General features: G+C 38.1%; 60 protein-coding genes and 1 tRNA gene. 55 read left to right on the forward strand and 6 right to left on the reverse strand.

The window, feature by feature from the left end; genetic code table 11:
- Positions 1-324 precede the first annotated feature (324 nt).
- From CQA58_RS06155 to CQA58_RS06205, 11 genes are all read left to right on the forward strand, one after another.
- The gene (locus CQA58_RS06155; RefSeq protein ID WP_115569851.1) at positions 325-807 is read left to right on the forward strand and encodes a hypothetical protein; all 483 of its coding nucleotides are present in this window, start codon (positions 325-327) and stop codon (positions 805-807) included.
- A 1-nt stretch (position 808) separates the two neighbouring features.
- Positions 809-1,384 carry a hypothetical protein gene (locus CQA58_RS06160; RefSeq protein WP_115569852.1) on the forward strand — a complete coding sequence of 192 codons (576 nt, stop codon included), beginning with the start codon at positions 809-811 and terminating at the stop codon, positions 1,382-1,384.
- A gap of 96 nt (positions 1,385-1,480) precedes the next feature.
- A complete protein-coding gene (locus CQA58_RS06165) occupies positions 1,481-1,954 on the forward strand; it encodes a DUF4279 domain-containing protein (protein WP_115569853.1) in 474 nt (157 codons plus the stop codon).
- A 111-nt stretch (positions 1,955-2,065) separates the two neighbouring features.
- Complete coding sequence (locus tag CQA58_RS06170; protein ID WP_115569854.1) at positions 2,066-2,503, forward strand: hypothetical protein; 438 nt, start codon at positions 2,066-2,068, stop codon at positions 2,501-2,503.
- A gap of 156 nt (positions 2,504-2,659) precedes the next feature.
- Positions 2,660-3,316: an ankyrin repeat domain-containing protein gene (locus tag CQA58_RS06175; RefSeq protein ID WP_115569855.1), complete on the forward strand. Its 657-nt coding sequence runs from the start codon at positions 2,660-2,662 to the stop codon at positions 3,314-3,316.
- A 71-nt stretch (positions 3,317-3,387) separates the two neighbouring features.
- Positions 3,388-4,071, forward strand: coding sequence for a hypothetical protein (locus tag CQA58_RS06180; RefSeq protein WP_115569856.1), 684 nt, complete (start codon positions 3,388-3,390; stop codon positions 4,069-4,071).
- Positions 4,072-4,334: 263 nt separating this feature from the next.
- Positions 4,335-4,925, forward strand: coding sequence for a hypothetical protein (locus CQA58_RS06190; protein ID WP_115569858.1), 591 nt, complete (start codon positions 4,335-4,337; stop codon positions 4,923-4,925).
- The gene (locus tag CQA58_RS06195) at positions 4,922-5,527 is read left to right on the forward strand and encodes a hypothetical protein (RefSeq protein ID WP_115569859.1); all 606 of its coding nucleotides are present in this window, start codon (positions 4,922-4,924) and stop codon (positions 5,525-5,527) included. Before CQA58_RS06190 ends, CQA58_RS06195 begins: the two co-directional genes overlap by 4 nt.
- A 142-nt stretch (positions 5,528-5,669) precedes the next feature.
- Positions 5,670-5,822 carry a hypothetical protein gene (locus CQA58_RS08255; RefSeq protein WP_170126756.1) on the forward strand — a complete coding sequence of 51 codons (153 nt, stop codon included), beginning with the start codon at positions 5,670-5,672 and terminating at the stop codon, positions 5,820-5,822.
- A gap of 17 nt (positions 5,823-5,839) precedes the next feature.
- Positions 5,840-6,265, forward strand: coding sequence for a hypothetical protein (locus CQA58_RS06200; RefSeq protein WP_115569860.1), 426 nt, complete (start codon positions 5,840-5,842; stop codon positions 6,263-6,265).
- 17 nt (positions 6,266-6,282) lie between these two features.
- Positions 6,283-8,148: a BspA family leucine-rich repeat surface protein gene (locus CQA58_RS06205; protein WP_170126757.1), complete on the forward strand. Its 1,866-nt coding sequence runs from the start codon at positions 6,283-6,285 to the stop codon at positions 8,146-8,148.
- A gap of 51 nt (positions 8,149-8,199) precedes the next feature.
- On the opposite strand, the gene CQA58_RS06210 is transcribed toward CQA58_RS06205, so the two are convergent.
- Complete coding sequence (locus tag CQA58_RS06210; RefSeq protein ID WP_115569862.1) at positions 8,200-8,772, reverse strand: ribonuclease HII; 573 nt, start codon at positions 8,770-8,772, stop codon at positions 8,200-8,202.
- Positions 8,769-9,806, reverse strand: coding sequence for an ATP-binding protein (locus CQA58_RS06215; protein WP_115569863.1), 1,038 nt, complete (start codon positions 9,804-9,806; stop codon positions 8,769-8,771). The genes CQA58_RS06210 and CQA58_RS06215 overlap by 4 nt, the downstream gene beginning before the upstream one ends.
- Before the next feature lie 189 nt (positions 9,807-9,995).
- Here CQA58_RS06215 and rpsJ point away from each other — a divergent pair, with 189 nt between their 5' ends.
- The 32 genes from rpsJ (at position 9,996) to hemW (ending at position 26,766) form a co-directional block, all read left to right on the forward strand.
- Positions 9,996-10,310: a 30S ribosomal protein S10 gene (gene rpsJ, locus CQA58_RS06220; RefSeq protein WP_115569864.1), complete on the forward strand. Its 315-nt coding sequence runs from the start codon at positions 9,996-9,998 to the stop codon at positions 10,308-10,310.
- A gap of 16 nt (positions 10,311-10,326) precedes the next feature.
- Positions 10,327-10,905 (forward strand): 50S ribosomal protein L3, encoded by a 579-nt coding sequence (gene rplC / locus CQA58_RS06225; protein ID WP_115569865.1) that lies wholly within the window; start codon positions 10,327-10,329, stop codon positions 10,903-10,905.
- Between the two features lie 4 nt (positions 10,906-10,909).
- Positions 10,910-11,521 (forward strand): 50S ribosomal protein L4, encoded by a 612-nt coding sequence (gene rplD / locus CQA58_RS06230; RefSeq protein WP_115569866.1) that lies wholly within the window; start codon positions 10,910-10,912, stop codon positions 11,519-11,521.
- 4 nt (positions 11,522-11,525) lie between these two features.
- A complete protein-coding gene (locus CQA58_RS06235; RefSeq protein WP_115569867.1) occupies positions 11,526-11,807 on the forward strand; it encodes a 50S ribosomal protein L23 in 282 nt (93 codons plus the stop codon).
- Between the two features lie 11 nt (positions 11,808-11,818).
- Positions 11,819-12,646 carry a 50S ribosomal protein L2 gene (gene rplB, locus CQA58_RS06240; RefSeq protein ID WP_115569868.1) on the forward strand — a complete coding sequence of 276 codons (828 nt, stop codon included), beginning with the start codon at positions 11,819-11,821 and terminating at the stop codon, positions 12,644-12,646.
- A 9-nt stretch (positions 12,647-12,655) separates the two neighbouring features.
- The gene (gene rpsS, locus CQA58_RS06245; RefSeq protein ID WP_115569869.1) at positions 12,656-12,937 is read left to right on the forward strand and encodes a 30S ribosomal protein S19; all 282 of its coding nucleotides are present in this window, start codon (positions 12,656-12,658) and stop codon (positions 12,935-12,937) included.
- A 10-nt stretch (positions 12,938-12,947) separates the two neighbouring features.
- Complete coding sequence (gene rplV / locus CQA58_RS06250) at positions 12,948-13,301, forward strand: 50S ribosomal protein L22 (protein ID WP_115569870.1); 354 nt, start codon at positions 12,948-12,950, stop codon at positions 13,299-13,301.
- Positions 13,302-14,003, forward strand: coding sequence for a 30S ribosomal protein S3 (gene rpsC / locus CQA58_RS06255; protein ID WP_115569871.1), 702 nt, complete (start codon positions 13,302-13,304; stop codon positions 14,001-14,003).
- Positions 14,004-14,006: 3 nt separating this feature from the next.
- Complete coding sequence (gene rplP / locus CQA58_RS06260) at positions 14,007-14,432, forward strand: 50S ribosomal protein L16 (protein ID WP_115569872.1); 426 nt, start codon at positions 14,007-14,009, stop codon at positions 14,430-14,432.
- Positions 14,419-14,607: a 50S ribosomal protein L29 gene (gene rpmC, locus CQA58_RS06265; protein ID WP_115569873.1), complete on the forward strand. Its 189-nt coding sequence runs from the start codon at positions 14,419-14,421 to the stop codon at positions 14,605-14,607. The genes rplP and rpmC overlap by 14 nt, the downstream gene beginning before the upstream one ends.
- 3 nt (positions 14,608-14,610) lie before the next feature.
- Complete coding sequence (gene rpsQ, locus CQA58_RS06270; protein WP_115569874.1) at positions 14,611-14,868, forward strand: 30S ribosomal protein S17; 258 nt, start codon at positions 14,611-14,613, stop codon at positions 14,866-14,868.
- A gap of 2 nt (positions 14,869-14,870) precedes the next feature.
- The gene (gene rplN, locus CQA58_RS06275; RefSeq protein WP_066340756.1) at positions 14,871-15,239 is read left to right on the forward strand and encodes a 50S ribosomal protein L14; all 369 of its coding nucleotides are present in this window, start codon (positions 14,871-14,873) and stop codon (positions 15,237-15,239) included.
- On the forward strand, positions 15,240-15,467 hold the full coding sequence (gene rplX / locus CQA58_RS06280) for a 50S ribosomal protein L24 (protein ID WP_115569875.1): 228 nt from the start codon (positions 15,240-15,242) through the stop codon (positions 15,465-15,467). It begins immediately after the preceding gene.
- Complete coding sequence (rplE, locus tag CQA58_RS06285) at positions 15,468-16,013, forward strand: 50S ribosomal protein L5 (RefSeq protein ID WP_115569876.1); 546 nt, start codon at positions 15,468-15,470, stop codon at positions 16,011-16,013.
- A 1-nt stretch (position 16,014) separates the two neighbouring features.
- The gene (locus CQA58_RS06290) at positions 16,015-16,200 is read left to right on the forward strand and encodes a type Z 30S ribosomal protein S14 (RefSeq protein WP_115569877.1); all 186 of its coding nucleotides are present in this window, start codon (positions 16,015-16,017) and stop codon (positions 16,198-16,200) included.
- A gap of 9 nt (positions 16,201-16,209) precedes the next feature.
- On the forward strand, positions 16,210-16,605 hold the full coding sequence (gene rpsH / locus CQA58_RS06295) for a 30S ribosomal protein S8 (RefSeq protein WP_115569878.1): 396 nt from the start codon (positions 16,210-16,212) through the stop codon (positions 16,603-16,605).
- 12 nt (positions 16,606-16,617) lie between these two features.
- Positions 16,618-17,154 carry a 50S ribosomal protein L6 gene (rplF, locus tag CQA58_RS06300; protein ID WP_115569879.1) on the forward strand — a complete coding sequence of 179 codons (537 nt, stop codon included), beginning with the start codon at positions 16,618-16,620 and terminating at the stop codon, positions 17,152-17,154.
- Between the two features lie 10 nt (positions 17,155-17,164).
- A complete protein-coding gene (gene rplR, locus CQA58_RS06305; protein ID WP_115569880.1) occupies positions 17,165-17,521 on the forward strand; it encodes a 50S ribosomal protein L18 in 357 nt (118 codons plus the stop codon).
- An 11-nt stretch (positions 17,522-17,532) separates the two neighbouring features.
- The gene (rpsE, locus tag CQA58_RS06310) at positions 17,533-17,973 is read left to right on the forward strand and encodes a 30S ribosomal protein S5 (RefSeq protein ID WP_115569881.1); all 441 of its coding nucleotides are present in this window, start codon (positions 17,533-17,535) and stop codon (positions 17,971-17,973) included.
- Positions 17,974-17,983: 10 nt separating this feature from the next.
- The gene (gene rplO, locus CQA58_RS06315) at positions 17,984-18,385 is read left to right on the forward strand and encodes a 50S ribosomal protein L15 (RefSeq protein ID WP_115569882.1); all 402 of its coding nucleotides are present in this window, start codon (positions 17,984-17,986) and stop codon (positions 18,383-18,385) included.
- On the forward strand, positions 18,385-19,638 hold the full coding sequence (gene secY / locus CQA58_RS06320; protein WP_115569883.1) for a preprotein translocase subunit SecY: 1,254 nt from the start codon (positions 18,385-18,387) through the stop codon (positions 19,636-19,638). Before rplO ends, secY begins: the two co-directional genes overlap by 1 nt.
- Complete coding sequence (gene map / locus CQA58_RS06325) at positions 19,638-20,399, forward strand: type I methionyl aminopeptidase (protein ID WP_115569884.1); 762 nt, start codon at positions 19,638-19,640, stop codon at positions 20,397-20,399. Before secY ends, map begins: the two co-directional genes overlap by 1 nt.
- Before the next feature lies 1 nt (position 20,400).
- A complete protein-coding gene (infA, locus tag CQA58_RS06330) occupies positions 20,401-20,619 on the forward strand; it encodes a translation initiation factor IF-1 (RefSeq protein ID WP_115569885.1) in 219 nt (72 codons plus the stop codon).
- A gap of 32 nt (positions 20,620-20,651) precedes the next feature.
- Entirely contained in the window at positions 20,652-21,482 is an 831-nt protein-coding gene (locus CQA58_RS06335) for an LTA synthase family protein (RefSeq protein ID WP_115569886.1), read from the forward strand.
- Positions 21,483-21,547: 65 nt separating this feature from the next.
- Complete coding sequence (locus CQA58_RS06340) at positions 21,548-22,669, forward strand: LTA synthase family protein (RefSeq protein ID WP_245942791.1); 1,122 nt, start codon at positions 21,548-21,550, stop codon at positions 22,667-22,669.
- 122 nt (positions 22,670-22,791) lie between these two features.
- Entirely contained in the window at positions 22,792-22,905 is a 114-nt protein-coding gene (rpmJ, locus tag CQA58_RS06345) for a 50S ribosomal protein L36 (RefSeq protein ID WP_112060632.1), read from the forward strand.
- Positions 22,906-22,908: 3 nt separating this feature from the next.
- Entirely contained in the window at positions 22,909-23,271 is a 363-nt protein-coding gene (rpsM, locus tag CQA58_RS06350; protein ID WP_104724882.1) for a 30S ribosomal protein S13, read from the forward strand.
- Between the two features lie 11 nt (positions 23,272-23,282).
- Positions 23,283-23,675 carry a 30S ribosomal protein S11 gene (gene rpsK / locus CQA58_RS06355; protein ID WP_115569888.1) on the forward strand — a complete coding sequence of 131 codons (393 nt, stop codon included), beginning with the start codon at positions 23,283-23,285 and terminating at the stop codon, positions 23,673-23,675.
- A 10-nt stretch (positions 23,676-23,685) separates the two neighbouring features.
- Positions 23,686-24,312 carry a 30S ribosomal protein S4 gene (gene rpsD, locus CQA58_RS06360; RefSeq protein WP_115569889.1) on the forward strand — a complete coding sequence of 209 codons (627 nt, stop codon included), beginning with the start codon at positions 23,686-23,688 and terminating at the stop codon, positions 24,310-24,312.
- Between the two features lie 15 nt (positions 24,313-24,327).
- Complete coding sequence (locus tag CQA58_RS06365; RefSeq protein WP_115569890.1) at positions 24,328-25,332, forward strand: DNA-directed RNA polymerase subunit alpha; 1,005 nt, start codon at positions 24,328-24,330, stop codon at positions 25,330-25,332.
- A gap of 9 nt (positions 25,333-25,341) precedes the next feature.
- Entirely contained in the window at positions 25,342-25,692 is a 351-nt protein-coding gene (gene rplQ / locus CQA58_RS06370) for a 50S ribosomal protein L17 (protein WP_115569891.1), read from the forward strand.
- Between the two features lie 33 nt (positions 25,693-25,725).
- Positions 25,726-26,766, forward strand: a complete 1,041-nt coding sequence (hemW, locus tag CQA58_RS06375) for a radical SAM family heme chaperone HemW (protein ID WP_115569892.1) — start codon at positions 25,726-25,728, stop codon at positions 26,764-26,766.
- Here hemW and CQA58_RS06380 read toward each other — a convergent pair.
- Positions 26,758-27,093 (reverse strand): histidine triad nucleotide-binding protein, encoded by a 336-nt coding sequence (locus tag CQA58_RS06380; protein ID WP_115569893.1) that lies wholly within the window; start codon positions 27,091-27,093, stop codon positions 26,758-26,760. The two genes, hemW and CQA58_RS06380, sit on opposite strands and share 9 nt — an antisense overlap.
- 90 nt (positions 27,094-27,183) lie before the next feature.
- Between CQA58_RS06380 and pheS the strand changes: the two genes are divergently transcribed.
- From pheS to gdhA, 8 genes are all read left to right on the forward strand, one after another.
- A complete protein-coding gene (pheS, locus tag CQA58_RS06385; protein ID WP_115569907.1) occupies positions 27,184-28,158 on the forward strand; it encodes a phenylalanine--tRNA ligase subunit alpha in 975 nt (324 codons plus the stop codon).
- 4 nt (positions 28,159-28,162) lie between these two features.
- Positions 28,163-30,511, forward strand: coding sequence for a phenylalanine--tRNA ligase subunit beta (pheT, locus tag CQA58_RS06390; RefSeq protein WP_115569894.1), 2,349 nt, complete (start codon positions 28,163-28,165; stop codon positions 30,509-30,511).
- Positions 30,511-31,776, forward strand: a complete 1,266-nt coding sequence (aroA, locus tag CQA58_RS06395; RefSeq protein ID WP_115569895.1) for a 3-phosphoshikimate 1-carboxyvinyltransferase — start codon at positions 30,511-30,513, stop codon at positions 31,774-31,776. Before pheT ends, aroA begins: the two co-directional genes overlap by 1 nt.
- Positions 31,773-32,597 carry a 4-hydroxy-3-methylbut-2-enyl diphosphate reductase gene (locus CQA58_RS06400; protein ID WP_115569896.1) on the forward strand — a complete coding sequence of 275 codons (825 nt, stop codon included), beginning with the start codon at positions 31,773-31,775 and terminating at the stop codon, positions 32,595-32,597. The genes aroA and CQA58_RS06400 overlap by 4 nt, the downstream gene beginning before the upstream one ends.
- A gap of 68 nt (positions 32,598-32,665) precedes the next feature.
- A complete protein-coding gene (locus tag CQA58_RS06405; protein ID WP_115569897.1) occupies positions 32,666-34,339 on the forward strand; it encodes a 30S ribosomal protein S1 in 1,674 nt (557 codons plus the stop codon).
- Positions 34,329-34,781, forward strand: coding sequence for a hypothetical protein (locus tag CQA58_RS06410; protein WP_115569898.1), 453 nt, complete (start codon positions 34,329-34,331; stop codon positions 34,779-34,781). Before CQA58_RS06405 ends, CQA58_RS06410 begins: the two co-directional genes overlap by 11 nt.
- Before the next feature lie 24 nt (positions 34,782-34,805).
- Positions 34,806-35,426 (forward strand): recombination protein RecO, encoded by a 621-nt coding sequence (recO, locus tag CQA58_RS06415; RefSeq protein WP_115569899.1) that lies wholly within the window; start codon positions 34,806-34,808, stop codon positions 35,424-35,426.
- Between the two features lie 51 nt (positions 35,427-35,477).
- Entirely contained in the window at positions 35,478-36,830 is a 1,353-nt protein-coding gene (gene gdhA / locus CQA58_RS06420; RefSeq protein WP_115569900.1) for an NADP-specific glutamate dehydrogenase, read from the forward strand.
- Between the two features lie 3 nt (positions 36,831-36,833).
- On the opposite strand, the gene CQA58_RS06425 is transcribed toward gdhA, so the two are convergent.
- Together CQA58_RS06425 and gpmI are read right to left on the reverse strand one after the other, a co-directional pair.
- A complete protein-coding gene (locus CQA58_RS06425; RefSeq protein ID WP_115569901.1) occupies positions 36,834-37,508 on the reverse strand; it encodes a hypothetical protein in 675 nt (224 codons plus the stop codon).
- Positions 37,509-37,579: 71 nt separating this feature from the next.
- Complete coding sequence (gpmI, locus tag CQA58_RS06430; protein ID WP_115569902.1) at positions 37,580-39,052, reverse strand: 2,3-bisphosphoglycerate-independent phosphoglycerate mutase; 1,473 nt, start codon at positions 39,050-39,052, stop codon at positions 37,580-37,582.
- Between the two features lie 132 nt (positions 39,053-39,184).
- On the opposite strand from gpmI, the gene CQA58_RS06435 reads away from it, so the two are divergent.
- From CQA58_RS06435 to CQA58_RS06450, 4 genes are all read left to right on the forward strand, one after another.
- On the forward strand, positions 39,185-40,027 hold the full coding sequence (locus CQA58_RS06435) for a hypothetical protein (RefSeq protein ID WP_147288616.1): 843 nt from the start codon (positions 39,185-39,187) through the stop codon (positions 40,025-40,027).
- Between the two features lie 156 nt (positions 40,028-40,183).
- Positions 40,184-41,248, forward strand: a complete 1,065-nt coding sequence (gene mraY, locus CQA58_RS06440) for a phospho-N-acetylmuramoyl-pentapeptide-transferase (protein ID WP_115569904.1) — start codon at positions 40,184-40,186, stop codon at positions 41,246-41,248.
- Entirely contained in the window at positions 41,245-42,465 is a 1,221-nt protein-coding gene (gene murD, locus CQA58_RS06445) for a UDP-N-acetylmuramoyl-L-alanine--D-glutamate ligase (protein WP_115569905.1), read from the forward strand. Before mraY ends, murD begins: the two co-directional genes overlap by 4 nt.
- 33 nt (positions 42,466-42,498) lie before the next feature.
- Positions 42,499-42,574: transfer RNA gene (locus tag CQA58_RS06450), tRNA-Phe, on the forward strand.
- Between the two features lie 347 nt (positions 42,575-42,921).
- Here the strand turns inward: CQA58_RS06450 and CQA58_RS06455 are convergent.
- The coding region (locus tag CQA58_RS06455; RefSeq protein WP_170126758.1) for an autotransporter outer membrane beta-barrel domain-containing protein at positions 42,922-43,531 on the reverse strand (610 nt) is incomplete at its 5' end.

Consider the following 43,531-nt stretch of genomic DNA (forward strand, 5'->3'; position numbering starts at 1 on the left):
GGAAGTTAAGCTCCTCATCGCTGATGATACTGCACCTTTCAGGTGTGGGAACGTAGGTCGATGCAGGGTTGGGATTTAATCTTCTTTTTTACTTCAGTAATTTATTTCAGTGTTTTTTAGTGTTGTTTGGTAATGTTGTTTAGATTTATATTCTTGCGTGTCTGTTTTTAGGTTTGGGCTTTTTATCAGTATTAGGGGGTGTTTATATTGGTATTAGAGATTTGATATAGAGAGGATTGTATTTGCTGATAGAATAAGAGTGTGGTAAAAATACAAAAGAGAGGATTGTATTTGGAATAAAGGGGTAGGGAGAGGAAGAGAGTTGTGCAAAAATCACACTTTAAGAGAATAAGGCTTAGTTTAGAGGAGCTTAGAGGTTTGGTTTTTACTTTTAAAACTAAGATTTATTGTCAAGAAGAGCTTTGGAATACTCTAACTTCATTTATCACTCCTTTGGATAATTCAAATGCCAAATTCAGAGAGGGAGAAGTTATCAGCAATAATTCTTTGATGATCTTAAGGACTTCATCTCAAAAGATTCTTGATATTTGGAAGAGTGAGAAAGTAGGTGTTTTATCTTTGCATAACCAATGCGATTTGCCTATTGAGGTTGAAATTCTCTCTTTGACAGATTTTTATTTGTGTCTTGATTTGGAAAATAAAATCTTGGGATTTTTAGTTTATTCTTTGGCAGAAGAAATGCTTGAGTGTTTTGATAGTCAAGAGAATCCAACGCAAAAAGGAAGAGTGATTGAAAAAATGATTGATAGATTGCTTGATGTAAATCTTTTGGTGAATGGAGAGTGAAATGATTTTAGACTATAAGAGTTGTATTTTTTGTAAGAGCAAAGAGAATGATATGGGAAATGGAATCTTTTTTGACATTCAAAAGAAAGATAATGCTCCCGAATTCTTGTGGATATTCTGTTATCACACACACATTCTCCAAGAGTTTGATATTCTTACTTATGGGAATTGGGAATTTTATCCTTCAAAACTAGATACTTCTTTGGATTTTGATGAGATTTATGATTCCTTACTTGCCCCACTTAAAAATCTCTATAAAAACAAAAGGGGTTTGGCAGAGATAAGAGATATGTATTCAGGAGTGGATTTTATAACAAGAGTCGGAGAGTTTGGGGGTGGAAATCACATTAGGTTTTATACAGATGAATCTCACATTAAAACTCTCAAAATGGATATTTGTATCGTTGATAATTTTGATGAAAGATTGCTTTCAGAAGAGGCAAATTACCCTTCTTATTTGCATTACATCAAAAATATTTCAATTGATTTTGAGGTTTTAAAACATATAATCAATAAAATTGAAGCATTTTTTGGTCTAGAAGAGGGGAAAAATCACAATGATTGCAATAGGAATTGATCTTGGTAAAAAAGATGTGAGCAAGTTTGATTGATACAAAGACAACCAAAGTGGGCAAATCATCCATAAAGTAAAGGGTGAAAATAAAGGAGAGCAATGAAGCCAAACTCAATACCATCATACTATTTTGATTTTACTCTTGAGTCCAATGGAGGCAAAGCTTGTTTTGTTGATTTGGAGTGGATAAGTAAAAAAATGGGGCTTCATCCATCTAGCACAAGATTAAAAGGAGAGAAAAATATCATTCTTGAGCAGACAATAGAGGCAAAATTTACTCGATGGAGTAAGCAGTCAAAAGTCTATAAAGATTGGAATATAGATAAAAACTTTGAGAAATTTGTAGATAAGTTCCATAAAAAACAAAAACAGATTCTCCAAATTTTGCAAACCTATCCAGAGATTTCAGCTTTTATCTGCTATATTCCAACCTTTTATGATGACAGCTTTTATATTTGCCAAATCACTCCAACGATTGCTAAGAAATTAGCAGATATGCAAACTTGTTTTATCTCTGATCCACAGATGATTTTAAGCAAGTCAAGGATTAAAGAAATGATTAGTGAGATTTAAAAGAATTTTTGATTTTTCTTTAAAAAACTACAATGATGAAAAAATCACCAAATGAGTATAATGCCAGAGCTTATCTTGGAGAGTTGAGTGGGGGTGGGGAGAGGGAGATTGATGAAAACAAGTTTTAAAATCATTGAAGAAAAAATAGAGAAGTATAGACATCTTGGTAAATTTGATGCTTTGATTGTAGGCTATATTGATTATCTCAATCAAGAGGGGCAAGACGAGGTTTTGTTGCTTGATGCCTTTTTGAGTGAATACTTTCAATCCTATAATGACGATCTGCTCTTTCAGGTTTTGGTCGCCTTATTTGAGAATGAAATAGGTGCAGGAAATGATATGGCAAATGAAAAAGATCCTCTAAAATTTCCCAATAATACTTTTTTTGATCAAGATACTACAGCCTTGCAAAAAGCACAGCTTGTCTATCAGGCATTTAAACAAACACAAATTTTATTTCCTGAAGAAGAAAGACTAGATAATAGAGCAATATTGCAGTTTGGTATTGTTTTGTGGAGCAAAGATGTATTTGAAAAACGCAATCATTAGTGGAGGATTTTTCAGATATACTCTATGATTTGACACACATCTTATAAAACTATTTATTGCAGGATTTGATCTATAAGAAAACCACAGAGGAGAGTGAGGCATCAAAACAAAAGAGTGGAGAGGGTAAGAAATCAATCTAAAAAAAGGAGATGGACAATGATTACAACCCAAAAAATCACTGAAGGAGATATTATCAAGGCTCTTCAAAAAGGAGATGTTGCATTTTTCCAAGCCCATCAGATTGATGGAGATTATCGTATAGTTAATCCTGAATTTGATGGTGATACTTTGTTTCTTTCAAGTCTTGCAGATTCAAACTCTGAGTTGTATTTGTATTTTTTGGAACAAGGAGCAAATCTATTCTCTCCTAACTCTTTGGGGGAGAATGCCTTGCACTCAATTGCCTTTTCCAAAGACTCTCAACGCTTAAAGCATATCCTTAAAGCCAATCTTTCGTGCATAGAAATGCTAAATAATACAGCGATTTCTGGGGAGACTCCCTTGCATTATAGTATTTTGTTTGAGAATATGGGCTACTTTGATGCATTGATTGAGCTTGGGGCAGAGGTGAATTGCACCGATAATGAAGGTTGTTCCCCATTACACCTTGCTTGTATGATAAAACTTGATGATGAAAAAGACAATTTGCACATTGTCAAAACTCTGCTTGAGCGTGGAGCTAACCCATTGCTAAAAACAAAACTAGGAAATTATCCTTTGGCATTGGCAATCAATAATGATTTATATCGCGTAGCAAAGCTTTTATGGGAATATCAAATCGCAAATAAAGATATTTCTCTCAAAGATTCTTAATGCCTAGATTTTGCTTCTTCTCTTTACTCCTTGTTTTATAATGCAGAGATGGAAAACCAAAGGAGAAAAATATGACTGCTGACAAAAATAACTTGCCCAAGCATTATTCTTCTTGGATGCAAGACATTGATAATGCCTACATAACGCAAGAAGCTTGGATGAAGGGTGAGTATTTTGATGAGAATGAAAGAATTAAAATTTACAAACACCCAAAATTGGGTTATATCAAAGTGTATCAGCTTAGTGATGGGAGTATTTTTGGTTATCCTTTTGGCGATATGGGGATAAAAGATTGGGAGTTTGAAAAACTTACACCACCTTCTCTTATTGCTGTGGCTCAAATTTTGAGGAGACAACCCTGTGTCTTTAATTTTGTCTTAGGTAATTTTAGATTATTAAAGTATTGTGAAAATTTTTGGATCTCCTACTTTCAAGATTTTGACATTCACTTTTTGGGAATTTCTGATTTTAATTATTCTACTTGCTGGAGCTTTCTTTCTCAAGATAAGATTAAACTTCAGATTTCTATCATTGCTCCATTTGCAAAAATAGAATTTTGCAATGATTTTCAAAGAATAAAAAGATTTGAAGTGCTATTGAAAAATATGGGATATTTGCTCCTTGATAGAAAACAGCTTGAACTAGAAGTTCCAAATATTCATCTTGAAAATGCTTTATCGCCTGTAAATATCGATATGTGTTTTTTTGAGGAGTATCATAAAGAGAGTAATAAAATCTTAGGCAAGAAAGTATGAGAAGAATGTTTTACAAATCTCACTCTTTTATCAATCCCTAGAGCAATGGGATATAAGCAGAGCAGAATAGAAGTGAGATATTTGAAATAGAGTCTGATTGCAAGGAGTGAAAAAAGTCTTTTGTATTGCATTTTGATATTCAAAAAAGGTGGTATTCCTAAGTTTTGTGTGTATCATATACATATTTCCCAAGAGCTGTATTGAAGAGTTTAAGGGGAGGGGTGTATAGAGAATCTTTAGTCTAGAAGGGAGAGAAAATCACAATGATTGCAACAGGAGTTAATCTTAGCAAAAAAGAAGTTTGCACATTTGAGAAAACTATCGGAAAGTTTTCTTTGTGTGGAGAGCAAATCCCTACTTCTATGGGATTGGTGCATTATGATTTGAATAGTGAATTTTTTGTCATTCCTATGCTCTCTTGCACTTCACCAAACCCCAATGCCTCAAATCTATACGAACGCTATGCTAATGAGGAATTAATCTTTGAGTGGAGAGATTTCAACCCTCATCAAGCAATCTTAGAGTTTTTGGGGATTGGAGGGGATTATTTCTCTCTCACAGGTTGCACTTACCTCAAGCTCAAAGCTAAGCTTCTTTATCAAATTGAGAGTTATTTTTGGGATATGAGTATGAGTGATTGGAGTGATGAGCTATATCAAAGCTATGTGATTAAACCCATAGAGATAATGGGGATAGAGAATAGATTTCAGACTAAAGAGAGTGTGCTAATTGAAGAGATTGGAGCTTCATTGATAGATTTGAAAAGACTTTTTGAGATTCACAATGGCAACAAACCCACAGCAATTTTTGGCAATCAAACCCTTCTTAATCATTCACTATGGAGACTTCAATGAGTAGATATATCACAACAGGGCTAGGCAGTTCTTTAAAGTTTGTCAATTATTTTGACAAGGAGGTTTTGGATTTGTATTGGGGATACAAGACTTCTTTTTCACTCAATCCTCAAGCCACAATCAGCACCAAGAGTAATGGAGATTTTTTGACAACTATGGCTAAGCCACAAACCACTCCAAACCCCAATGCCTCAAATCTATACGAACGCTATGCTAATGAGGAATTAATCTTTGAGTGGAGAGATTTTAATCCTCATCAAGCAATTTTAGAGTTTTTGGGGATTGGAGGGGATTATTTCTCTCTCACAGGTTGCACTTACCTCAAACTCAAAGCTAGACTTCTTTATCAAATTGAGAGTTATTTTTGGGATATGAGTATGAGCGATTGGAGTGATGAGCTGTATCAAAGCTATGTGATTAAACCCATAGAGATAATGGGGATAAAAAGCAAGTTTATAGAGAGTATCAAAGATGAGGATATTGCTTATGTTTTAAATTTGTTGGATTTGCAGATTACTCAAACTCCAAGACTTTTTGAGATCTATAATGTAAATCTCCCCACTTATGTGAATGAAGAGGTGATGGGGGAAAACTTTTTTTGATCACCCCAATTGTCTTTTTGCTTCTCCTATAAGAAAATAGAACGCTATATAAAAAATCCTTATAGAAAAATCCAATCTAATTCTTGTAAGTTTTTTCCAATAAAAAAAGTAAAATGATATAAATCAGCCTATGGAGGAAGAGATGAAAAGACACAACTCCTCAACAAAGCAAGAGCTCAAAAAACTTTGTCAAGACTCTAGTGTCTTGCTAGGTGGTATTGGTGTTAGCAATGCGAGAGATATGAGTGGGATATTTGAGTGTGTGGGATTATTTAATCAATCATTAGGGAATTGAGGTTGGAGGAATGCCCAATGGACAGCCATAAATTGGAACAATGTGTTTGCCTTGAAGAGATTTTATCACTTGCAGACTTTGAGCGACAAGTTGTGAAACTTATCTCAATGCAAATGCAAAATTTAGACATATTTGAAAGCTACAAAAAGGGAAAAATATCAAGTCGAGAAATCAATTTGTGTGGTTATTACTGCAATCTAGAAACATTGATAATCACTCCATATTCTGGCGTTATTGGAAATGTTGATTTGTATCTGAAAGAAGAATGCGTAGGTGGAAGTTTGCTATTTTTTGAGAGTGGAATTTTAAAATTCATTGAAGCTTATTTTTGGGAAGAAAATGATTTTTTCTTACACTTCAAGGACAATGAAATAATGAAAAGCCCCCATAAAAACTTTATAAAATCTGATAATCCATTACCATCAATAAGAGAAACAAAATGAGGCTATGGGAGGAAGAGATGAAAAGACACAACCCCTCAACAAAACAAGAACTCAAAAAACTCTGTCAAGACTCTAGCATCTCACTAGGTGATATTGATGTCAGCAAAATTACAGATATGAGTTTTTTGTTTGCAGATACTCAAAGAAGCAATGATGAATTTATAGGCATTGAGAGTTGGGATGTTAGTAATGTAAAGTCTATGAAGGGAATGTTTTATTTTGCCGAATCTTTCAATCGCTCTTTAGAAGATTGGGATGTGGGTAATGTTGAAAATATGAGTGAAATGTTTTATAAAGCAAGTGCTTTTAATCAATCCTTGCAAAAGTGGAATGTCAGTAAAGTGAGGGATATGAGCAAGATGTTTTGCTCTGCTAAGTCTTTCAATCAACCCATAGAGAATTGGGATGTAAGTAGTGTTAAGTCAATGAAAGAAATGTTTTGTTGGGCAGAATCTTTTAACCAACCTCTAGGGAATTGGAATGTGGGTGGTGTCAAAGATATGAGCGAAATGTTTTATGGTGCTAAGTCTTTCAATCAACCCCTAGATTTTTGGAATGTTGGCAAAGTTAAAGATATGAGAGGGATGTTTTGCTCTGCATATTCATTCACTCACCCCTTGAAAAGCTGGAATGTGAGTAGCGTGAGAGATATGCAAAGAATGTTTGAGAGTGCTGTATCTTTTAATCAATCTTTGGATTCTTGGGATGTCAGCAATGTCAAAACTATGAAAGAAATGTTTTGTTGGGCAGAATCTTTTAACCAACCTCTAGGGAATTGGAATGTCTCTAGGGTTATCAATATGGATTCAATGTTTTGTTCTGCTAAGTCTTTCAATCAACCTCTAGAGTCTTGGGATGTTTCAAAAGTAGAGGATATGAGTGGAATGTTTGCACACACAATGGAATTTAATCAACCTTTACAGAAATGGAATGTCTCAAGCGTAAAAAATATGAAGAGAATGTTTGCCTATACAAAAATATTCAATCAACCCCTAGATTCTTGGAATGTAGGCAATGTAGAAGATATGGGTGGAATGTTTTTTTATGCTAAAGCATTCAATCAACCACTAGAGAAATGGAATGTCTCAAGCGTAAAAAATATGAGTGGAATGTTTGGCTATACACAAGAGTTTAATCAGCCCCTAGAAGCTTGGAATGTGGGCAGTGTGAAATATATGGATGAGATGTTTCACAAAGCAAAAAGCTTCAATCAGCCTTTGCAGGGGTGGAATGTCTCAAATGTGGAAAGTATGCACAGAATGTTTTATTGGACTAAAGCTTTCAATCAGCCCCTAGAACAATGGGATGTGAGAAATGTAGAGAATATGAATAGGATGTTTTGTTGGGCAGAGTCTTTCAATCAACCTTTGGGAGCTTGGAATGTAGGCAAGGTTAGAGATATGAGCGAAATGTTTTTCAAAGCAACAAGTTTTAATCAGACTCTAGATTCTTGGGATGTTTCCAAAGTAGAAAATATGAGATCTATGTTTTCTCACGCAGAATTATTTAACCACCCTTTAGAGTCTTGGAATGTTTCAAATGTAGTGAATATGAAAGAAATGTTTTATAAGGCAAAAAACTTCAATCAGCCTTTGGAAAAGTGGAATGTAGGAAGAGTGGAGAATATGAGTGGAATGTTTGGCTATGCAAAATCATTCAACCAGCCCTTAGATTCTTGGAATGTGGGCAATGTGGAAGATATGAGTGAAATGTTTTATAAAGCAAGTGCTTTTAATCAGTCTCTAAAGAGTTGGAATATCTCAAAAGTGGAAAATATGAGAAGAATGTTTTATAAAGCTCATTCCCTCAAGCAATCCCTAGAGCAATGGGATATAAGCAGAGTAGAAGATAGAAGTGAGATGTTTGGGAGAGAGGATGATTGAGAGAATATAAAAAGATTTTCTATGATGTGTGAAGAACCAATGGATAATGTTTTAGATTTTATAGCTCTTGCGATGAAAGGGGGTGTAGCCTAGGGTTTTAATCTTTTGTATATGCTCTTTGGTGCAGTATCCACTATGAGAGGGGAAGTCATAGTCAGGGAAAAGAGCGTGAATCTCTTGACACTCCAAGTCTTTGGAGTATTTGGCTAGGATTGAGGCTGAAGAGATTTGATGAATGAGAGAATCACCCTTGATGAGGGTTTGAAGTGGGATAAAAAGTGGAGCTTGGGCTTTGAAAGTGGAGTTGCCATCATAGATAAATTTTGTGATTTCACATCGCTTTATCATCTCTTCCATTATCTCTTCTAATCCCTCTCTTAGACATAGACTTAGCCCCTTTTCATCAATCTCTTGAGGAGTTTTTTTGACAATGTGATGAGCTATCTCTTTTGTTTGAAGCACGCTTTTGGCAATCTCTTCTCTAGCTTTAGGAGAGAGCTTTTTGCTGTCTTTGATGGCTAGATGAGAGAGTGAGGGGATAAGCTCCTCACTATAAGCCACACCACAGATAAACAAGCTCCCTCCTACACTCCCTCTCCCTGCTTCATCAATCCCACAAATCATTCTATTTCTCCTAGGCTAAGTTCCAAAAAGTCAAATACCCCATCCATTTCCCAATCTTTTTCTAATGTGATGATTCTAACTTGAGGATAGGGAGATTTTTTGATTTTTTGGGAGATAAATTCTTGGTGAGCAAAAGGGGCGAAGAAAAACACCCCGTGCTTTTGGGTGATAAAAAAGTTTTGATCATCATAACAGAGTGTATCATCATTTTTTTCTAAAAAAATCAAAAGCTCTAGCACAAACATATTCTCTAGCATTTGCAAGATTGTGCTTTGGGGAGAAAGGGCTTTGGGGAGAGAAAAATCATAAAAATAGATTTTTTTGGGCTTGTTTTCTTGGATATGGGGCAGACTTAGCATAATCCCCTCACTCTCTAGTCTATCCCACAGCTCATATAGCCGATCTTTGGAGATTTTTCGCTCTTTTTTGAGCAGTGAGTAGAATTGATTAGTGGTGAGCTTGGAAGAGGCAAATGAGGAGAGTTTGCAAAAGATAGAGAAACTATCTTCTAGGGCGATTTTGAGATTTTCTTGTTTGGTTTTGATTTTTTGGAATTCTGCCAAAAAAGGCATTTGAGGGAGATTGCCATCTTTGATGAAATTTTTTAGCAAGGTTGTAGGTAGGGAGTTTTTGCGATCAAAACTCACATACTCTGCAAAGCTAAGGTTTCTCATTTTTAGGAGTGAGAAAGAGGGGAGAGTATGGGGGAGAGTGGAGATGAGAATGATTGAGGGGAGATTGGGGAGAGTGAAGCTAGGAGAGTAAGAATCAAGGATTAAAAACTCGATTTTTTTCTCCAAAAATAATTTAAGCAATTCACTTTTGGCTTCTTCTAGATTCACTCTTGGATCTTGACAATCAAGATAGGCAATTTTTTTGCTAGGGAGATTGAGTGAGGAAGCAAAATCAAAAGCCAAAGAGGTTTTCCCACTCTTTGGAGCTCCATAGATTAGGGTTTTGGGAGAGGGGAGAGTAAAATCTCTTGGGAGAGTGTTGTAAGATTTTTCATTGTAGTATTGCCAAAAAGGGTGCATCTTTTTCCTTGAAAATTTTCTTCAAAGGGATTGTATCTTAGGTTTCCTTTTTTTAAGGAAACAAATTTGAGAAAGAATACCCAAATTTAGCGTTATTGTATTGACTTATAGTGGTGTGTTTTTATATAATCACAGCTTCCCAAAATAACATCAATGCAAATTGATGAGTTCTTTAAGTGAGGAAAAAATATGGAAAAAATTAGATTAAAGCTCAAGGCTTACGATCATAGAGTGCTTGATAGATCCGTTGTGGCTATCGTAGAAGCAGTGAAGAGAACAGGTTCGGAGATCAAAGGTCCTATCCCTTTGCCTACAAAGAAAAGACGATATACAGTTCTTAGATCTCCACACATCAACAAAGATTCAAGAGAGCAGTTTGAGATCAGAATTCACAGCAGAATTATTGATATTATGTCTGCTACTCCTGATACTGTGGATAGTTTGATGAGCCTAGATTTAGCACCTGAGGTCGATGTAGAAGTCGTATCTATGGGTAAAAATTAAGTGAGAGGTAGTGATTATGGAATTTATCGTTCAAAAAATTGGTATGAGTAGAACAATAGGATCTTCAAGCACTGCTGTAACACTTTTGAAAGTTTTGAATGCAAAAGTTTGTAGTTTGCGTGAAGATGGTAAGGCTTTGGTTGCTTACTCTCAAGGCAAAGAGTTCAATAAAGCGATTGAGGGACAACAAAAAAAATACAGCCTAAGCAAAGAGTTCAATCGATTTGCGACTTTGGCAGTAACCAATCAAGAAATCGGTGATTTGGATACAAGTATTTTGGGTGAAAGCAAAGTAGTAAAAACGACTTTCAAAACAAAAGGTCGTGGATTTAGTGGTGCGATGAAGCGATGGAATTTCCAAGGTGGTCCTGCAGCACACGGAAGCCGATTCCACAGAAGATTGGGATCTATTGGTAATCGTGAGTGGCCTGGTAGAGTTCAACCTGGTAAGAAAATGGCTGGACACTATGGAAATGAGCAAGTCAGTGCAAAAAATGAAATCATCTCTTTTGATAAAGAGAATGGAATCTTGGTTCTTAAGGGTTCTGTTGCAGGTTTCAATAATGCATATGGAAAAATCAAAGTTGTAGGATAAGGTAATGAAAGCATTAGTTTTAGATTCTAAGATGAAACAAACAAGTGAAGTTGCGTTGCCTGAAAGATATAAAGAGATTAAAGAGCACAATCTTTATCTTTATGTCAAGTCTTATCTTGCTTCTTTGCGTGCAAATAGTGCAAGTGCGAAGACAAGAGGAGAAGTGAGTGGTGGAGGCAAGAAACCTTGGGCTCAAAAAGGTGGCGGTCGTGCAAGAGCAGGAAGTATTACTTCTCCTGTATTTGTAGGTGGAGGTGTATCTCACGGACCAAGCAACAACAAAAACTACAATCTCAAAGTCAATAAGAAGCAAAAAAGACTAGCTCTTGAGTTTGCACTTAGACAAAAAGCTGAGATGGGGAAACTCTATGTGGTTGATTCTGTTGCTGTGGCAAGTGGTAAGACAAAAGATGCATTTAATATGTTTAAAAGCCTCAATGAAAGAAGCACACTCTTTGTCGCTCAAATGAGTGATGAGCCTACATTCTTGGCTTATAGAAACCTAAAAAACTGCTATCTTGCAGATAGTAATGAGCTTAATGCTTATCTTGTAGCAGCTTTCCGATCTGTTGTGATTGAAAAAGCAGTTTTTGATGAAATTGTGAAAGAGGGTTAAGGCTATGGCAGATATTACAGATATCAAATCGATTTTATATACAGAGAAGTCTTTGGCACTTCAAGAGAGTGGTGTTTTGGTTGTGCAAACTTCTTCAAAAGTGAGCAAAAATCAACTCAAGCAAGTATTCAAAGAGTATTTTGGATTCACTCCTGAGAGAATCAATTCTTTGAAACAAAATGGAAAAGTCAAGCGATTTAAAGGACGCGAGGGCAAGAGAGCGACTTATAAGAAGTTCTATGTCAAATTGCCCGAGGGTGCAAAAATTGACGCTTTGGCAGTGTAAAGGAGAGTTAAATGGCTATTAAAACTTATAAACCTTATACGCCTTCTAGGCGATTTATGTCAAACCTTAGCTCAAAAGATATTACAGCAAAGCCAAGCGTTCGCTCTTTGCTTGTCAAGCTTCCTGTGAGTGCAGGTAGAAACAATAATGGAAGAATCACAAGTCGTCATAAAGAGGGTGGAGCTAAGAAGCTCTATCGTATCATTGACTTCAAGAGAAATAAGTTCAATATCGAAGGAAAAGTGGCAGCGATTGAGTATGATCCATACAGAAACTGCCGAATTGCTTTGGTTGTTTATCCTGATGGAGAGAAGCGATACATTATTCGCCCTAGTGGATTAAATGTAGGTGATAGCGTCATCTCTGCTGAGAGTGGATTGGATATCAAAGTAGGTTTTGCAATGAAGCTCAAAAGCATTCCTGTGGGAACAATCGTTCATAATATCGAAATGCACCCAGGAGCTGGAGGACAGCTTGCTAGAAGTGCAGGAGCAAGTGCTCAGATTATGGGAAGAGAAGGAAAATATACAACTCTTAGAATGCCAAGTGGTGAGATGAGATATATCCTTGAAGAGTGTATGGCTACAATTGGTGTAGTAGGAAATGAGGACTTTATCAATATCTCTATCGGTAAAGCAGGACGCAATCGACACAGAGGAATCAGACCTCAAACTAGAGGTAGTGCGATGAACCCAGTAGATCACCCACATGGTGGAGGTGAAGGTAAAACAGGTTCAAGCGGACATCCTGTATCTCCATGGGGAACACCTGCTAAGGGTTATAAAACTCGAAGAAAAAAAGCAAGTGATCGATTGATTATCTCAAGAAGAAAGAAATAAGGAAAGAAAATGGCTAGATCAGTAAAAAAAGGTCCTTTTATCGATGAGAGCTTGTTGAAAAAAGTCATTAAAGCAAAAGAGACAAAGGACAGCAAACCTATTAAAACTTGGTCACGCAGAAGTATGATTTTGCCCGATATGATTGGATTGACTTTCAATGTCCATAATGGTCGTGCATTTGTGCCTGTATATGTGACAGAAAATCATGTAGGTTACAAACTTGGTGAGTTTGCTCCTACAAGAACATTTAAAGGACACAAAGGAAGTGTCCAAAAGAAAATCGGTAAGTAAGGAGTGAGTGATGAGTAAAGCATTATTGAGATACATTAGACTTTCTCCTACAAAAGCTCGCCTTGTAGCAAGAGAAGTGCAAGGAATGAATGCAGAAGTGGCAATCGCAAGTCTTGAATTTACTCCTAATAAAGCAGCAAGAGTGATTTCTAAAGTGATTGCTTCAGCAGTTGCAAATGGTGGATATGAGCCACAATCTGTGGTCGTAAAATCTTGTCGTGTTGATGCAGGTCCAGTGTTAAGACGCTTTATGCCAAGAGCAAGAGGTAGAGCAACACCGATTCGCAAACCAACTTCACATATTTTTGTAGAGGTTGCATTGCAATCAGCAGATAAGAAAAAAACCAAGAAAGAGGGCAAGTAAATGGGACAAAAAGTTAATCCAATAGGTTTAAGACTAGGAATCAATAGAAATTGGACTTCAAGATGGTTTCCTGGATCTGCTGTGACTCCAAACAATATCTTGGAAGATCACAAAATCCGAAAATTCCTCAAAAAAGAGCTTTATTATGCAGGAATTAGTGAAATCATTATTGAAAAAGCAGCTAAGAAGCTTAGAGTAACCGTCGTCGCTGCACGCCCCGGACTTATCATTGGTAAGAAAGGTGCAGATATTGAGAAGGTAAAAGAGTCTTTGAAAAAGATTGTTCAAAAAGATGTAGCAATCAATATCAAAGAGGTTAAACGCCCACAGGCTGACGCTCAACTTGCTGCTGAGAGTGTTGCAACTCAACTTGAGCGAAGAGTGGCTTTCAGAAGAGCGATGAAAAAGGTTATGCAATCAGCAATGAAATCAGGTGCGAAAGGAATCAAAGTCAAGGTTTCTGGAAGACTTGCAGGTGCTGAGATGGCAAGAACTGAGTGGTATATGGAGGGAAGAGTTCCACTTCATACACTGAGAGCAAAAATCGATTATGGTTTTGCTGAAGCGATGACAACTTATGGAATCATCGGTGTTAAGGTATGGATTTTCAAAGGTGAAGTTCTTCACAAAGGGATTCAAGCTGAGAAGCGTGAAGAGAGTAGCAAAGAAGATCGCCCAAAATCAAGAAGAGGGAGACAATAAGCTATGTTGATGCCAAAAAGAACAAAATACAGAAAACAACAAAAAGGACGCAATAGAGGAAAATCTTTCAGAGGTGCTTCTTTGGCGTTTGGAAACATTGGGATCAAAGCCCTAGAGCACGGAAGAATTGATTCTAGACAGATCGAGGCTGCAAGGATTGCAATGACTAGACATATCAAGAGAGCAGGTAAGGTTTGGATTCGTGTTTTCCCTGATAAGCCTTTGACAGCTAAACCACTTGAGACAAGAATGGGTAAAGGTAAGGGTGCAGTTGATAAGTGGGTGATGAATATCAAGCCAGGAAGAATCATTTATGAAATGATCGGAATCGATGAGGCAACAGCTAGGGACGCTCTAGCACTTGCACAAAGCAAATTGCCTTTCAAAACTAAAATTGTTACTAGCGAGAGTGAAAATGAAATTTACTGAGTTGAAAGAAAAAGGAATGGAGGAGCTACACGCTCTTCTTAAAGAGAAAAAATCGGCGTTGTTTGAGCTAAAACTCAAACTTAAGACAATGCAATTGACTAATCCTAGTGAAATCCAAAGTGTGAGAAAAGATATCGCTAGAATCAATACTGCGATTAATGCAAAGAAGGATTAAGAGATGAATAAAGAACCACACAAAAGAATTATTCAAGGGAAAGTTGTCAGCAAGGCAGGTGATAAGAGCGTTGTGATTTTGGTTGAGCGAAAGGTTGTTCATCCAAAGTATAGAAAAATCGTTAAGCGATTTAAGAAATACACAATTCACGATGAAAACAATAGTGTTAAAGTAGGTGATGTGATTAGTGCGATTGAGTGCAAACCAATCTCTAAAACAAAAACATTTAACTTGCAAAATATTGTTTCAGTAGGAGTTTAAGTATGATTCAAAGTTTTACACGATTAAATGTTGCAGATAATAGTGGTGCAAAAGAGATTATGTGTATCAAGGTTTTGGGTGGAAGCCATAGAAGATACGCGACAGTAGGTGATGTAATCGTGGCATCTGTCAAAAAGGCGATTCCAAACGGAAAAGTCAAAAAGGGACAAGTTGTCAAAGCAGTTGTTGTAAGAACCAAAAAAGAAATCCAAAGAGAAGATGGATCTCTAGTGCGATTTGATGATAACGCTGCTGTTATCTTGGACGCAAAAAGAGAGCCTATTGGAACGAGGATTTTTGGTCCTGTAAGTAGAGAAGTGCGATATGCGAATTTTATGAAGATTGTATCGTTAGCTCCGGAGGTATTGTAAGTGGCAAAGTTTAAGATTAAAAGAGGTGATAGCGTAAAAGTTATCGCTGGTGATGATAAAGGCAAGGTAGGAAAAGTGCTTTTTGTATATCCAAAAACTGCTCAAGTGGTTGTAGAGGGTTGCAAAATGGTAAAAAAAGCGATTAAACCCACTGAGGAAAATCCTAAGGGTGGATTTATCAACAAAGAAGCTCCAATGAGTATTTCTAATGTGAAAAAGGAGCAGTAAATGTTTGGATTGAAAAGTGTTTATCAAAACGAAATCAAGCAAAAATTGGTGCAAGAGCTAGAGATTAAAAATCCTATGCTTACTCCAAAACTTGAAAAAATCGTTATTAGCGTAGGTGCAGGTGAGTATGCAAAAGATATGAAGATTATGCAAAATATTGCAGATACAATCTCTGTGATTGCAGGACAAAAAGCTGTGATTACCAAAGCTAAAAAATCTGTTGCAGGATTTAAGATGAGAGAAGGAATGCCAATGGGTGTAAAAGTTACATTGCGTGGCAATATGATGTATAACTTCCTTGAAAAACTCATCGTGATTTCTTTGCCTAGAGTGAAAGACTTCAGAGGTGTTTCTCGCAATGGTTTTGATGGGCGTGGAAATTATAGTTTTGGTCTTAATGAGCAGTTGATGTTCCCTGAAGTTGTTTATGATGATATTATGGTAACTCACGGAATGAATATCACGCTTGTAACTTCAACAAATAGCGATAAAGAAGCATTCAAGTTGTTGGAACTTCTTGGTATGCCTTTTGCAAAAGGAAAATAAAATGGCAAAGAAATCAATGATTGCTAAAGCTAGCAGAAAAGCAAAATTCAGTTCAAGAGCATATACAAGATGCCAAGTTTGTGGAAGACCACACTCTGTATATAGAGATTTTGGTTTGTGTAGAGTGTGTCTTAGAAAAATGGGAAATGAGGGACTTATCCCTGGACTTCGCAAGGCAAGTTGGTAAGGAGAGATTATGGTAAATGATATTATTGCAGATTCTCTAACAAGAATTAGAAATGCTTCAATGAGAAGATTGGAATACACAACACTTTATTATGCAAAGATTGTGGTTTCTATCCTTGAGGTATTCAAAACAAAAGGTTTCATCAAAGATTATAAAGTCAATGATAAAGATGGCAAACAATCTATCAGCGTTCAGTTGGCTTATGATGAAAGAGGTTATAGTGTCATTAGTGAAGTCAAGCGAATTAGCAAGCCAGGAAGAAGAGTTTATAAGAGCAGAAATGAGCTTAAGCGATTCAAAAATGGTTATGGGACAATCGTTGTCAGCACTTCTAAGGGTGTCATTGCAAATGAAGACGCTTACAAAGCCAATGTTGGTGGCGAAGCACTTTGCAGTATTTGGTAAGAGGAGAAAGAAATGTCAAGAGTTGGAAAACGACCAATTAGCATTCCTTCAGAGCTAAGCGTTAGCGTTGAGGGGAGCAAAATTGTCTTTAAAAATTCTAAACTTGTTAAAGAATTAGAGACACACAATCGTGTAATCATTGAGTGCAATGATAAAGAGCTAAGCTTTAAGCCTATCAATGATGAAGCTCAATCAAGAGCATATTGGGGGACTTATAGAGCTTTGGCAAACAATATCGTTGTCGGACTTAGCCAAGGATTTAGCAAAATGCTTGAAATCAATGGAGTAGGTTATAAAGCAGGAGTTTCAGGAAAAGTGCTAGAACTTGCTTTGGGATTCTCTCACCCTGTGAAATATGATATTCCTGAGGGTGTTGAAATCAGTGTGGATAAAAACACAATCACAATCAAAGGAAGTGATAAGCAACAAATTGGACAAATTGCTGCTGAGATTAGAGAGTTTAGACCACCAGAGCCTTACAAAGGTAAGGGGATCAAATACAGCGATGAAGTAATCATCAGAAAAGCTGGAAAAACAGCTAAGAAGTAAGGGGTGAGAGATGACAAATAGAGTATTAGAAAAAAAGAAAAAGCTAAGAGCAAAAAGAAAACTTAGAGTAAGAGGAAATATCTTTGGTGTTGCCTCTAAGCCAAGAGTAAGTATCTTTAAATCAAATCGCTATCTTTATGCACAAGCAATTGATGATCAAAAGGGTGTAACTCTAGCGAGTGTTGATGGAAAGAAACTTGGTTTAGGAAACAATAAAGAGAATGCTAAGCAAGTGGCTAAAGCATTTGCTGACAATCTCAAAAAGAGTGGTATCTCTGAAGTTGTTTTCGATCGTAATGGATACATTTATCACGGTGTTGTTGCAAGCTTTGCAGATTCTTTGCGTGAAAATGGCATTACACTATAAAGGATAAGGTTATGGAAATCAATAGAGAAGAATTCAGTGAAGTAGTTGTAAATATTGGGCGTGTTACAAAAGTTGTAAAAGGTGGTAGAAGATTCCGCTTCAACGCCCTTGTAGTTGTTGGAAACAAAAATGGACTTGTAGGATTTGGACTTGGAAAAGCCAAAGAAGTTCCTGATGCAATCAAAAAGGCAATTGATGATGCTTTCAAAAATATCATCTCTGTCAATATCAAAGGGACAACAATCGCTCATGATATCGAGCATAAATACAATGCAAGTAAAATCTTGCTAAAACCTGCTAGTGAGGGAACAGGGGTTATTGCTGGTGGAAGTGCAAGACCAGTAATTGAACTTGCAGGAATCAAAGATATTTTGACAAAGTCTTTGGGATCAAACAATCCTTACAATGTTGTAAGAGCCACAATTGACGCTCTTGCAAAAATCAAAGCTTAAGGAGAAAAAAATGGCATTAGAGCAAATTAAACCTGCCATTGGAAGCACACGCGATATCAAGCGTGTGGGAAGAGGACAAGGTAGTGGTATGGGTAAAACCTCTACTCGTGGAGGAAAAGGACAAACTGCAAGAACAGGTTATAAGGCAAAGAGAGGATTTGAGGGAGGACAACAACCCCTTCAAAGAAGATTGCCTAAAGTTGGTTTTAGATCAAGAGTTGAGAAGCCTTATGTTATCAATGTAGATAAAAGTGAGAGTATCAACAAGGTAGCTGAAATCACTTTGGAATCATTGCGTGAAGTCTATGGTTTCCCTCTTTATATCAAAAGTGTTAAACTCATTGGAAGCAAAGCAAATACTCTAGCTTCTAAAATCAAAGATGAGAGAGTGAAAACCACCAAGGCCAAGTAATGAATAAAAAGATTGTAGATAAGATTTTAATCACCCTTCTTTTTATCTTCTTGTATCGACTTTTGGCATATATTCCTGTGCCAGGAGTAGATCTTCTTGAAATCAAAAGATTCTTAGATCAAAACGCAAACAACGCTCTTGGGCTTTTCAATATGTTTAGTGGAAATGCTGTGGAGCGATTTAGTATCATCTCTTTGGGAGTTATGCCCTATATTACAGCTTCTATCATTATGGAGCTTTTGGCTGCGACTTTCCCAGCTTTGGGCAAACTCAAAAAAGAGCGAGATGGAATCCAAAAATACACCCAAATCATCAAATATGCCACAATTGTTATCACTTTGATTCAGGCTGTGAGTGTAAGTTTTGGTTTGAGGGGACTAAGTGGAAATGGTGCTGTGATTATTGATATGACTCACTTTGTGTTTATCTCAGCTTTCTCAATGCTTGCAGGGACAATGCTTTTGCTATGGATTGGAGAGCAAATCACTCAAAAAGGTGTGGGAAATGGAGTGAGTTTGATTATCTTTGCAGGAATTGTTTCAGCTATCCCTTCCTCAATTGCCAAAACATTTGAGCTTGTCAATGCAGGAGAGCTCAATATCCTCAAACTTGCCGTGATTGTTGTATTGATTTTGGCGACGGTTTTTGTGATTTTGTATATGGAGCTTTCAGAGAGAAGAATCCCTGTTTCTTATGCAAGAAAAGTGATGATGCAAAACCAAAACAAAAGGGTTGTCAATTACATTCCTATCAAAGTCAATTTGAGTGGTGTGATTCCCTCAATCTTTGCATCAGCTCTTCTTGTATTCCCCTCAACTGTGCTTCAAAGCTCAAGCAATCCTTATTTGCTAAAGATTGCAGATTGGATCAACCCTAGTGGTTATCTCTACAATGTCTTAATGTTTGTCTTTATTATCTTCTTTGCATATTTTTATGCTTCGATTGTATTCAACTCTAAAGACATTGCAGAAAACCTCAAAAAGCAAGGTGGATTTATCCCCGGACTTCGCCCAGGTGAGGGAACTGTGGGGTATCTCAATCAAGTAGCAAGCAATCTCACTCTTTGGGGTGCGTTGTATCTAGCTGTGATTTCTACTCTCCCTTGGATTTTACTCAAAGGAATGGGAGTGCCTTTTTACTTCGGTGGAACGGCAGTGCTTATTGTGGTGCAAGTCGCGATTGATACGATGAGAAAGATTGAAGCCCAAGTGTATATGAGCAAATACAAAATGCTTAGTGCAACAGGACTTTAATGGCAATTGCAATCCGAAATTCACGCGAGATTGATTCTCTGCGTGTTTCCTCTCAAATCGTTGCCAAAGCCCTTTCTTTGGCAAAGCAATCTCTCAAGGTGGGTGTAAGCCTACTAGAGATTGATGCGATGGTTGAGGATTTTATCCGATCTAGTGGAGCTAGACCTGCATTTAAGGGTCTTTATGGCTTCCCCAACTCTGCTTGTCTTTCACTCAATTCTGTTATCATTCATGGAATCCCCACAGATTACAAACTCCAAGAGGGCGATATTTTGGGAATTGATATTGGAGTGGAGAAAGATGGGTGGTTTGGTGATGGGGCAATCACAGCAGGGGTAGGAAAAATCTCTTCTCAAGATAAGGCTTTGATTGATTGCTCACGCAATGTTTTGCTAGAGGGGATTGAGAGTATTAAGGCTGGAATGCATTTCAAAGAGTTGAGTTTGATTCTGCAAGAATTGATTGTGGGGTATGGTTATGTGCCATTGGAGGATTTTTGCGGACACGGGATTGGGAGAAAGCCTCACGAAGAGCCACAAATCCCCAATTATCTTAAGCACGGAAAAGCCAAGAGTGGAGAAAAAATCAAAGAGGGAATGGTGTTTTGTATTGAGCCTATGATTTGCCAAAAAAGTGGAAAACCCAAAATTTTGAGCGATCAGTGGTCAGTGGTTTCAGAAGATGGATTAAGAACAAGTCATTATGAGCATACTGTTGCCATTATTGGTGGCAGGGCAGAAATTTTGTCAAAGGAGGAATAAGGTGGCAAAAGATGATGTAATTGAAATTGATGGAAAAGTAGTGGAGGTTTTGCCCAATGCAACCTTTAGAGTCGAGCTTGACAATGGACATATTGTGCTATGCCATATTGCAGGAAAAATGAGAATGCACTATATCAAAATCCTGCTTGGCGATCGTGTCAAAATCGAGCTTACACCTTATAGTCTTGATAAGGGGCGAATTACTTTCAGATACAAATAACCCCAAGTTTTCTTGGGGCAAAAGGGGTTTTTATGAATCTACTTCTCAAATCATCAGCATTTGGATTGTTTATCTTCATTCTTTGCTTTCTTTTAAGGGTGGCTTTTGTCTTGTATTTGGGGATTGGACATAATGCACTTACAAGTGATGGGGCAAATACTTATGGACTAAGCTCTCAACTTGCTCAAGCATTTTTCAATGGGTTTTTATATGATAGTCGCTTGATTGCTGTATGTATGATTTTGTATTTTGTTTTTGGCTTATTGGATTTGGCACTCAATAAGATAAGAGGAAGGGACAACTTCATTTTGGCTCAAGGCTGTGCGTATGTTCTTTTTGCACTTTTGCTATTTGTCAATATTGCCAATATGACTTACTACACAATCTATAAAGATGTATTTAATATCATCTTGCTTGGAATCTTCTTTGATGATCAGAGGGCGATTTTAGAAGATGGGCTAAGTGGAAAGTATTTTTTGAGTGTGAAATTTTTGTGCTTCTTTCTCTCTTTGGGACTTTGCATTTGGCTATACAAAAAACTCATTGCTCCCCTCTCATTTAAAAAACACTATCCTATTTTGATGAGTGTAGGGAGCTTTATCCCTTTTGCACTCTGTGTAACTTTTTTGTTTAACTCTGCTTTTTCTCTCAAAGAAATTAGCCTAGATCAAGAAGTTCAACCTGTGAAAAATCTCTTTTTGCAAAAAATTACACCCTCTCCATTTAGAAGTCTTTATGGGGTATATGAGGGATATAAAGCAGGAGAAAATTCTAGCTTTGCTTCTTTTATCTCTTCCACTCCTTATGAGAGTGCACTAGATTTCTTTGCTACTACCCCCCCCCCCATGGAGAAATTGATTTAAAAGATTTACTCTCTCAAACTTCTACCAAAGCCCCACAAACCCCACCTATTAGACATATTTTCTACATTGTTGCTGAATCTCTTGGGAGTTTTGCCTTTGATAAAAAATATGATGAGATTGGGCTAGTTTCAGGAATGAAGAGTTTGATTGACAATCAAAAGGGCTTTATGATTCCTCACTTTTTTGAAAATGCTCATGGCACGATTTGGAGTATTGAAACTCAAATTGCAGGGCTGTATTATACAGGGGTGCGTTTGAGCTTTCAATCTGCAAGACTCAAAGAGCTTCCCACAGCTATAGCTTCAAATATGAAGAGAGCAGGGTATAGGACAGAGTTTTATTATGGAGGCTCACAAAGTTGGCAAAATATAGGCAATTATGCACGATCCCAAGGATTTGAAAAGGTTAATGGTTTGGGAGTCTTAGAGGATTTTGCTTTGAGAGAAAAATATCCCCTTCCTTACAAAAATGTATGGGGTGTTTGGGATGGAATCTTGCTTGATTTTGTGGCAGAAAACAATGCCAGTATCAAAGAGCCAAGTTTTCATATGATTCTTACCACTAGCTTTCATGGTCCAATGAACTTGCCTTGGGAATATATCCAAGCAATGGGGGGCAAAAAAGAGGAGTTTGAAAACTTTGCTTCCAAAATCTCTTCTCCAAAATGGGAGGCTTTGGAGCTTGGAACTTTGTGGTGGATTGATAAAAAGATTACAAGCTTTATCCACAAGGTTTCAAAACAATATCCTGATTCTTTGTTTGTCATCACAGGAGATCATACCCACTATGGCTATACTCAAGGAGTGCTTTCCAATAGAGAAGTGCCAATGATTATCTACTCTCCAAGCCTAAAGATTTATCCTCTAAGCACAGCAGGTTCTCAGCTAGATATTGCTCCCACTTTGCTTAACCTCTCCACACCCAAAGGGTTTGTGTATTATAGTTTTGGAAAACCGCTTTTCTCCACCACTCCTAGCAAAATGCCAAAAGAGAGGATTTATAATGCTTTTGAGCTAGTGGGGAGTGAGGGTGTGGTTTATACTCAACACAAGGAGTGTATCAGCTTGCCCCAAAAACAAATTTCTCAAGCTCAAGATGAAACTTTTACCCCCTTTCTCAAACGCCTCAAAGAGGGCAGGGCATTGAGTTGGTATCTATTTTCTAAGGGGTGCAAAATCAAAAAGTGATATTTTTGCAAAAAAGTGTAGAGTTTTGCCAAAATTTTGGATAGAATCCAAAGTTTATATTGCTTAAATTCTAGGCTCTATAAAAATCACTTTTTGCATCACAAAAACAAAGGAGGATGTAAATGAAAGTTAGACCATCGGTCAAAAAAATGTGCGATAAGTGCAAAATTATCAAGCGAAAAGGTGTGATTAGAGTAATCTGTGTAACACCTAAACATAAACAAAGACAAGGATAAGACATGGCGAGAATTGCTGGTGTAGATTTGCCAAAAAAGAAAAGAGTGGAGTATGCTCTCACTTACATTTATGGTATTGGGCTTAAGAGTTCCAGAGATATTTTGAATTCCGTAAATATTTCTTTTGATAAGCGAGTTAATGATCTCAGCGAAGATGAAGTTTCTTCAATTGCTAAAAAAATTCAAGAAAGCTACATGGTTGAGGGTGATTTGCGTAAAAAAGTGACTATGGACATCAAAGCATTGATGGATTTAGGAAATTATAGAGGTCTTAGACACAGAAAAGGCTTACCTGTTCGTGGGCAAACAACAAAAAATAATGCTCGAACAAGAAAAGGTAAGAGAAAAACTGTAGGTAGCAAGTAAAGGATAGTGCAATGGCAAAAAGAAGCGTAACAAAGAAAAAAGTTGTCAAAAAAAATATTGCTAGAGGTGTTGTGTATATCTCTGCAACATTCAACAATACAAATGTCACGGTTACTGATGAAGTTGGAAATGTAATTTGCTGGGCTACTGCAGGTGGGCTAGGATTTAAAGGTTCTAAGAAATCTACTCCTTATGCAGCACAACAAGCTGTTGAGAGTGCAATGGCAAAAGCTAAAGAGCACGGAATCAAAGAAGTAGGAATCAAGGTTCAAGGACCTGGAAGCGGACGAGAAACTGCTGTGAAGAGTGTAGGAGCAATTGAGGGAATCAAAGTATTGTGGTTCAAAGATATCACTCCACTTCCTCACAATGGTTGCCGACCACCTAAAAGAAGAAGAGTATAAGGAGTAGCAAATGGCAAGATATAGAGGACCTGTTGAGAAAATTGAAAGAAGATTTGGTGTTTCTTTGGCACTCAAAGGAGAGCGAAGACTTGCAGGAAAAAGTGCATTGGATAAGCGACCTTATGGACCAGGACAACACGGACAAAGAAGAGGTAAAATCTCTGAGTATGGTATGCAATTGCGTGAGAAGCAAAAAGCTAAGATGATGTATGGAGTAAGTGAGAAGCAATTTAGAAGTCTTTTCAAAGAAGCCAACAGAATCGAGGGAAATACAGGAGCAAATCTAATCCGATTGATTGAGCAAAGATTGGATAATGTTGTGTATCGTATGGGATTTGCAACGACTAGAAGATTTGCACGTCAGCTTGTAACTCACGGACATATCCTAGTCAATGGCAAGAGAGTGGATATCCCCTCTTATATGGTTCAACCTGGACAAAAAGTAGAGATTAGAGAAAAGAGCAAAAATAATGTTCAAATCAATCGTGCTATTGAGCTTTCTAACCAAGTTGTGGCTGTGCCTTGGATTGATGTGGATAAAGATAAGAAATTTGGAATTTTCACAAGATATCCAATTCGTGAAGAAGTGGTAATCCCAATTGAAGAGCGATTGATCGTTGAGTTGTATTCAAAATAATCTAAGGTGGTGTGAATGAAAACGATAAAAACTACTCCTTATGTCCCCACAGATATTTCTGTGGAGGAAGTGGGTCAAAACCACATCAAGATTACGACCTATCCTTTTGAATCAGGATATGCAATCACTTTTGCTCATCCTATCAGAAGACTTTTGATGTCAAGTTCAGTAGGATTTGCTCCTATTGGGGTTCAGATTGAGGGTGTAGCACACGAGTTTGATTCTATTCGTGGGATTGTTGAAGATGTTTCTCAGCTTATCGTTAATCTCAAAAATATTCTTTTCTTTGCCCCTGAAAAAGAGGGTGATGAGCCTTTGAAGCTTACTTATAGTTTCAAGGGAGCAAAAAACCTCAAAGCAGGAGATTTCGCACTTGAGAATGTTGAGATTAAAAATCCTGAATTGCATATCGCAACAATCAATGAGGGATCAGAGCTTAACCTTACAATTTTGGTTCAAAATGGTATTGGTTATGTGCCAAGTGAAGACATTAGAGGAATCTTGCCTGAAGGATTTATCCCTCTTGATGCATTCTTTACTCCCGTCAATAAGGTAACTTATGAGATTCAAAGTGTTTTGGTTGAGGATAATCCAAACTATGAGAAAATCGTATTTGATATTCAAACCAATGGACAAATTGATCCAATGCAAGCTTTTAGAAATGCAATCACTATTATGCATGCTCAAATGTCAGTCTTTGGTGCTGATTTATCATTGGCTGCTCCAGCATTCTCATCAAAGAGCTTAGCTGAAGATAGTGCAGAGCTAAAAACATTGATGATTCGCATTGATTCTCTAAACCTTAGTGCAAGATGCTTTAATTGTCTAGATCGTGCAAACATTAGACATATTGGTGAGCTTGTGATGATGGAAGAGAGTGAGCTTAAAAAAATCAAAAATCTTGGTAAGAAATCTTATGATGAGATTGCTGAGAAAATGGAAGAGCTTGGCTACCCTGTGGGAACAAGGCTATCAGATAATATGATTGCTCTTTTTGAAAAGAAAGTCAATAAAAAATAAGGAGAAAAGATGAGACATAAGCACGGATATAGAAAGCTTGGAAGAACTTCTTCTCATAGAAAAGCTTTGCTAAAAAATCTTTCTATTGCTTTGATTACACACGAGAAAATCGAAACAGGAGTTTTCAAAGCAAAAGAATTGCAGTCTTATATTGAGAAGCTTGTAACAACTGCAAGAAACGCAGATTTCAACACTCACAGAGCGATTTTTGCACATTTACAAGATAAGGTTGCGACAAAAAAACTTATCAGTGAAATTGCTCCAAGATACAATGGACGCAATGGTGGATACACAAAAATCCACAGAACACGCATTAGAAGAGGCGATGCTTCTATGATGGCAGTAATTGAGTTTGTGTAATCAAACTCTTTAGAGGGGTTTCCCTCTCTTTAAATGATTCTCTATCTTCATATCCCTTTTTGCACAAGCAAATGTGGTTATTGTGCTTTTAATTCAAGTAGTGATTTTTTTCATCTTCAAGATTCTTATCTTTTAGCACTATTGCAAGATCTAAAAAGAGAGCTAGAGGGCAAAAAGCATCTTCTCACAAGCATTTATATCGGTGGAGGCACACCCAATACCCTGTCCTCAAATGCTTATGAGAAAATATTTGAGCTTATCACTCAGTTTGCTACACTCACTCAAGATTGTGAAATCACACTAGAGTGCAATCCCTCTCTTATCACTTCATCGTGGTGTGAAGATTTAAGAAGTTTGGGAGCAAATCGCCTAAGCGTTGGAGTGCAGAGTTTTTTTGATGATAAGCTAGATTTCTTGCAAAGGGATCATCAAGGCAGAGATATTGCAAAAGTCTTGCAAAAAGCTTGTAGTGCAGGATTTGAAAATCTTAGTATTGATTTGATTTATGGCACTCCACTTGATAATCAAGTGCGACTAAAACAAGAGATCGCTCTTGCCTCTTCTCTTCCACTCACACACCTCTCAGCTTATTCTTTGAGTATTGATAAAGGCTCAAAGTTTTACTGCTCTCCTCCTACTTTGCCTTTGGAAGATATGGGAGAGATTGTGCGTTTGGAGTTAGAGAGCAGAGGATTTAGACAATATGAAGTATCTAATTTTTGCAAACCTTATAAATCTTTGCATAATCTCTCTTATTGGAAGGGAGAGGAGTATATCGGCTGTGGTGCAGGAGCTGTGGGCTATCAAGAGGGAGTGAGATACACTAAGCTCAAACATATCCCCTCCTATATCAAAAACCCTCATCAAAGAAGTATTGAGGTTTTAAAAGAAGAAGAGAGGCTTTTGGAGAGGCTATTTTTGGGGTTGAGATGTGAGGTGGGTGTGCCTCTCTCTTTGCTTGATGCAAATAAAGTCAAAACTCTCATTGAAGAAGATAAGGCTTATATCCAAGAAGAGAGATTGAAGGCTAGAGATTTCTTCTTGGCTGATGAGATTGCTTTGTATCTAAGCTAATCTCTCCCATTTGAGCTTTGCTCCCCCTAAAAGGTGGAAGTGCAAATGTGGCACTTCTTGCCCGCCATTTTCGCCCACATTTGTAATAAGGCGATAGCCTTTTTCTTCTAGTCCTAGAGTTTTAACCACTTGATGAGTAAATTCAAGCAATTCACTCATTGTCTGACAATCAAGAGAGCTAAAATCTTTGATTTCTTTTTTGGGAATGATAAGCACATGGATTGGAGCTTGAGGATTGATGTCATAAAAGGCAAGACATTTCTCATTTTCTAGCACTTTTTTGCAAGAAATCTCTCCATCGATGATTTTTTTAAAGATTGAACTCATATTTTTTCCTTTGTTTTTAGGGAATTATAGTGCGTATTCTTTATTTGTTTGATTACAATTCCCATTTATATTTTTTATGGGCAGGAAACAATGCAAGGGATATTAGAGAAAATCAAAAACGCCAAAAGCTCCCAAGAGCTTGAAGCACTTAAGGTTGAAGTTACAGGAAAGAGGGGAGTGATTACCCTTGCTTTTGGTGAGTTAAAAAACCTCAATGGTGAGGAAAAAAAGCAAAAAGCTCAAGAGTTAAACCTCTTTAAGCAAGAATACGAGAGGGTTTTTGAGGAGAAAAAGAGTGAAATTGAGCAAAAAGAATTATTAGAAAAATTACAAAAAGAAAAAATCGATGTCTCACTTCTAGCTCAAAACCACTTTGGCAAACCTCATTATGTCAATTTGATGATTGAAAAAATCATTGATTATTTTTCACTTTTAAACTTTGAAGTCTGTGAGGGGAGTTTGGTAGAAGATGATTTTCATAACTTTGAAGCACTCAATATCCCCAAATTCCACCCTGCAAGAGATATGCAAGACACATTTTATACCAAAGATCAAAAACTTTTGAGAACCCATACTTCTCCTGTGCAGATTCACACAATGCAGGGCAAAAAGCCACCCCTAAGGATGATTGCCCCTGGAGCTGTGTTTAGAAGAGATTATGATCTTACCCACTCTCCAATGTTTCATCAAGTGGAGGGGTTAATGGTTGATGAGAAGGGGAAAATCTCTTTTGCAAATCTCAAATTTATTTTAGAAGATTTTCTCAAATACATTTTTGGAGAAGTCAAAGTAAGATTTCGCTCTAGCTTCTTTCCTTTCACCGAGCCAAGTGCGGAAGTGGATATTAGCTGTGTGTTTTGCAAAGGTGAGGGGTGTAGGGTATGCTCTCATACAGGTTGGCTTGAAGTGCTAGGCTGTGGAATGGTTAATGACAATGTGTTTAGTGCTGTGGGATATGAAAATGTCAGTGGCTATGCCTTTGGACTAGGTGTAGAGCGATTTGCAATGCTTTATTATGGGGTAGGGGATTTGAGAAGTTTCTTTGAAGTTGATTTGAGAGGTTAGGGTTATGATCGTTACCAAGCATTTATTAGAACAATTTGTGAGTTTATCAGGAGTTGAGAGTGAGCAAATTATCTCTGAGCTTAGCAAGATTGGCTTAGAGGTAGAATCTTTTACTCCTATTAGAGTGCCTGATTTGGTTGTGGTGGGCTATGTCGTGGAGAAATCCCCTCATCCTGATGCAGACAAGCTTAGTATTTGCAAAGTTGATGTAGGAGGGAAAACTTTGCAGATTGTTTGTGGGGCTTCCAATGTGCAAAGCGATCAATATGTCGCTGTCGCTCTTGAGGGAGCAAGGCTTGATACTCCAAAAGGTGAGCTTCTCATCAAGCCCACGACTTTGAGGGGAGTGGAGAGCTGTGGAATGCTTTGCTCTAGCACTGAGTTAGGATTCCCTAAAATCAATGAGGGGATTATGCTTTTGGATAGCAGTATTGGGCATTTAGAGGTGGGGACTCCACTCAATTCTTATCCTTTGTTTGATAATTTTATCCTTGAAGTGGGGCTTACGCCCAATCGTGGGGATTGTCTCAGTGTGTTAGGAGTGGCTAGGGATTTGAGTGTTGCACTCAATCTCACATTGAGCTTGAAAAACTACAAAGATGAAAATGTGCCCTTAGGGATTGGAAGAGTGTTGCAAGTGGTTAATGAAGGGAAATTTGATAGCTCAATGCTCTATAAAGTCATCAAAATCGCTTCCATACAAACTCCACTAGAGCTCAAACTCTCCCTTGCTCTGTGTGGTTTGCAATCTCACTCTCCTATCCAAGATTTTTTAAGCTATGCTATGCATAATATTGGAGTGATTTTAAGAGGTTATGCGTTTTCTCATTTTGAAAAAAGCAATCTTGCCAATAATGTTGAGGGACAGATTCTTCTTAGGCAAAATGAGCAAGGGCTTGATTGTGTCTGTGGTAAAGACTGCTCTTGGATTGTAAGCATTAGTCCTACTCCTATTGAGCCTTCTCACGAAATGCTTGTGCTAGAGGCAAGTTATATTGCCCCTCAAATTGTTGCAGAAGCCCTCTATCAATACCCTCAAATCCAAAAAGACACCACCCTCACTTATAAAACCACAAGAGGGAGCAATCCTGATTTGCTTCTAGGAATGCAGTATTTATGCAATCTTTTCATCTCTTATACTCGCTCTGAAGTGTATTCGGGCAATCACAAACTCACTCAAAAAGAAGAGAGTCAAAGTATCAAAACGACTTTTGATTGTATTGCCAAGATTTTGGGGACTGAGATTTGCAAAGAAGAAATCGCAATCATTCTCAAAAAGCTAGGATTCAAAATCGAGGCTAGTTTTGATGAAAGCTTTTTTATGGCAACTCCACCCCCCTATCGCCACGATATTCACACCTATCAAGATATCGCTGAAGAAGTGCTAAGAATCTATCGGATTGACAGATTGGTTGCCAAGCCTTTAGAGATTGTTGAGCAAAGCAGAAAAGACAATGACAAATATTTTGCATTCAAAGCCCAAAGAGCCCTGATACAAAGGGCTGTGGCAAAAGGATTTTATGAGAGTATTCATTATGTGTTTGATGATAGAGCTAGACTGCAAAAGCTAGGCATTGAGGGGATAGATGAGAGCCTTGATGTGCTAAATCCTATCACAAATGAGCTTAATACTCTAAGGGTGAGTTTGCTCCCTGCAATGATTGAGAGCATTCAAAGAAATGAAAATTTTGGAATCAAAAAAATCGCATTTGCTGAGATTGGGGTGTGTTATACAAAAGAGAGAAAAGAAGTCAAAAAACTTGCATTTGCCACAAATCTTTGCAAAAGTGATGAGAAGTTTCCATTCCCCAAAGGAGAGGAGTGGGATTTTTATTCTTTTGCCTCAAGCATTATGGACATCATCGGCTCTTTTGAGGTGCGTGAGCTAGAGAGTATTCCTTTTGGCACTTCCTCTTCACTTCTCCACCCCTATCAAAGAGCTTTGGTGATTAAAGAGGGGAGAGAACTTGGCTTTATTGCCAAACTCAACCCCACAATTGCCAAAGGATTTGTATGTGAGCTAGATTTGCAATCTTTGATCTCCCCTGTGAAAATTTCTCATAGCAGTGGATCAAAATTTCAAGCAAGTTTGAGAGATTTGACTTTGATGATTGACAAAGAGATTGCATTTTCAGACATAAAAGAAGCACTTTTAGGGGAAAACATAGAATTTTTAGACAATCTCTATCCACTTGATCTCTATACTCAAGAGGATTTTGGAAGTGAAGTGGCACTTAGCATTCGCTTTGTATGGCAGTCTATGGAGAAAACCTTGCAAGAAGATGAGATCGCTCAAGGAATGCAAAAAGTGCTAGAGGTATTGCAAGAGAAGTTTGGGGCAAGATTGCGATAATGATTCTCTCCCCCAAAGCCAATCCTCCCAAGCTGATAGAGTGGGGGGAGATTTCCTCTGACAAATCTCTCTCTCATCGTGGAGTGATTTTCTCATTTTTGGCTCAAGGAGAGTGTGAGATAGAGCATTTTTTACGCTCACAAGACACTCTAGCCACACTCCAAATCGCTAAAAATTTGGGAGCTAGAGTGATAGAAGATTCCCAAAAAATCCTTATAACTCCCCCCAAACAAATTGCCCCAAAGGCTCAAATCCCTTCTCAAAACTCAGGCACAGCGATGAGGTTGTATGCAGGATTGCTTAGTGGAGTAAGAGGGAGATATAGCTTTAGTGGAGATGAGAGTCTAAGCCTTCGCCCAATGCAGAGGATTAAAACTCCACTAGAGCTAATGGGTGCAAAGATGAGTTCTTCTTATGCCCCTTTTGAGCTAGTAGGGAGTGAGAATCTAAGGGGGATAAAATACACAAGTCCAATCTCTTCAGCACAAGTTAAAAGTGCATTTATTCTAGCCTCACTCTTTGCCAAAACCCCCTCAGAGTTTAGTGAGCCTTTTTTGAGCAGAGATCATAGTGAGCGATTTTTGAGATTCCTTAATGCACCCATAGAGATTGAGAAAGAGAGGATTAAAATCTCTCCACTCTCCCACCCTCTCAAAAATTTTTCTATCCAAATCCCCAATGATCCCTCAAGTCTTATCTTTTTTGTCGTTGCGTGTTTGATTGCAGACAATCAAGAGATGAGTTTTGGCAATGTTTTACTCAATCCCACACGCATTGAGGCTTTTGAGGTGCTTAAGAGAATGGGAGCAAGGCTAGAGTATAAAATCACACAAGAAGGATTTGAGCCTATTGGGGAAGTGAGGGTAAGCTCTTCTAGGCTTGTAGGAGTAGAGGTGAGTGAGAAAATCTCTTGGCTTATTGATGAGCTTCCTGCTCTTAGCATTGCCTTTGCGTGTGCAAGTGGAGAGAGCAAGGTAAGTGGAGCAAAAGAGCTAAGAAGCAAAGAGTGTGATCGAATCAAAGCTGTTGTAGAGAATTTAAAAACTTTAGGCATACAAGCCTATGAGCTAGATGATGGCTTTAGGGTGGTAGGGGGTGAGTTTATTGAGGGGAGAGTGCCAAGCTTTGGAGATCATCGCATTGCAATGAGTTTCTCGCTTGTAGGAGTGAGAAAAAGAGTGGAGATTGTGGAGAGTGAGTGTGTGGATATATCTTTCCCACGCTTTTATGAGTTTTTAGCAAAAATAGTTGAGGTAGAGAGATGAAAGTAAAATTAGCCAAAAGTTTTGGGTTTTGTTTTGGAGTAAAACGAGCGATAAAGATTGCTGAGCAAAATCAAGGAGGAGCAACGCTTGGAGCATTGATCCACAATCAAAAAGAAATCGATCGCCTAAGGGAAGATTATGGGGTAAGACTTGCAAAAAGCATTGAAGAGATTGCTCCAAATGATAGAGTTATTGTGCGAACACACGGCATTCCCAAAAATGAATTAGCCTCTTTGAAAAGCCAAGATATTTCTGTAACTGATGCGACTTGTCCTTATGTAACCAAGCCTCAAAAGATTGTAGAGCAAATGAGTGAAGAGGGCTATCAAGTAGTTATCTTTGGGGATATTACACACCCTGAAGTTAAAAGCGTGATGAGTTATGCCAAAGAACCTGCGTGGGTGGTTGGCTCAATTCAAGAGCTAGAAGAATACAAGATTCCCAAAAAAGTAGCCCTTGTTTCTCAAACTACTAAGCAAAGAGAAAAATTCTTTCAAATCGCCCAATATCTAATGCACCACAGCTATGAGGCAAGAATCTTCAATACCATTTGCAATGCAACTTTTCAAAATCAAGATAGTGCCAAAGAATTGGCTCAAGAGGTGGATATTATGATTGTTGTAGGAGGTTTGACTTCCTCAAATACTAAGCAACTCTTTGAGATTTGCAAACGATTTTGTCCTGATAGCTATTTGATTGAAGATGAAAAAGGCTTGGAGCTAGAATGGTTTGCAGACAAGGAGATTTGTGGCATTACAGCAGGGGCTTCTACACCTGATTGGATTATCCAAAAAGTCAAGTCAAGCATAGAAGCGATATAAAAAAGTGCAAAATGTTGTTGTATTAAGGTAGAATTCATATTATTGACTTTAATTAAGCGAGGATAGTTATGAGAATAAACCCAGAACAAATCGAACGCTCTGCGATTGATGAAGACTTTGATTTTGAGAAAATGCTCAATGAGAGCGAAACAGATTTAGAGGGTGGCAAGATTCAAGAAGGCGTGATTGTTAGCATTGGCGATGAGTATGCGATGGTTGCTGTTGCAGGAGCGAAGCAAGAGGGAAGATTGCCACTCTCTGAAATCAGTGATGAGAAAGGAAATCTACTTTTCAAGCAAGGCGATAAGATTGAAGTGTTTGTTACACTCAATTATGAGCGATCAAGCATTTCTCACAAAAAAGTGCTTAAGATGAAAAAGCTAGAGCAAAAAATCAATGAGATTAAAGATAATTTTGAAAATCTTGTCATAGATTGCAAAATCATCAAGAAAAATCGAGGTGGATTTGTTGTCGAGTTTGATGGAGTGGAAGCGTTTTTGCCACGCAAAGAATCAGCTCTTAGAGAAGATGGCAAAAGTGTAGGCAAAAGCTTTAAGATGTGCATTATGGATGTTAAACCTCAAGAGCAAAGCATTGTAGTTTCAAGAAAAAAATATCTTGATAGCATTGAGAAAAACAAAGAAGAAATCATCTCCAAACTTTTGGCAGAAAGTGGAAACTTGCAAGGAATTGTAAGAAAAATCACTCCTTTTGGTATCTTTGTTGATGTAATGGGGGTTGAGGGCTTGGTGCATTACACTGAGATTAGCCACAAGGGTCCTGTTAATCCTGCAGTATTTTGCAAAGTAGGAGATAATGTAGAAGTCAAAGTGCTTGAATATGTCAAGGAAAAAAATCGTCTTTCTTTCTCAATCAAAGCTACCATAGAAGATCCTTGGAATGAAATCAAAGCCCAACTTGATGTAGGCGATACAATCCGAGTAGTTGTCAGCAAACTAGAAGATTATGGTGCATTTGTGGATTTGGGCAATGGGACAGAGGGATTCTTGCATATTTCAGAAATCACTTGGAATAAGCAAGTCAAGCACCCCAAAGAAGTTTTGAAGAGTGGAGAAGCTATTGATGTAGAAGTGATTGAGATTGATGCGACTAATAAGCGATTGCGTGTTTCTCTCAAAAGACTCTCTCCTAAACCCTTTTCAAAGTTTTTGCAATCTCATCAAGTCGGAGATGTGATTGAGGGAGAAGTAGTCAAGATTTTGGATTTTGGTGCATTTATCAAGCTTGGCGAGGTTGATGGACTTTTGCATAATGAAGATATTTCTTGGGAGAAAGGGCAAAAAGCTAGTAGCACTTTCAAAGTAGGAGATAAAGTCAAGGTCAAAATCGTTAAGATTGATAAAGAGAGTGAGAAGATTTCTCTCTCAGCTAAAGCACTTCAAGACTCTCCAATTGATCAATTTGCAAAATCCCACGCACTTGATAGCATCGTGAATGGGAAAGTGGTTGAAGTGAAAGATTTTGGTGTGTTTATTGAGCTAGAGGGAGGGATAGAAGCTCTTATTCGTGATGAAGATCTCTATCCTCTCAAAAAAGAAGAAATCGAGATGGGAAGCACACTAGAGGGCGTTATCGCTCATATTGATAGAAATCACGGCAAAGTGAGAGTTTCAATTCGCAAACTAGAAAAAATCAAAGAAAGAGAACAACTCAATCAATACAATAATTCTGATACCAAGATGACTCTAGGCGATCTCATCAAGCAAAGAAATGGTCAATAACAAACTCCCCGCAATTCTTGCCTTTTTCTGCCTCCTTGCTGGAGGCACGATATGGATTACCCTCAAGATTAGGCAAGATAAAACCCCAATAACTCTTCCACAAGAGCAAACCACAAAAGAGCAAAAAAGCAAAACGCAAGAAGAATGGTTTTATGCAATGGCAAAGAAACAAAACAAAACCTATTCTTACCCTACAAGTGAAATGGTGATGAAATATGATTTCAATCGAGGTGTAGAGCCTTTGAGAATCTTTGTAGGAGATTTGAGTGAGTATCGATTTTATTGTATCAACCAAGTTTTGCTAAAAAACAATATTGAATATGCCTACTATAAGACTGATAAAGTCATTCAGCTTATCATTTTCCTCAACGATAAAGAATCTCAAACCAAAATTCTCTCAGATTTTGATTATTACAATATTGCCTACACACTTCAGCAATAAGGTGGGGTTGATTAGAGATAATCTATGCAAGGCTTTATCCTCTCAAAGACAAATATCAAAAATCAAGATTTAATCCTAAGAGTGCTTACCCCATCAAAAATCAAAGAGCTTTATCGCTTTTATGGAATGCGTCATAGTATCATTGATGTGGGGAGGAAAATTGATTTTGATACTCAAAGTGATGGATATTTTTTGCCCAAGATTCATAATATCTTGCAACTTGGATATGAGTGGGAAAGAGAGTATGAGAGGGTATATGTTTGGAAAAGATTTATGGGGCTACTCAATCAACACCTCAAAGAAATCAGTGAGATTGAGAGCTTTTATTTTGAGCTTTTGGAGTGGGGGGCACATATTTTAGACAAACAGCACCCTCTAAGGGTTGTGATTGAAATGGGGGCAAAACTTTTGCAATATGAGGGGAGAAATACGCGTTTTGATGATGATTGCTGTTTTGTGTGTCAAGAAGCTTTGGGGGAGAGCATTGCTCTAGGTCGTGCATTTTTGTTTGCTCATCCCACTTGCATTCACTCTGAAGTCTTGGATAAAAACAAAATGATTGATTTTCTTAGCTCCTCTTCGAGCTTTTTGCTCAATGATGATGAGGTAGAAAAGATTTGGAATGTGTTTAATCAGGGTTTGTAAATCAAGCCAGAAAGTTGCTATATTGTTCTACTTTTGAAAAAAGGAGAAAAGATGAATTACACACAAACAATCATTGAAAAAATGAAAGAGAAGTATCCTTATCAACCTTTCTTTCTTCAAGCATTGCAAGAGATTTTGGGATCACTCAAGCCTGAGATTGAAAGAAATAAGATTTATGAGGAAAATGCGATTTTGGAGCGACTTGTCGTGCCTGAGAGAAGCATTGCTTTTAGAGTGCCTTGGGTGAATGATAATGGCAAGATTGAAGTCAATATGGGCTATCGCATTGAATTTAACTCTACTTTGGGACCCTATAAGGGAGGTTTGCGATTTCATCCAAGTGTCAATGAGGACATTATCAAATTTTTAGGATTTGAGCAAATTCTGAAAAACTCTCTAACAACTTTGGCGATGGGAGGAGGAAAGGGGGGAAGCGATTTTGATCCCAAAGGCAAGAGCGATAATGAAGTGATGAGATTTTGTCAATCTTTTATGAATGAGCTTTATCGTCATATTGGAGAGAGGACTGATGTCCCTGCTGGGGATATTGGTGTGGGAGCAAGAGAGATTGGCTATCTTTTTGGACAATACAAAAGGCTTACCAATGTTTTTGATGGAGTGCTGACAGGCAAGGGGCTTAAATGGGGAGGAAGTTTGGTGAGGAAAGAAGCCACAGGTTATGGAAGCGTATATTTTGCTAAAGCAATGCTTGAATCAAAAGGAGAGGGGCTTGAGGGCAAGATCGCGTGTGTGAGTGGAAGTGGAAATGTGGCAATTTATACCATAGAAAAACTCTACTCACTTGGAGCAAAGCCTGTGAGTGCAAGTGATTCTAAGGGAATGATTTATGATAGTGAGGGAGTGGATTTAGCACTCCTTAAAGAGCTAAAAGAAGTGCAAAGAGTGAGTTTGAGTGAATATATCAAATATCGCCCAAATACCAAATACACAAAAGTGCAAGATTATGCTAAGGGGAGAAATGAGGTGTGGAGTATCCCTTGTGATTTAGCTTTTCCAAGTGCGACACAAAACGAACTCAATGCCCTAGATGCTAAAACATTGCTTGATAATGGTTGCATGTGTGTGAGTGAGGGGGCAAATATGCCCTGCACTCTTGAGGCAACAGAACTTTTCTTACAAGCCAAGATTTGCTATGCACCTGCTAAAGCATCAAATGCAGGAGGTGTAGCGACAAGTGGGCTAGAGATGAGCCAAAATGCAAGTATGAGCTCTTGGAGTTTTGCTGAAGTTGATGAGAAGCTTCAAAAGATTATGAAAGGCATTTATGAGAGTGCTAGTGAGGTTGCCAAAGAGTTTGGAGAAGAGCATAATCTTGTTTTGGGAGCCAATATAGCAGGGTTTAGAAAAGTGGCTATGGCAATGATTGAGCAAGGGGTGGTCTAAAGACTATATCTTGGGGGGGGGGGTGCTTTGAGGAGCTTCATTGTAGCTAGGCAGAATCTTTGCAAAGCCCTTACCTCCATAAACAAAGCGAATGCTAAGCAAGACATTGTTCTCTCTTGTGGCTTCATATCCAAAAATCCCCTTGATAAACAAAGGAAGTTGCAAAGACATTTCAATAATATGTTGCTCATTGATAATCAAGCTTGAGGCAAGATGAAATCTTCCTTCAAGTGAAAGGGTTGAGTTGCGATAGAAAGCAAGTCCTCCCTCTCCTGCTGTATGTGCAAGGTTGGCATACACTCCTGTTCCCATTGTGAATTTTGCAAAAACATTATCAAACAAATAGCGTTTGGAGATTGTATTGAGGGCAAAGCTAGAGAGAATTTTGAGGTGTTTGATATTTTTGGCATAAGTATTGGAGTGTGAATCAATATCAGCATAGGCAAGAAGATGTGGGGATTTGTGTTGGAGTTGGGTTTGGATATTGAAAAAGATAGGTCTTTTGAATGAGAGAGTAGGGAGATATTTTGCTGAGGAATAGACTTTGAGCTTTTGAGAAAAAGCAGTCTTGGGACTAGAGCAAGAGAGTGCATTAGTATTGACAACATTGCAGAGAAAATAGTTTGGTGTAGCATAGACAATAGAGCCAATCAAAACAACTGCCAATCGTTTTAGCATTTTTGCCCCTTAAACTTTCTCCATTTTAAAATTTTTCAATCATACCCTAAAAACTATTAGTTTGAGTAATCTCAAAATAGTGGCTTATCCATCTCTTGAGGGATAGGAAGATTGAGGAGTTTGAGGATACTTGGAGCGACATTAGTGAGTGAGCCATTAGCCAAAGTTTTTACTCTCTCATCAAGCACAAAGCACCATACATCTCCGATAGTGTGATTGGTGAGAGTGTTGCCTTGAGCATCTTTCATCTTCTCGCAATTTCCATGATCACTTGTGAGAATGAGAGAGTATCCCTTTTTTTGAGCTAGAGAAACAATCGCCCCTAGCTCTTTATCTACACTCTCCACTGCCTTTATCCCTGCTTCAAAATCCCCTGTATGCCCCACCATATCTCCATTTGCAAAATTCACCACAATAAAATCAATCCCATTCTCCATACACTCCAAAGTCGCCCTTCCCACTTCTTCTGCACTCATTTGAGGGCATAAATCATAAGTGGCGACTTGGGGGCTAGGGATAAGAATGCGTTGCTCTTTGGGGTAGGGCTTCTCAACCCCACCATTGAAGAAAAAAGTAATATGGGCATATTTTTCTGTCTCGGCAATATGGGCTTGAGAGAGATTATGGAGGGAGAGAATTTCGCTTAGAGTGTTTTTGGGTAAGGTTTTGGGGAAGAGTATAGGCAAGGGGAGATTCTCATCATAGAGAGTGAAAGAGAGGGCATAGAGGTTGAGGTAAGTCTTTGTGTCAAAAGCATTGAAGTGGGGATCTGCAAAACTTACACTCAACTCTCTCATTCTATCAGATCGAAAGTTCCAAAACAGCACACCATCTCCATCATTTATCCCCTCAAACCCCTCAAATGCCACAGGACAAATAAACTCATCGCTCCCTCCCTCCTCATAGCTCTTTTGGATATAAGAAGAGATGGGAAGTGAGGTGGTGGGGGAAGCAGAAGTCATCACATCATAAGCAAGTTTTACTCTCTCCCACCTTTTATCACGATCCATTGCATAATAACGCCCACTCAATGTGGCAATTTTGATTTGAGAATCTAGATATGAAGAGAGAGTATCCAAAAAGTTTTGTAAACTTTGAGGGGACACATCTCTGCCATCAGAGATGAGGTGTAGCCAAATGGGGCGATTGTAGGGACGAAGCAGAGAGAGGATGGATAGCAGATGAGAGATGTGAGAGTGCACTCCTCCATCACTTAGCAAACCCACAAGGTGGATTTGATGACAATTAAGCAAAGTTTGAATGTGAGGGTGGGAGATAAAATGTGGCTCTTGGAGTGAGTGAGAGATTTTAAGCAAATCTTGATAGATGATTCTTCCACTTCCTAGCGTCATATGTCCCACTTCAGAGTTTCCCATCTGTCCCTTTGGTAACCCCACACTCTCTCCATAGGTGTGAAGCAAAGAGTGGGGAGCGTGAGAGAAGAGCCAATCATAAGTAGGAGTTTTGGCGTGAAAAAAAGCATTGTATTGTGTGCAAGTAGAGTGTCCAATCCCATCGGTGATGATTAAGATAGCCTTTGGCATTTTCAATCCTTAGTCAATAAAAGTCTTAATTTATATCATAAATAAGGTTTGAGAATCCCCAAAAGCAATCTTACTCAAGGATAAGATTTGTATAGCTTTGCTAAAATAGGAAATTTTTCAAAAGGAATTAGAGTGAGATTTTTTCAGATTTTTGTCTTTCTTAGTGTGGTTTTGCTCTCTCAAGAGCTATCTCCTCAACCCATTGCCCCTCAGTCCAAAATCAGACTTAGTGGGGATTTGAATCTAGGAATCAATTATTATCAATACAAAGAGCCTGATGTGATGGATATCACTGGACCGATGTTTTCTTTGGAGGGGAGTTTTGGTGTGGCATATAAGCTCTTTAAATTTCAACTTGATGGATTTTTCTCAACACATTTGGGAGCCAATGAATACAATGGTGGGCTATATAATTCAGCCACAAAAGAGACAATCGCTTATAGCACAGAGTCGCAAGATTGGTATTTGGGTATTGCCTCAAGAGCAGGAATGGCTTTTTCTGTCGCCCAAAGAGAGGTTGCTTTTATCTATGCAGGTTTTGGATATAGATTTTTGCACAATATGATGATTGATAAGCCCAATATCAAAGCTTCTTATGAAAGAGATCAGGGGTATTTGTATTTTTTGCTTGGAGTTGATGGAGAAGTTCCTATCAATAGACTTTTTTCTTTTTTGGCAGAGTTTCAGTATCGCCAATTGATGTATGGGCATCAAATGAGTGGAATGAAAGAGCTAGGGTATGATGATGATTTTTATTTTACTCAAACCGATGGGTTTGGAGGAAGAGTGAGTTTGGGAGGGAAATTTTATTTTCATAATCAAATCGCACTCAAGCTCAAGCTGTATTTTGATTTTTGGGCTATTGAAAACTCCGATTTGGTTGCAGGATATCAAGGTGGGAAGTATATCAGCACATTTGTAGAGCCTAGAAATTTTACTAGAGTTTTTGGTGCAAGTGTGGGGGTAAGTTTTTAGAAAAAAAGAGTTTTTGAAAATTTTTGGAAAAAATCTCAAAAACTCTGCTAAAATTACAACTTCAATCCCTTAAGTAGATTTTTCTATGGGGCTCTAGGTTCCCCCACCCCCTATCCTAGAGCCCCCTAGAGAAATCTCCCTCAAGGCTTCAATAAAATGTTTTTCTATCTTTATTCTCATTTTGGTATCAATATCTTTCAATACATTACTTTTAGAGCAGGGTTGAGCTTTTTTATCGCATTTTTTCTAAGTGTGTTTTTGATGCCTTTGTTTATCCGTTGGGCAAAAGCAAAAAAGGCAAATCAACCTATCTCAACCTATGTGCCAACGCATGAAGGCAAGAAAGATACTCCCACAATGGGGGGGATAGTTTTCACTCTAAGCACACTTCTTGCAAGTTTGCTTTGTGTAAATTTGAGCAATGCTTATGTTTGGCTTGGGCTTATGTCTTTGGTGTGTTTTTGTGCTGTGGGTGCAAGAGATGACTATATGAAAATCTCAGCCAAAAGCAACGCAGGAATGAGTGCAAAAATGAAATTTGCTCTTTTATTTCTTATCGCCCTTGTTGTTTCTGCCTTATTAAGTTATATCGGACATTGTGGGCATATCTATGTGCCTTTTATGAAAAAACCACTTTTTGATCTTGATTCTCTGCCTCTAGTGAGTATCGCATTTTGGGTGCTAGTATTTTTGGCAACTTCTAATGCTGTGAATATCACTGATGGGCTTGATGGTTTGGCCACAGTCCCTAGCATTTGTGCTTTGATTTCACTCTCTATTTTTGTCTATGTCGCAGGACACGCAGGGCTTTCAGGCTATCTTTTGTGGCCAAGAGTTATCAATGGTGGGGAGTTGGTGGTGGTTTCTGTGGCACTTATCGGTGCTCTTTTTGGATTCCTTTGGTATAACTGCCACCCTGCCCAAGTGTTTATGGGGGATAGTGGAAGCTTGGCTTTAGGTTCATTTATCGCCTATATGGCAATAGTTTCCAATAATGAAATTTTGCTTTTTTTAATCGGACTTATTTTTGTGATTGAGACACTCTCTGTGATTTTACAAGTGGGGAGTTATAAGACACGAGGTAAAAAAGTCTTTTTGATGGCTCCTATTCATCATCATTTTGAGATGAAGGGTTGGGCTGAGAACAAAATCATCATTCGCTTTTGGGTGATTGCGATTTTGAGTAATCTTGTCGCACTTTTGAGTCTAAAAATCCGATGATTGCTCTTCTTGGCTTTGGCAAAACCAATCAGGCTTTGCTTAATTATCTCAATGCTCAAGGCAAACTTTGTGTCGTGTGTGATGATAGCTTCACTCAAGAGAGGATTGATGAGAGGGGCAATATCTTTACTCCTATTCTCACCTCTCATCCCACCTCACTTCAAATCCCCTCCCCTGGTGTTCCTCCATATCATAAGATGATAAAAGAATCCACAAATCTAGTCAGTGAGTATGACTATATCCTCCCTCATATTCAAGATAAGCAGATTTGGATTAGTGGGACTAATGGCAAGACGACAACCACAGAAATGCTAGAGTGGGTATTGCGTGATTTTGGAGGGGAGAGTGGGGGAAATATCGGCACACCTTTGGCAGTCTTGGCAGAGAGGAAGCCTAAGATTTGGATACTTGAAACTAGCTCTTTTTCTTTGCATTACACCAAAATCTCTTCTCCCCACTGCTATCTCTTGCTTCCTTTAAGTGAGGATCATATCTCTTGGCATGGAAGTTTTGGGGAATATGTCAATGATAAATTGAGTGTGCTAGAGAGAATGGGAGAGGGAAGCGTGGCATTTATCCCCAAAAGCTTAGAGAATCACCCAAAAGCTAGCGGGTTTAGGGGAGAGCTTGTGGCGTATAGAGATTGTGAAGATTTGGCTTCTTGGTTAGGGATAGAGACTTTTGCTCCTGGATTTAAAGAGCCTTTTTTGCTTGATGCACTTTTGGCTCTTTGTGGGGCAAAAGTAATCTGTGGAGAGAATAGAGTAGAGGCAATGAGGGGATATAAGATAGGGGAGCATAAAATGGAGGAGATTGTAGATAGCAAGGGGAGATTGTGGATAAATGATTCTAAGGGGACAAATGCTGATGCAAGTATTTGGGCTTTGCGAAATTATGAGGGGAGAAAGATTTATCTCATTTTGGGAGGAGAGGATAAGGGGGCTGATTTGAGTGAGCTATTTGAAGAGATGAGGGGGAAGGAGATTGAGATTTTTGCGATTGGGAAAAATGCTCAAAGATTGCAAGAACTCTCAAAAGAGTATCATTTCTCTTGCAAGATTTGTGAAACTTTGGAGAATGCAGTTAAATCAATCCACCCTCTTCATACTCAAGAGAGCGTGGCTATCCTCTCTCCAGCAGCAGCAAGTTTAGATCAATTTAGCTCATATAAGCATAGGGGAGAAGAATTTAAGCGTTTAGTTTCCTCTTTGTTGTAAAAAGTTTGAATATTTCTGATATAATTTCGTTATGGCTTGATAGCTCAGTCGGTAGAGCAGAAGACTGAAAATCTTCGTGTCGGTGGTTCGATTCCGCCTCAAGCCACCATTCCTACTTCAAAATCCTCAAAGTATTTCTCAAATAAGTTTTAGTTTTGTTATCTCAAAAAACCTTTCATCTAGCTATGTTTTTTAATCCCATACTCTAAAAGTGATTATCAATAAGAAAAAAGGATAGGTTTTGGAGTAGATAGTTTGTGAGAAGTGGTGTGTATGCAAAAATCATACAAACAACTCCCACAAGATAAAACTCTGTGATACCTCTCCCCTCTAATACTCAAACCTAGAGTGATAAGAGGTATCATCAAGCCTTATAGATATATAGAGAAAGACTCTTAAGAGTCCTTCTCTTTCCCACTCCCTTTTCCACCCCTCTTTTTCTTTAATCATTGAGCCTTATTTAGTTTTGCTCTCTTGAGTATTCTTTGTTTCCCCTTGAACTTTATCTGCAGTCTTTCCTACTTCTTTGCTCTCTTTTGATTGAGTATCCTCTTTACTCTCTCCACCCTCTATCTTCTCTCCATTCTCTTTATCTTCCTTGCTCTCTTCCCCCTCTTTCTCTTCCCCTTCAATCTTGAGTGGTGCTTTGTAATCAGCTTTTTCAAGGATTGGGCTGTATCCATCACTCTCTCCAAAGCTATATCTCACTCCCACATTGACTTGATAATCAGTATTGATTTTCCCTGCAAAGCTTTTTTCAAAATCAAAGTAGATTCGAGTATTGTCTTTGATAGACATATTAGTTCCTACATTGACTACTACTCTTCCATCAGAGCTAATATCACTTAAGATATTCTCCACTCCACTCATTTGATCTGTACTCATTGTGATACTTCCCCCACTCACATAATCATACTCATAGAATGCTCCTACATAAAGTGAGGCATTGAAAGTATCTTTTTGAGTGAATTTCTTAAAGTCATAGCCAAATGCACTTCCCACTCTTGCTCTCAAAGTCAATACTGCATCAGCACTAGATTGCAAGAATGCAGAAGAATTAGCCAAA

This window comes from Helicobacter brantae, assembly GCF_003364205.1.
Lineage (GTDB): Bacteria > Campylobacterota > Campylobacteria > Campylobacterales > Helicobacteraceae > Helicobacter_G > Helicobacter_G brantae.

Excerpts from the sequence above, each read along its gene's own strand:
- gpmI (WP_115569902.1), bottom strand. The coding sequence starts at position 39,052 with ATGCCAAAGGCTATCTTAATCATCACCGATGGGATTGGACACTCTACT.
- CQA58_RS08255 (WP_170126756.1), top strand. The coding sequence starts at position 5,670 with ATGAAAAGACACAACTCCTCAACAAAGCAAGAGCTCAAAAAACTTTGT.
- pheS (WP_115569907.1), top strand. The coding sequence starts at position 27,184 with ATGCAAGGGATATTAGAGAAAATCAAAAACGCCAAAAGCTCCCAAGAG.
- CQA58_RS06190 (WP_115569858.1), top strand. The coding sequence starts at position 4,335 with ATGATTGCAACAGGAGTTAATCTTAGCAAAAAAGAAGTTTGCACATTT.
- CQA58_RS06160 (WP_115569852.1), top strand. The coding sequence starts at position 809 with ATGATTTTAGACTATAAGAGTTGTATTTTTTGTAAGAGCAAAGAGAAT.
- rpsK (WP_115569888.1), top strand. The coding sequence starts at position 23,283 with ATGGCAAAAAGAAGCGTAACAAAGAAAAAAGTTGTCAAAAAAAATATT.
- map (WP_115569884.1), top strand. The coding sequence starts at position 19,638 with ATGGCAATTGCAATCCGAAATTCACGCGAGATTGATTCTCTGCGTGTT.
- CQA58_RS06180 (WP_115569856.1), top strand. The coding sequence starts at position 3,388 with ATGACTGCTGACAAAAATAACTTGCCCAAGCATTATTCTTCTTGGATG.
- CQA58_RS06195 (WP_115569859.1), top strand. The coding sequence starts at position 4,922 with ATGAGTAGATATATCACAACAGGGCTAGGCAGTTCTTTAAAGTTTGTC.
- CQA58_RS06290 (WP_115569877.1), top strand. The coding sequence starts at position 16,015 with ATGGCAAAGAAATCAATGATTGCTAAAGCTAGCAGAAAAGCAAAATTC.
- rplV (WP_115569870.1), top strand. The coding sequence starts at position 12,948 with ATGAGTAAAGCATTATTGAGATACATTAGACTTTCTCCTACAAAAGCT.
- rpsC (WP_115569871.1), top strand. The coding sequence starts at position 13,302 with ATGGGACAAAAAGTTAATCCAATAGGTTTAAGACTAGGAATCAATAGA.
- CQA58_RS06405 (WP_115569897.1), top strand. The coding sequence starts at position 32,666 with ATGAGAATAAACCCAGAACAAATCGAACGCTCTGCGATTGATGAAGAC.
- gdhA (WP_115569900.1), top strand. The coding sequence starts at position 35,478 with ATGAATTACACACAAACAATCATTGAAAAAATGAAAGAGAAGTATCCT.
- rpsM (WP_104724882.1), top strand. The coding sequence starts at position 22,909 with ATGGCGAGAATTGCTGGTGTAGATTTGCCAAAAAAGAAAAGAGTGGAG.
- CQA58_RS06380 (WP_115569893.1), bottom strand. The coding sequence starts at position 27,093 with ATGAGTTCAATCTTTAAAAAAATCATCGATGGAGAGATTTCTTGCAAA.
- aroA (WP_115569895.1), top strand. The coding sequence starts at position 30,511 with ATGATTCTCTCCCCCAAAGCCAATCCTCCCAAGCTGATAGAGTGGGGG.
- CQA58_RS06425 (WP_115569901.1), bottom strand. The coding sequence starts at position 37,508 with ATGCTAAAACGATTGGCAGTTGTTTTGATTGGCTCTATTGTCTATGCT.
- CQA58_RS06170 (WP_115569854.1), top strand. The coding sequence starts at position 2,066 with ATGAAAACAAGTTTTAAAATCATTGAAGAAAAAATAGAGAAGTATAGA.
- rpsJ (WP_115569864.1), top strand. The coding sequence starts at position 9,996 with ATGGAAAAAATTAGATTAAAGCTCAAGGCTTACGATCATAGAGTGCTT.
- secY (WP_115569883.1), top strand. The coding sequence starts at position 18,385 with ATGAATAAAAAGATTGTAGATAAGATTTTAATCACCCTTCTTTTTATC.
- CQA58_RS06200 (WP_115569860.1), top strand. The coding sequence starts at position 5,840 with ATGGACAGCCATAAATTGGAACAATGTGTTTGCCTTGAAGAGATTTTA.
- rpsD (WP_115569889.1), top strand. The coding sequence starts at position 23,686 with ATGGCAAGATATAGAGGACCTGTTGAGAAAATTGAAAGAAGATTTGGT.
- rpsS (WP_115569869.1), top strand. The coding sequence starts at position 12,656 with ATGGCTAGATCAGTAAAAAAAGGTCCTTTTATCGATGAGAGCTTGTTG.
- rplP (WP_115569872.1), top strand. The coding sequence starts at position 14,007 with ATGTTGATGCCAAAAAGAACAAAATACAGAAAACAACAAAAAGGACGC.
- rpmC (WP_115569873.1), top strand. The coding sequence starts at position 14,419 with ATGAAATTTACTGAGTTGAAAGAAAAAGGAATGGAGGAGCTACACGCT.
- pheT (WP_115569894.1), top strand. The coding sequence starts at position 28,163 with ATGATCGTTACCAAGCATTTATTAGAACAATTTGTGAGTTTATCAGGA.
- CQA58_RS06215 (WP_115569863.1), bottom strand. The coding sequence starts at position 9,806 with ATGCACCCTTTTTGGCAATACTACAATGAAAAATCTTACAACACTCTC.
- CQA58_RS06210 (WP_115569862.1), bottom strand. The coding sequence starts at position 8,772 with ATGATTTGTGGGATTGATGAAGCAGGGAGAGGGAGTGTAGGAGGGAGC.
- rplN (WP_066340756.1), top strand. The coding sequence starts at position 14,871 with ATGATTCAAAGTTTTACACGATTAAATGTTGCAGATAATAGTGGTGCA.
- rpmJ (WP_112060632.1), top strand. The coding sequence starts at position 22,792 with ATGAAAGTTAGACCATCGGTCAAAAAAATGTGCGATAAGTGCAAAATT.
- CQA58_RS06400 (WP_115569896.1), top strand. The coding sequence starts at position 31,773 with ATGAAAGTAAAATTAGCCAAAAGTTTTGGGTTTTGTTTTGGAGTAAAA.
- rpsE (WP_115569881.1), top strand. The coding sequence starts at position 17,533 with ATGGAAATCAATAGAGAAGAATTCAGTGAAGTAGTTGTAAATATTGGG.
- CQA58_RS06365 (WP_115569890.1), top strand. The coding sequence starts at position 24,328 with ATGAAAACGATAAAAACTACTCCTTATGTCCCCACAGATATTTCTGTG.
- hemW (WP_115569892.1), top strand. The coding sequence starts at position 25,726 with ATGATTCTCTATCTTCATATCCCTTTTTGCACAAGCAAATGTGGTTAT.
- CQA58_RS06165 (WP_115569853.1), top strand. The coding sequence starts at position 1,481 with ATGAAGCCAAACTCAATACCATCATACTATTTTGATTTTACTCTTGAG.
- CQA58_RS06235 (WP_115569867.1), top strand. The coding sequence starts at position 11,526 with ATGGCAGATATTACAGATATCAAATCGATTTTATATACAGAGAAGTCT.
- rplR (WP_115569880.1), top strand. The coding sequence starts at position 17,165 with ATGACAAATAGAGTATTAGAAAAAAAGAAAAAGCTAAGAGCAAAAAGA.
- mraY (WP_115569904.1), top strand. The coding sequence starts at position 40,184 with ATGTTTTTCTATCTTTATTCTCATTTTGGTATCAATATCTTTCAATAC.
- rplQ (WP_115569891.1), top strand. The coding sequence starts at position 25,342 with ATGAGACATAAGCACGGATATAGAAAGCTTGGAAGAACTTCTTCTCAT.
- CQA58_RS06205 (WP_170126757.1), top strand. The coding sequence starts at position 6,283 with ATGAAAAGACACAACCCCTCAACAAAACAAGAACTCAAAAAACTCTGT.
- rplO (WP_115569882.1), top strand. The coding sequence starts at position 17,984 with ATGGCATTAGAGCAAATTAAACCTGCCATTGGAAGCACACGCGATATC.
- CQA58_RS06175 (WP_115569855.1), top strand. The coding sequence starts at position 2,660 with ATGATTACAACCCAAAAAATCACTGAAGGAGATATTATCAAGGCTCTT.
- rpsQ (WP_115569874.1), top strand. The coding sequence starts at position 14,611 with ATGAATAAAGAACCACACAAAAGAATTATTCAAGGGAAAGTTGTCAGC.
- rplD (WP_115569866.1), top strand. The coding sequence starts at position 10,910 with ATGAAAGCATTAGTTTTAGATTCTAAGATGAAACAAACAAGTGAAGTT.
- murD (WP_115569905.1), top strand. The coding sequence starts at position 41,245 with ATGATTGCTCTTCTTGGCTTTGGCAAAACCAATCAGGCTTTGCTTAAT.
- rplB (WP_115569868.1), top strand. The coding sequence starts at position 11,819 with ATGGCTATTAAAACTTATAAACCTTATACGCCTTCTAGGCGATTTATG.
- CQA58_RS06410 (WP_115569898.1), top strand. The coding sequence starts at position 34,329 with ATGGTCAATAACAAACTCCCCGCAATTCTTGCCTTTTTCTGCCTCCTT.
- CQA58_RS06335 (WP_115569886.1), top strand. The coding sequence starts at position 20,652 with ATGAATCTACTTCTCAAATCATCAGCATTTGGATTGTTTATCTTCATT.
- rplE (WP_115569876.1), top strand. The coding sequence starts at position 15,468 with ATGTTTGGATTGAAAAGTGTTTATCAAAACGAAATCAAGCAAAAATTG.
- rplC (WP_115569865.1), top strand. The coding sequence starts at position 10,327 with ATGGAATTTATCGTTCAAAAAATTGGTATGAGTAGAACAATAGGATCT.
- rplF (WP_115569879.1), top strand. The coding sequence starts at position 16,618 with ATGTCAAGAGTTGGAAAACGACCAATTAGCATTCCTTCAGAGCTAAGC.
- rpsH (WP_115569878.1), top strand. The coding sequence starts at position 16,210 with ATGGTAAATGATATTATTGCAGATTCTCTAACAAGAATTAGAAATGCT.
- recO (WP_115569899.1), top strand. The coding sequence starts at position 34,806 with ATGCAAGGCTTTATCCTCTCAAAGACAAATATCAAAAATCAAGATTTA.